Source organism: Ensifer sp. ENS07 (assembly GCF_014852185.1).
GTDB classification, from domain to species: Bacteria; Pseudomonadota; Alphaproteobacteria; order Rhizobiales; family Rhizobiaceae; genus Ensifer; species Ensifer adhaerens.
In genome coordinates this window covers 1-56,039 of the sequence record NZ_JACVBE010000004.1, presented here as the reverse complement: position 1 = coordinate 56,039, position 56,039 = coordinate 1, and the positions used below count along the sequence as shown (strand labels likewise).

Below are 56,039 nucleotides of genomic sequence, written 5' to 3'. Positions count from 1 at the left end.
ACACGGCGATCACGCAGCAGCCCGACTGGGCCGAACGCCGGGCAACGGGCCACGATGCGGCCATGGAGCCGGTGAGCGATTGGGATCTCGACGCGCTGCAGGGTGCAGGCGCCCTGCGCTCGACCGTGGACGATCTCCTGCTTTTCCTTGAGGCGGCCATGGGAAAGACGGCATCGCCGCTCGCTCCCGCCTTCAGCACGCTGCTGTCGACCCGACAACCGCTCGGCAACGGCGATGGCGACCAGCAGGCGCTCGGCTGGGTCGTCTCGGGCAAGGGCGACGAGCAGTTCATCTGGCACAATGGGGGAACCGGCGGCTATAGATCCTTCGTCGGCTACCGTCCGTCGACGGGTGTCGGCGTGGTCGCCCTGTCGAATGCGTCGACCGACGTCGGCGTCGACGACATCGGCCGCCATCTGCTCAATCGCAACGCGCCGCTTGCGCCGCCGATCGTCAAGCGCACGGCCATAGTGATCGACCCGGCGCGCTATGATGCCTATGTCGGCACCTACAGGCTGGCGCCCGACTTCGAACTCACGATCTTTCGGGATGGCGATAGTCTGTTTGCCCAGGCGACCGGGCAGGACCGGCTCGAAATCCTTCCGGAGGCCGAGCACCGCTTCTTTACGAAGCTCATCGATGCCCAGATCAGCTTCACGCTCAAAGGCGACCGTGCCGAAAGCCTGACCTTGCACCAGGGTGGGCAGAGCAGCCCTGCGCCTCGGGTCTCGAAATGACGGGCGCCTCCCGCCTGCTTATGAGGGCGGGAGACGATTTCCAGATCGATCAGAACAGCAGATCGATGGTGAAGTAGGCGAGCGCCGAAATCGCCGCTGCGGCGGGCATGGTGATGAACCAGGCAATGACGATATTGCCGGCAAGCCCCCAGCGCACGGCCGAAACGCGACGCGCAGCACCAACGCCGATGATCGCTCCGGTGATGGTGTGCGTCGTCGAGACCGGGATGCCGAGCCAGGTGGCGGCAAAGAGCGTGATCGCTCCGCCGGTCTCGGCGCAGAAGCCCTGCATCGGATTGAGCCTGGTAATCTTCGAGCCCATGGTGTGGACGATGCGCCAACCGCCGAACAGCGTGCCGAGCGCGATCGCCGCCTGGCAGGTGATCACCACCCAGAACGGCACATAGAACTCCGAGCCGAGATAGCCTTGCGAGTAGAGCAGCACCGCGATGATGCCCATGGTCTTCTGCGCGTCGTTGCCGCCATGGCCGAGCGAATAGAGCGAGGCCGAGACGAACTGCATGACGCGGAAGGTGCGGTCGACGGCAAAGGGCGTCTGGCGCACGAAGATCCACGAAACGATCAGCACCAGCATGAGCGCCAGGAAAAAGCCGATCGCCGGCGACATGAAGATGGCGCCCACGGTCTTCAAAAGGCCGGTCCAGACGATCGAACTGAAACCGGTGCTCGCAAGACCGGCGCCGACGAGGCCGCCGATCAGCGCGTGCGACGAACTCGACGGGATGCCGAAGAGCCAGGTGACGATGTTCCAGACGATCGCGCCGATCAGCGCCGAGAAGATCACCAGCGGCGTGACGATGCCGGGATCGATGATGCCCTTGCCCAGCGTCTCGGCCACGTGCAGGCCGAAGAACAGGAAGGCGATGAAGTTGAAGAAGGCCGCCCACATGACGGCATATTGCGGCCGGAGCACCCGTGTCGAGACGATCGTCGCGATCGAGTTGGCTGCGTCGTGCAGACCGTTCAGGAAGTCGAAGAACAGCGCGATGCCGATCAGCCCGACGAGCAACGGAAAGGCGAGCGTCGCATCCATCAGACGTTCTCGATCACGATGCCGCTGATTTCATTGGCGACGTCCTCGAAGCGGTCGACGACCTTTTCGAGCTCGCCATAGATCTCGCTGCCGATGATGTAGGCCATCGGGTTGCTGGCGCCGTGGCGGCGGAACAGGTCCTTGAGGCCCTGTTCGTGCAGTTCGTCGGAACGGCCCTCGATGCGGGTGACCTCTTCGGCGATCGCGATCAGGCGGTCGTGATTGGCGCCGATCCTATCGAGCAGCGGAATGGCCTCGGCGATCAGGTGCGCGGCCTTGACGACCGTGGTGCCCATTTCGCGCATGCCGGGATCGAAGCTCTTCTGCTCGTAAAGGCGGATCGTCTTGACGGTCTTGTGCATCATGTCGATGGCATCATCCATCGACTGGATCAGATCCTTGATGTCGCCGCGGTCGAAGGGCGTGATAAAGGACCGGCGCACGGCCAGCAGCACCTCGGCGGTGATGTGGTCCGCCTCATCCTCGAGCGCGACGATCCGGTCGCAGTGTTTTTCCAGATCGTCGCCGCCAGCGAGAACCTTGTCGAGCGCATCGGCAGCACCGACGACGGTGCGCGAATGTTTTGCGAAGAGGTCGAAGAAGCGATCCTCGCGGGGAAGAAGTTTGCGGAACCAGGCCAGCATCACACGTATATCCATCTGTGGATTGTCATGCGGCTGTCATATTTCACTAGGTCCTTTATGAAAAGCACCGAATCAAAGGGGTTTGTCGCCTTTCCCCTGTCGATATCGGCCTATCTTGCACGATATGGCGACGCGTCCCATTTCGCCTTGCCTTGGCAGGCGCTTTCGTCCTAGCTGCGCCCAACGTCGAATCCGGACTGCCGATGCCAAACAAGGTCTTTCTCAACCGCCTGAAGCTTACGGAGTTCCGCAACTATGCGGCCCTCTCGCTTGAGCTCGATCAGCGCCATGTGGTGCTGACGGGGGAGAACGGCGCCGGCAAGACCAACCTCATGGAAGCCGTCTCTTTCCTTTCGCCCGGCCGCGGCCTCAGGCGCGCAGCCTATGCGGACGTGACCCGGGTCGGTGCCGGCGACGGGTTCTCGGTCTTTGCGGAAGTCGAGGGCATGGAGGGAACCGTCGAGATCGGCACCGGGACTGCCGGCGTCACGGAAGGGCAATCCCGGCGGCTGCGGCTGAATGGAACACCGGCAGCGACCGTCGACGAACTGACCGATCACCTGCGCGTTCTCTGGTTGACGCCATCGATGGACGGGCTCTTTACCGGGCCTTCGGCCGACCGGAGACGGTTTCTCGACCGGCTGGTGCTTTCGCTCGATCCGGAGCATGGCCGGCGCGCCAGCGAATTCGACCGGGCGATGCGCAGCCGCAACCGGCTGCTCGGCGAATTTCGCCCGGACCCGGCCTGGCTGACGGCGATCGAGCGCGAAATGGCAGGTCTCGGCGTCTCGATGGCGCTGGCACGGCAGGAAATGCTCGGTCTGTTGACGGCGCTCGTCGAGCGCACTGTCGACGAAAACGTCTTTCCGTCGGCACGCCTGGCGTTGTCGGGCTTTCTCGACGACGAGGGCCATCGTCCGGCCTATGATCTGGAAGAAGAATATCTGACGATGCTGCGTGATGGGCGTCCGCGCGACGCCGCGGCGGGACGCACGCTCGACGGGCCGCACCGGAGCGACCTGCTCGTGCGTCACCGCGAGAAGGACATGGAGGCAGCACGCTGCTCGACCGGGGAGCAGAAGGCGCTGCTCGTCGGCCTGGTGCTGGCGCATGTGCGCCTCGTCGGCGACATGACCGGCCACGCGCCGATCCTGCTGCTCGACGAGATCGCCGCCCATCTCGACGTCAACCGGCGCGCCGCTCTGTTCGATCTCGTCGACGGCCTTGGCGGCCAGGCCTTCATGACCGGGACGGACCAAGCGATGTTCAAGGCGCTGGGCGAACGCGGCCGCTTTCTGACGGTTTCGCACGGCAGTGTTACGGGATAAGCAGAGGTCACCGAGGAGGATTTTGCCATGACCGGTGAGGACAAGCTCGACCAATCGGAGATCACCCGCTACGCCCGCCATATCGTGCTGCCGGAGATCGGGGGTGCCGGGCAACAAAGGCTGAAGGCGGCCCGTGTGCTGGTGATCGGGGCCGGCGGGCTCGGCGCTCCAGTGCTCGTCTATCTTGCCGCCGCCGGCATCGGCCGGATCGGCATCGTCGACGACGATGCGGTCGCGCTTTCCAACCTGCAGCGGCAGATCATCCACCGCACTGAAGACATCGACCGCGCCAAGGTCGAGCGGGCCGCCGAGGCGATCACCGCCCTCAACCCGCATGTCGGCGTCGACGAACACAGGCTCAGGCTCAACCCCGACAATGCCGAGGCGCTTTTCCGGCAATATGACCTGGTGATCGACGGCTCGGACAATTTCGATACGCGCTATCTCGCCGCCGATACGGCGGCAGCGGTCGGCATTCCGCTGGTGACCGGCGCCGTCGGCCGCTTCGACGGATCGCTGACGGTGCTGATGCCCTACAGCGCCGGCGCCGATGGACGGCCGAACCCCTCCTATCGCGATCTCTTTCCCGAGCCGCCGCCGGCCGGTGTCGTGCCCTCCTGCGCGGAGGCCGGCATCGTCGGCGCGCTGACTGGCGTCATCGGCACCTTGCAGGCGATGGAGGCAATCAAGGTGATCGCCGGCTTCGGCGAACCGCTGGTCGGACGGCTGCTGATGTATGACGCGCTGACGGCACAGTTCAACACCATCCGCTATCGCCGCAGAGCATAGGCCGACCATGGTGCAGATCTTTCGCATCGACGAAGCATTCGACCGCTACGAGGAACTGCTGGCGCTGATCCTTGGCGCCTTCTCCTACATGGACGGGCGGATCGACCCGCCGTCGTCGGCGCATGCGTTGAACATCGAGTTGCTCCGGCAGAAGATCGTTGACGAGATCGCCTTCGGCGTCCGCGACGGCGAAAGGCTCGTCGGCTGCATCTTCTGCAAACCGGAGGACGATTGCCTCTATATCGGCAAGCTTGCCGTCGCGCCTGAGACGCAAGGAAAGGGTATCGGTCGGCTGCTGCTCGCCGAAGCGGAGGCGACGGCGCGTGCGCTGAAGCTGCCGGCGCTGAGGCTCCTCACCCGCATCGAACTCATCGACAATCACCGCGCCTTTGCCGCCTGGGGCTTCGTCCAGAGCGGCTCGATGTGCCATCCCGGTTTTACCCGGCCGACGGCGATCGAGATGCGCAAGACACTTTAGCTTCCGGGCTTGAGCGAACCGGATGGACGGCCGCACGGCGCTTTCGCGTTCAGTCGCGGCCCGGAAGCACGCGGTCCGGTGGTCGGTGGCCATCGAAGAAGGTGCGGATGTTGATCACCACCTTCTCGCCCATGTCGATGCGGCCCTCAAGCGTCGCCGAGCTCATATGCGGCAGAAGCACGACCTTGCCCTCACCGGCAAGCTTGATCAGCTTCGGATTGACGGCCGGTTCGTTCTCGAAGACGTCGAGGCCGGCGCCAGCGATCTTGCCTTCGCGCAGCGACTTGATCAGCGCCGTCTCGTCGATGATGCCGCCGCGGGCGGTGTTGACGATGTAGCTGTCCGGTCGCATCAGCGCCAATCTCCGTGCCGAGAGCAGGTGGTAGGTCGCCGGCGTCGACGGGCAGTTGACCGAGACGATATCGACGCGGGCAAGCATCTGGTCGAGGCTGTCCCAATAGGTCGCCTCCAGCATCTCTTCGGTTTCCGCCTTCACCCGGTGGCGGTTGTGGTAGTGGATCGAAAGGCCGAAGGCCTTGGCGCGGCGGGCGACAGCGGTGCCGATCCGGCCCATGCCGACGATGCCGATGCGCTTGCCGGCAATGCGCCGGCCGAGCATCCAGGTCGGCGACCAGCCAGCCCATTCGCCTTTGCGATCGGTCAGGATCTGCGCACCTTCGGCAAGCCGGCGCGGCACGGCGAGGATCAGCGCCATCGCCATGTCCGCGGTGTCTTCGGTCAACACGTTCGGCGTGTTGGTCACGGTGATACCTTTGCGGGCCGCAGCATCGACATCGATGTTGTCGACGCCGTTGGAAAAGCTTGCGATCAGCTTCAGCTGCGGGCCGGCCTGCTCGATCAGCGCCGCATCGATGCGATCGGTCACCGTCGGCACCAGCACGTCGGCGCGTTTCACCGCGGCAACGAGTTCCGGCTGGCTGCGCGGCGTGTCGTCGATGTTCAGCTCCGCATCGAAGAGCTCGCGCATGCGCGTCTCGACAATGTCAGGCAGTTTGCGGGTGATGTAGACCGTGGGCTTCTTCTTGCTTGTCATTGCTGCGACGGGCCTTGTTGACGGGTCCTTAACCAAGTTGGGCGATACTTTCTCCCTGTAGCCGCAATTTCTACCAGACCCCACCGGGAAGACAAACAAAACTCGCGTCGTCGTCCCCGCGATTTCCGCCCGACCCATGGGCCTCAAGTGAACTGCGCCTGCAAAAGCTAGTGCCACGGAAAATGGGCTTCGTCATGCGTCACGTCATTTCCAGATTCTCGCTCTCGTTGATCGCCGCCTGCCTTGGCGCCGCGATCATGACGTCAGCGGCTTACGCTCAGGCCGCCAAGGGCGCCAGCGGGCTGCCGCTGCCGCGCTTCGTCAGCCTGAAGTCCAAGAGCGTCAATCTGCGGATCGGCCCGAGCGTCGATTACGCGGTCGCCTTCCGCTACATGAAGCCGGGCGTGCCGGTCGAGATCATTCAGGAATACGACAACTGGCGCCGCATCCGCGACGCCGACGGCACCGAAGGCTGGGTGAACCAGGCGCTGCTTTCCGGCGACCGCACAGCCGTTGCAGCCCCCTGGATGCGCGGCAAGGGCGAAGGCGTCTTCGTCAACATGCGCCGCGACGCGCAGGGCAATTCCCCGATCGTCGCCCGCATGGAGCCCGGTGTCATCGTGAAAGTCGGCGAGTGCAATGGCGACTGGTGCCATGCCGAAGCGCAAGGCGTCGAAGGCTGGATCGCCCAAGGCGAAATCTGGGGCGCCTATCCGGGCGAGGCCTTCAAGTAAGGCCGCGCCCGTCTTTAACCAAAAATCAATTCGGTCGGATCAGGCGAGACCAGCCTGTTTGGCGGCCGTTTCCAGCGAGACCATCGGCCGCGGCCCGATCTGGCCGATGACGATGCCGGCCGCGAGATTGCCGAGCTTGCTGCAGTCTTCGAGCGAGCGCCCGGTCGTGTAGCCGTGAAGGAAGCCGGCGGCATAGAGGTCGCCGGCGCCGGTCGTATCGACAACCTGGGCGATCGGCGTTGCGCTGACCCGAACGCGTTCGTCGCCGCGCACGACAACCGAACCCTCTTCGCTGAGCGTTACCGCCGCAAGCTTGCAATCCTTCGAGAGCTTCTCCAGCGCCAGATCGAAATCCTCGGTCTCGTAGAGCGCCAGCGCCTCCTGCTTGTTGGCAAAGACGATGTCGACCGTGCCGGAGCGCATGAGTTCCAGGAACTCGTCGCGATAGCGGTGAACGCAGAAGCTGTCCGACAGCGTGATCGCGGTCTCGCGGCCATTCGCGTGGGCGATCCGTGCGGTTTCGCGGATAGCATCCTTGGCGCGCGGCGGATCCCAGAGATAACCTTCGAAATAGGTGACCTTGGCCTCAGCGACGACGTCGGCTTCGACGTCCTCGGGGCCAAGCTCGACGCAGGCGCCGAGATAGGTATTCATCGACCGTTCGCCGTCCTCGGTGACGAAGATCATCGAGCGCGCCGTCGGCGGCACGGTTTCGAGCGGCTTCGTTTGGAAATAGACGCCCTGGGCACGGATGTCGTGGGCGAAGATCTCGCCGAGCTGGTCGCTTGCGGTCTTGCCGAAATAGGCAGCGCGGCCGCCGAGGCTGGCAACGCCCGCAGCCGTATTGCCGGCGCTGCCGCCGGAGGCTTCGACCGCCGGGCCCATGCGCGAGTACAGCAACTCGGCTCGCTCGGCATCGATGAGGTTCATGGCGCCCTTTATGATGCCGTTTTCATTGAGAAAAGCATCGTCGCAGCGCGCGATGATATCAACGATGGCGTTGCCGATCGTCAGCACGTCGTATTTTGTCATGAACCTCGTCCGGTCTCCGTGATGGCCGGTGTTCGTTAATACCGGTTTTCCGGCCATTTGGAAGACAAAAGACGCGTGCAGGCGGCTTCACGCCGTAGGAAGCGCGCTTTCCTCATAGGCGGCGGCGAATTCGGCGCTCGGCGGAATGGGCTTGATGATATCGATCAGCACGCCATTCGGGTCGGCAGTGATGAAATGGCGCTGGCCGAAATCCTCGTCGCGCAAGGTTTTGAGGATCGGCAGGTCGGCAGCAAGCGCCTGCGCATAGATCGCATCCGGATTCTCGACCTCGAAGTTCAAAAGCAGACCGCGCGTCGGCGCACGCGCCTCCTCGGGGATCGTCTCGTGGCGGTAATCGAGCACGGCCAACGTCACATGCTCGTCCTCGACCGATTGAAGATGCACATACCAGTCGCTGGTGAAGAGCGCCTGGAAACGGAAGTGATCGACATAGAATGCGGCGGTGGCGGCAACGTCGGCCGTCATGATGACCGGGTAATAGCTCGTCGATTTCATGGCTTTTCCTCGCTCCGGCAATATCATACAATCTGTATGTTTCTTCAATTAACATACAGGCTGCATGTATGCAACAGGAAATCTCCCGACGCTCCAATCGCGAGCGCTCCGACACGACGCGCGCCGCGATCCTCGATGCCGCCCGCGGCCTCTTCGTCACCAGGGGCTACGCCGACACGTCGACGCCGGACATCGTCGCGGCCGCCGGCCTGACCCGCGGCGCGCTCTATCACCACTTCGAAGACAAGAAGGCGTTGTTTCGCGCGGTGGCGGAACGGGAAGCAATTGCTGTGGCGACGTCGATCGAGCAGGCGACGTCAGGCGACCTTTCGGCCCGCCAGGCACTGAAGGTCGGCGCCCGCGCCTATTTCGACGCCATGCGCGAGCCGGGGCGTATCCGCCTGCTCTTGCTCGATGGGCCTGCCGTCCTCGGCAAGCTGGAGATGATGGCGATCGACGCGGCCAATGCGCAGAGAACGCTCGAGGAAGGGATTGCCGAGGCAATGGCTCCGGCCACCGTTTCTGCCGAAAGGCTGTCGGCCATGGCTTCGCTGCTTTCAGCTGCCTTCGATCGCGCGGCGCTCGACATTGCCGATGGCGCGTCGAGCGAGGTCTATGTGGAAACGATCGGCACGCTGATCGACCGGATGGTGTCGACGTAAGGCTCAGCGTTTACGGCAGGCGTCAGCTTGCGGCGGAGATCATCTGCGGCGGCAATTCGACGAGCGACGCCGGGATGTCGCAGGTCTTTTCCGGCGACTTGCAGATATCGGCGATGACGCAGCGCTCGCACTCAGGCTTGCGCGCCTTGCAGCAGTAGCGCCCGTGCAAGATCAGCCAGTGATGGGCGTGGTAAAGATACTCGTCGGGGATGATCTTTATCAGCTTGTCTTCCACCTCGTCCGGGGTCTTGCCCGGCGCCAGACAGATCCTGTTGGCGATGCGCAGGATGTGGGTGTCGACGGCGATCGTCGACTGGCCGAAGGCCATGGAGAGCACGACATTGGCGGTCTTGCGCCCGACGCCCGGCAGAGTCACCAGCTCTTCGCGTGTGCGCGGCACCTCGCCGTCGAAGTCGCGGATCAGCTTTTCGCTCAGCGCGATGACGTTCTTCGCCTTGTTGCGATAGAGGCCGATGGTCTTGATGTAGTCCCGGACTTTTTCTTCGCCGAGCGCCAGCATCTTTTCCGGCGTATCGGCGATGGCAAAGAGCGCACGCGTCGCCTTGTTGACGCCGGCATCGGTCGCCTGCGCCGAGAGCGCCACGGCGACGACCAGCGTGAAGGGATTGACGTGCTCGAGCTCGCCCTTCGGCTCCGGCCGCTGGATCGAGAAGCGACGGAAGATCTCCTTGAGCTCGTCCTGGCTATAGAGGCTCTTCACCCGCGGCGTGGCGCGGCGGCTCGCCTTCGGTTTTGCAACACCCACGGGCAATTTTGGCTTCACGTTTTTCATGATGCATCTATAGTCAAAGGTCATGATCCATGGCAACGCCACCACCCCATCTGAGGACGCTCCGGTCTTCACCGCCGAGCTCACGCCCTATCGCTCGCTCGGGCGCCGCGGCTTCAAAATGTTCTTCCTGATCGCCGGGCTCCTGAGCCTCGTTCACGGCCTCGTCTTCCTCATCATCGGCGCCTGGCCGGTGGTGTTCTTTTTCGGGCTCGACTACCTGCTGCTGTTCGGCGCCTTCTGGCTGAACAATCGCTCGGGGCTCAGCCGCGAAGAGGTCCGCGTTAGCAGGACGGACGTTTCGGTGCGCAAGTTCACGCCCTCGGGCCAGATCAGCGAACATCGTTTCAATCCGTTCTGGGCGCGCTTGAATGTCGCCCGGCATCAGGAGATCGGCATCGTCTCGATGACGATCAGCGGCGGTGGCCGCCGAACCGATATCGGCTCGTTCCTCAACCGCGACGACCGCGAGACTTTTGCGCTGGCGCTCTCGGGCGCGCTTGCGACCGTTCGCCGCCGCTGACGCCTGGCGCTTGTGGCGGCACCCCGCCGATCGCATGTTTTCAAGTTTCGGGTGGTTGACGGGGCCAGCAAATGGTTACCTGTGACAAGACAGGAGAAGAGCCATGAACATTGCGACATCCGTACCCACCGATATCACGCCGAAAGGCACCGACTATGATACGGTCAGCCGCGTGATCGAAATGCTCACCGAGGACTATCGCGACCAGCCGTCGCTCGAATCCGTGGCACAGCGCCTGAAGCAGTCGCCGACGCAGCTCCAGAAGGTCTTCACCCGCTGGGCCGGGCTTTCGCCGAAGGCCTTCCTGCAGGCCGTCACGCTCGACCACGCCAAGCGCCTGCTGCGCCAGGAAGACATGCCGCTGCTGGAAACCAGCATCGAAGTGGGCCTGTCAGGACCGAGCCGGCTGCACGACCTGTTCGTCACCCACGAGGCGATGTCGCCGGGCGAATGGAAGGCGCGCGGCGAAGGGCTGACAATCCGCTTCGGCTATCACCCCTCACCCTTCGGCACGGCGCTGGTGATGATCACCGAGCGCGGCCTCGCCGGCCTTGCCTTCAACGATGCCGGCGGCGAGCAGGCAAGCTTCGAGGACATGGCGCAACGCTGGCCGAACGCCCGCTACATCGAGGACAGCGCGGCGACGTCCCAATACGCCGCGCGCATCTTCGATCCTTCGCGCTGGCGGCAGGACGAGCCGCTGCGCATCTTCCTCATCGGCTCCGACTTCCAGATCCGGGTCTGGCAGGCGCTGCTCAAGATCCCGCTCGGCTGCGCCACCACCTATTCGAACATCGCCGGCAACATCGGCCAGCCGACGGCATCGCGCGCCGTGGGTGCTGCGGTCGGGCGCAACCCGATCTCGTTCGTGGTTCCGTGCCACCGCGCCCTTGGCAAGAGCGGCGATCTCACCGGCTATCACTGGGGCCTGACGCGCAAACGCGCCATCCTCGGCTGGGAAGCCGGCAAGGCGGCCGACGGCACGATCTGATTACAGGCTTCCCAGCATCATCACAGACGCAAAAAGGGGCGCCCAGCGCCCCTTTTTCATTCTCCGTCTGTCAGCGCTCAGTGGGCGCCGGACATGTCGCCGAGCACTTCCTTGGAAGCGACGGTCGAATTGGCGTTGAGCTTGTAGACCATCGGCACGCCGGTCGCGAGGTTGAGCTTCAGGATCTGTTCCTTGCTCAGGCGATCGAGCACCATGACCAGCGAGCGCAGCGAGTTGCCGTGTGCAGCGACCAGGACCTTCTGGCCCGACAGCACGCGCGGCAGGATCTCGGTCAGGTAATAGGGCCAGACGCGTGCGCCGGTGTCGCGCAGGCTCTCGCCGCCCGGAGGCGGAATGTCGTAGGAGCGGCGCCAGATATGCACCTGCTCTTCGCCCCACTTCTCGCGGGCGTCATCCTTGTTAAGGCCCGACAGGTCGCCGTAGTCGCGTTCGTTCAGCGCCTGGTCGCGGATCGTTTCGAGCGAGGACTGGCCGACGGCGTCGAGCACGAACTGGCAGGTGCGCTGGGCGCGAACGAGGTCCGAAGTGAACGCGATGTCGAACTTGATGCCGTAGTCGGCAAGCGCCTTGCCGCCGGCCTTGGCTTCCTCGACGCCGAGTTCCGTCAGGTCCGGATCACGCCAGCCGGTGAACAGGTTCTTCAGGTTCCAGTCGCTCTGGCCATGCCGGACGAGGACGAGAGTACCGCTCATGTCGAATTCCCCTTGAGACTTGAGAGTGGAAAGGTCAGTTGAGCCCGAGAACGTCGAGCATCGAATAGAAGCCGGGTTTCTGGCCGCGGGCCCAGAGTGCAGCGGTGACGGCGCCGCGCGCGAAGATCGAACGGTCCGTGGCGCTGTGCGAGAGCGTCACCTGCTCGCCTTCGCCGGCAAGAATGACCGAGTGTTCGCCGATGACCGAGCCGCCGCGCAGCGTCGCAAAACCGATCGTGCCAGCCGGACGCGGACCCGTATGACCGTCACGCACGCGTACGGAGTGGTCGGCAAGGGCGATATCGCGCCCCTTCGCCGCCGCAGCGCCGAGAAGCAGGGCCGTGCCCGAGGGCGCATCTACCTTGTGCTTGTGGTGCATTTCGAGGATTTCGATGTCCCAGTCGGCCGAACCCAGCGCCCGCGCCGCCTTCTCCGTCAACACACCGAGCAGGTTGACGCCGAGGCTCATATTGCCCGACTTGACGATACGGGCGTGGCGGGCGGCAGCGCGGATCTTCGCCTCGTCGTCGGACGAGCAGCCGGTGGTGCCGATCACATGGACGATGCGGGCCTGGGCGGCGAGCCCGGCAAACTCGACGGTGCCAGCCGGCGCCGTGAAATCAAGGACGCCTTCTGCTTCGACGAAGGCTTCGAGCGGCTGGTCGGTCACCGGCACGCCGATCGGGCCGAGGCCAGCCAGTTCGCCGGCATCGCGGCCAATGAAGGGGGAACCCGGGCGCTCGATGGCCGCATGCAGGCGAACGCCATCCATCGCATGAACCGTCCTGATCAGCGTCTGGCCCATACGGCCGGCCGCACCCACCACCACGAGCTTCATATCGTTTGCGCCCATCGGTGATTTCCTTCTTGTCCGCTAGTGAATTTCGGCGTCGGCCGGCGCTTCGGGCGCCTCGCCTTCAGGCGACTGCTCTTCCGAAGACTGACCCTGGAGATTGTGGAGGCGAGCGTAGAGACCGTCCGGCCGCCGTGCAAGATCGACATGGGTGCCTTCTTCGACGACGGAGCCATCCTTCATGACGATGATCTTGTCGGCGTTGACGACGGTCGAAAGTCGATGCGCGATCACGATCACCGTGCGGCCATCCATCGCGTGGTCGAGCGCCTTCTGCACGGCGGCTTCCGATTCGGTATCCAGCGCGGAGGTAGCCTCGTCGAGCAGAAGGATCGGGGCGTTGCGCACAAGCGCACGTGCGATCGACAGGCGCTGGCGCTGACCGCCCGACAGCGTCATGCCGTTCTCGCCGACCGGCGTATCGTAGCCCTGCGGCTGCGCAAGGATGAACTCATGGGCGTAGGCAAGCCGTGCGGCGTCCTCCACCTCGGCATCCGTCGCGTCGATGCGGCCGTAGCGGATGTTGTCGCGGATCGAGCCTTCGAAGAGATAGGGCTGCTGCGACACATAGGCGATGCCCTTGCGCAGCGACTGCTTGGTGACGTCGGCGATGTCCTGCCCGTCGATAAGGATCTGGCCGGATGCCGGATCGTAGAACCGTGGAATGAGGCTGATGACCGTCGACTTGCCGGCACCCGAGGGGCCGACGAGCGCGGTCGTCTTGCCGCCCTCGGCCACGAAGCTGACGCCCTTCAGCACCTCGTCGCCATTGGGATAGCGGAAGCGCACGTCACGCAGTTCGACAGCGGCATTCGTAAACGCCAATTCCTTGGCATCGGCCTTGTCGCGCTGGTGCGGCACGGTGTCGAGGATCTCGTAGACCATACGGGCGTTCACGGCGGCGCGTTCGAGCGAGACCTGAAGACGCGCCAGGCGGCGGGCCGGATCATAGGCCATGAGCAGGGCGACGACGAAGGCGAAGAAGGCACCGGGCGGCACGTCGGCGTAGATGGCGCGGAAAGCCGAATAGGCAAGCACGGCCGAAATCGCCAGACCCGCGAAGGTTTCGGTCATCGGCGCGGTACGCTCGCTCAGCCGCGCAATGCGGTTGGCGCGGTTTTCGGCCCGGTCGATGATCGTCTCGACTTTGCCACGCAGCTCGCCTTCCATGGTGAAGGCCTTGACGATAGTGATGCCCTGAATGGTCTCCTGCATCGCGCCGAGAACACGGCTGTTGACCTCGATCGCCTCGCGCGTGGCCGAGCGCAAGCGCTTGGACACATAGCGCAGGCCCAGGAGCAAAGGAGGCGCTGCGACAAAGACGATGATCGACAGCAGCCAGTCCTTGGCAAACATGACGCCGACCAGACCGATCAGCGTCAGCAGGTCGCGCGCGATCGAGGTAACGGTCAGATTGAGCACGTCGCGAATGCCGCTGACATTCTGGCTGATCTGGGCTGCAAGCTGCGCCGACCGGGTCTCGTTAAAATAGCCGACGCTGAGCGCCATCAGATGGGCATAAAGGCGGCGCTGGTAGCGCGCGACGATGTTGTTGCCGATCTTCGAAAGCGCGACGGCCTGGCCGTAGGTGGCAAAGCCGCGCAGCACGAAGGCGGCAAGGATCGCGCCGCATACGAGCAGAACGATGTCCGCCCGCTTGTTCGCGAAGGCCTCGTTGATCACGGTTTCCATGATCGAGGCAGTAAAGCCGGTCGTCGCGGCGACGACAGCCAGGCAGCTGATTGCGAAAACATAGCCGCCAATATGGTCACGGCCGTTTTCGGCTATGACCCGCTTGAGGATTCCGCTGATCGTATCGGAGTCGACCGCGTGCTGTTTTTTCTTGCTGGCGCTCAAAAAGCCCGTCTTCCCTGGAACCAACCTGGAGGGCCGGCATCCGGCCCGATCTTTCCCGGCGCTCTATAGTGGTTTGATATCGCTTTGGCGAGTCTTTGCGCGCGCAGCGGGGTCAGCTTCTCCAGCGGCGTCCTTCCGTTGCCACACCGAAATCCCTCGGCGTGCGGGCAAAAGCGGCCAAACCGGAGAGCGCCGCCATCGGGTGAATGACGGCAAAGGTGGGGATCGTCCGCATCAGCGCCGAGTGCGGCGCCTTGTCCTCGAACGCAGCACGGAAGGGCGACTTCAAGAGCGCCGGCAGGATCTTCTGCGAGATGCCGCCCGCCAGAAAAACGCCGCCACGCGCCATGAAGATCAGCGCCATGTCGCCGGCGACCCGCCCGAGATAGGTCGAGAACAGCGAGATGGTCTCGATCGCCGCCCTGTCGCTGTCGGCCAGTGCGTGCGTCGTTACTTCCGCGGGGTCCGTCAGAACCGGGTCAACGCCATCGGCGGCGCAGACCGCGCGGTAAAGGTTCATGATGCCGCGGCCGCAGAGGATCTGCTCGCCGGCCATGCGGCCTTCGATCGGCTCGAGAAAGGGCCAGATCTGGAAGTCGCGCTCAGTGCGCGGACCGATATCGACATGTCCGCCTTCGCCCGGCACCGGGAACCAAGTGTGCTGGGCAAAGACGAGACCGCCGACGCCAAGGCCCGTTCCCGGACCCAGCACGACGCGGGAGGTCAGCGGCCGAATGCTGCCGCCGCCGATCTGCACCAGATCCTCATCCGCCGGAGCGGCGACGGCAAGCGCCTGCGCCTCGAAGTCGTTGATGATGAGCACGTCTTCGAGGCCGAGGCTCGAAAGCATGTCCTTCGGCCGGATCACCCAGCCGGCGTTGGTCAACGGAATTTCGTCGCCCCGAATCGGACCAGCGACCGCCAGGATCGCCGAGCGCGGCTGCACGGAGGTCTTGTCGAGAATGCTCTTCTGCAGCGCCTCCTCGATCGTCTCGAAATCACCGGTCTTGATCGGCGGCAGCTGCTTCGGGTCGGCAAAAGCGTCGATGAGCAGGGCGAAGCGCGCATTGGTGCCGCCGATGTCGCCGATCAGGATCGGAAAAGGAAAGCTGTGTTCACTGGTACCGGACATCGCAAGATCCATCCTGATCGTCATCTTGGGTTGCTGAACTGTCTATCAGACAGAACGGGATGAGGAAAAGTGCGGGAGGATTTCAGTAGCATCTGCCCGCCGGGAGCCCGCATCATCTGGGGTTCAGGTCGATCAACTGCTCGGCCGTTGCACGATTGAGCGCCATCGGAATGTCGTAGACGATGGCGAGGCGCATCAGCGCCTTGACGTCGACATCGTGCGGCATGGCGGTCAGCGGATCGACGAAGAAGATCAGCAGTTGCACTTCGCCGGTGGCGATCATCGCGCCGATCTGCTGATCACCGCCGAGGGGGCCGCTTTTCAGCCGGGTGATATCGAGGCTTGGGCAGACGTCGAGGACGCGACCGCCGGTCGTGCCGGTGGCAACGATCCGCCAGTCAGCCAGAACCGTCTCGTGCGCCTTGGCAAAGTCCGCAAGATCGTCCTTCTTCTGATCATGCGCGATCAGCGCAACACATTTCCGATCCGCCATGCCGGGCCCCGCATCAATATTTAAATCGATTTGATTGCCCTATACATGAGCGCCACGGGAATGGGAAGGCTGATGCCTCCCCGCCCCGCTCGTGTGTCCTTAATCCTACTGCAGCGTCGGACGCGCCATTGGTACGGGGATATCGGCCGGAGGGACATCACCGGACGCACCGATCACCTGCTCGATGCTATCGTTCGCTGCGGCCGGCGCGGCAGCCCGGTAGGCCGTGCCAAAAGTGGCGGCGGCTTCCGAGGCCGGCGCCGGGCCGTTCAGGACCAGAGCGCAGGCCTTCGGCAAATCGGCAAGCGTCGTCACCTTCGGCTTGACCGGCTTCGCGTTCGGCTTCTTCGTCGGCTTCGCCCATGGCTCGTCGGTGAACCACCAGGCCAGCGACTTGTCGCAGCCGTCGCCCGCCGGCACTTCCGCCTGATCCTTGCAGGTCGAAGCGCCGGCGGGGCACTTGATGCGGATGTGGAAGTGATAGTCGTGGCCGTAGATCGGCCGGACCTTGCCAAGATTCGTGCGGTCGCCCGTCCAGGTATCGCAGAGCTTCTTCTTGATCGCCGGATTGACGAAGACGCGCTCCACCTGCGGGTAGCTCGCCGCCAACATGATCAGCTGCGCGTGCTTCGGCGTCCAGATCGAACGGTCGACCGTCAGGAATTTGTTCTTCTGCAACATCGAGGTGGCGGAGATGTCCTCGCGCTCGCGATAGGTAAGCGTGCGTTGCGGCATCGGCGTCAGCCAGATATCGGCATCGAGCCCGATCTGGTGCGAGGCGTGGCCCGACAGCATCGGCCCGCCGCGTGGCTGCGAGATATCGCCGAGCAACAGGCCCGGCCAGCCGACCTTGTCGGCGGCGTCGTGGGAAAACTGCTCGATCAGCGCGATCATCTGCGGATGGCCCCAGCGGCGGTTGCGCGACAGCCGCATTGCCTGCCAGGTCGGCCCGTCGGTCGGGATGGCGACACCGCCGGCTAGGCATCCCTTCGCATAGAAGCCGTAGGAATTTGCCGCCATCTCGGCAGGCAGGGCCTTGGCGCCGAAAAGCGCCTTGGCCGGCGTTTCGTCCGCCGCGGCGTTGTCGGCGATCAGGAGGCTTGTTCCGAGCAGCAGCGCAAGAAACGCCGAGCCGCAACGTCGAAATGGAGCAATCATTGAATTTCGTCCCGTTTGTCTCGCGGCGAGCGGCGCCGTTGTGCGGCATGCCTCTCCGGCGAACCCCGATCCTAAGGCCCCGTCTTTGCCTCAGCCTTACGCGTTACATGCTTGTGAATCACCGGGATGTGACTCAAAAATTTGGCCTGATTTGCGGCAGTGCCTGTCATTTGCCCTGATTTCGCCTATGCTCTCGCAAAAGAAGATTGAAATATAAGGGGTACCGGCTGGATGCCAAACTTCTGCAGGACCGTGAAACCTGGCCTCGCTGCCTCGCTACTGACAGCGGCGTTCCTTCTCCTCCCTCCTGCAGGCAATGCCCAAGAACAGCCCGTCTGGCGCTACGGAACATCGTCAATCGGTGAACTGAAATACAAGCCCGATTTTGCGCGCTTCGACTACGTCAATCCTGACGCTCCCAAGGGTGGAGAGCTGCGCCTGTCGGAGAGCGGTACATTCGATACCTTCAATCCGATTCTCTCCAAGGGCGAGGCGGCGAGCGGCGTAACCTCGCTCGTCTTCGATACGTTGTTGAAATCGGCCGAGGACGAGATCACAACCGCCTATGGGCTGCTGGCCGAGGGCGTTTCCTATCCCGACGATATTTCCTCCGCGACGTTTCGCCTGCGCGCCGAGGCCAAGTGGGCTGACGGCAAGCCGGTGACGCCGGAGGACGTGGTCTTTTCGTTCGAAAAAGTGAAGGAACACAATCCGCTTCTGTCCAACTACTACCGCCACGTGGTTTCGGCGGAAAAGACTGGCGACCGCGACGTCACCTTCCGCTTCGACGAGAAGAACAACCACGAAATGCCGAACATCCTCGGCCAGTTCCCCATCGTGCCGAAACACTGGTGGGAAGGCGAGGACGAGAAGGGCAACAAGCGCGACATCAGCCGCACGACGCTGGAGCCGGTGATGGGCTCAGGCCCCTACAAGATTGCGTCGTTCCAGGCCGGCGGCTCGATCCGCTTCGAACGCAGGGACGACTATTGGGGCAAGAGCCTCAACGTCAATGTCGGGCAATATAATTTCGGCGTGATCAGCTATGCCTTCTTCAGCGACAGGAACGTGCAGTTCGAAGCCTTCCGCGCCGGCAACGTCGATTTCTACCAGGACAACAGTGCCAGTCACTGGGCGACCGCCTATGACTTTCCGGCGATGAAGGATGGCCGTGTGGTCCGCGAGGAGATCGAGAACCCGCTGCGCGCAGCCGGCATCATGCAAGCCTTCGTGCCGAACATGCGCCGCGACAAATTCAAGGATCAGCGCGTGCGCGAGGCGCTGAACTACGCCTTCGACTTCGAGGATCTGAACCGCAACCTCGCCTACAACGCCTTCCAGCGTGTCGACAGCTACTTCTGGGGCACCGAGCTTGCCTCCAAGGCTTTGCCGGAAGGACGCGAGAAGGCCATTCTGGAGGAACTGAAGGACAAGGTTCCTCCAGAAGTCTTCACCGCGCCCTACGCGAACCCGGTCAACGGCGACCCACAGAAGGTGCGCGACAACCTGCGCAAGGCGCTGGCGCTGTTCAAGGAGGCGGGCTACGAACTCAAGGGCAACCGCCTGGTCAACGTAAAGAGCGGCGAGCCCTTCAGCTTCGAATTGCTCTTGGCCAACCCCTCGTTCGAGCGCACCGTCACGCCGTTCATCAACAGCGTGAAGAAGATCGGCATCGATGCGCGCATCCGGACCGTCGACGATTCGCAATACACCAACCGCGTCCGAAGCTTCGACTATGACATGATCTACGGCATCTGGGCGCAAACACTGGTTCCCGGCAACGAGCAGATCGACTACTGGGGTTCGGCTTCGGTCAATCAGCAGGGATCGAGAAACTATGCCGGCATATCCGATCCGGCGATCGACGAACTCATCCGCAGGATCATCTTCGCGCCCAACCGCGACGAACTGGTGGCAACAACACGGGCCCTCGATCGCGTTCTTCTCGCCCATCACTTCGTGGTTCCGCTGTTCTACTCGCGCTCGGTTCGCGTGGCTTACTGGAACCAGCTCGCCCGTCCGCAGGAACTGCCCTACTACGGAATAGGCTTTCCGGACGCGTGGTGGTCGAAAAACGCCTCCCCCAAATGAAGTCCTTGCACTCGAATGGCGTCTCGATTCCAAATGCAAAAAAACGAATCACTGAAACAAGCCCCGATCCGGGCCTGACAGCCGCAAGGAGACACAGGGATTGAGACACCATAGACGGCTTGCCGACGCTTCGCCGGTCCGGGCCACCGCCCACACGTCGATCGAAAGGCCCGCCTGATGGGTGCCTACATCCTGCGCCGCCTGCTTTTGATGATCCCGACGATCTTCGGGATCATGGCGATCTCCTTCATCGTGGTGCAATTCGCGCCCGGCGGCCCGGTCGAGCAGGTGATCTCGGACCTGACCAATGCCGGCGGCTCCGATCGCCTGTCGGGCAGCAGCGGCGACCTGATGCAGGCCGGCGGCGACGAAGGCGGGCGCTATCGCGGCGCTCAAGGGCTTGACCCGGAGTTCATCGCCAAGCTCGAAAAGCAGTTCGGCTTCGACAAGCCGCCGCTCGAACGCTTCGCTACCATGATGTGGAACTATCTCCGCTTCGATTTCGGCGAGAGCTTCTTCCGCAACACCTCGGTGATCGATCTGATCAAGGAGAAGATGCCGGTCTCGATCTCGCTCGGGCTGTGGATCCTTCTATTCTCCTACGCGATCTCCATCCCGCTCGGCATCAAGAAGGCCGTATCCGACGGTTCGGCCTTCGACGTCTGGACCTCGGGCATCATCGTCATCGGCTACGCCGTGCCGAGCTTCCTCTTCGGCATCCTGCTGATCGTCGTCTTTGCCGGCGGCTCGTTCTTCGACTGGTTCCCGCTGCGTGGTATCGTCTCCGACAATTTCTGGGATTTGCCCTGGTGGCAGAAGATCCTCGACTACATCTGGCACATGACGCTGCCGCTGATCACGCTGCTGCTCTCGGCCTTTGCGACGACGACGCTGCTCACCAAGAATTCCTTCATCGACGAAATCAAGAAGCAGTATGTAACGACGGCACGGGCCAAGGGCCTGACCGACGGCCAGGTGCTCTATGGCCACGTCTTCCGCAACGCCATGCTGATCATCATCGCCGGCTTCCCCGGCGCCTTCATCTCGGCCTTCTTCACCGGCTCGCTTTTGATCGAATACATCTTCTCGCTCGATGGCCTCGGCCGGCTCGGCTATGATTCGGTCGTCAAGCGCGACTATCCGATCGTCTTTGCCACGCTCTTCATCTTCTCGCTGATGGGCCTGCTCGTCAGCCTGCTGTCGGACCTCATCTACACCTGGGTCGATCCGCGCATCGATTTCGAGCGGAGGGACGTCTGATGGCAAGCCTCGCAACGTCCCCGACCGCTGTGGCGCCGCGTGGCTGGTTGTCACCGGTCAACCAGCGCCGCTGGCAGAATTTCAAGGCGAACCGACGCGGCTACTGGTCGCTTTGGCTGTTCCTGGCGCTGTTCGGGCTCAGCCTGGTCGGTGAACTGATCGCCAACGACAAGCCGATCATCGCCTCCTACAAGGGCGAGCTTTTGTTCCCTGTCGTCATCGACTATCCGGAGGAAAAGTTCGGCGGCTTCCTGGCCGAGACCGACTATCGCTCCGACTTCATCCGCGACGAGATCGAGGCCAATGGCTGGATGATCTGGCCGCCGGTGCGCTATTCCTACCAGACGGTCAATTCCAACATCCCGCATTCGGCGCCGACCAAGCCGTTCTGGCTGATGGACAAGGAAGAGCGCTGCTCCGCCTACCCTGACAAGACCAACGACCGGAACTGCATCGTCGGAAACCTCAATTGGCTCGGCACCGATGACCAGGCCCGCGACGTCTTTGCGCGCATGATCTATGGCTTCCGCATATCGGTGCTCTTCGGCCTGACGCTCACCATCGCCTCGGCGGTGATCGGTGTCACCGCCGGCGCCATCCAGGGTTATTTCGGCGGCTGGACCGACCTCCTGATGCAGCGTTTCATCGAGATCTGGTCGTCGATGCCGGTGCTCTACATTCTCCTGATCATCGCCGCGATCCTGCCGCCAGGCTTCTTCATCCTGCTTGGTATCATGCTCTTGTTCTCCTGGGTCGGTTTCGTCGGTGTCGTGCGCGCCGAGTTCCTGCGGGCTCGCAATTTCGAATACGTCAACGCGGCACGCGCGCTCGGCGTCGGCAATGGCACGATCATGTATCGCCACCTCCTGCCGAACGCGATGGTGGCGACGCTGACCTTCCTGCCCTTCATCCTCTCTGGCTCGATCACGACGCTGACTTCGCTCGACTTCCTCGGCTTCGGCATGCCGCCGGGATCGCCCTCGCTCGGCGAGATGATCGCCCAGGGCAAGTCCAACCTGCAGGCGCCCTGGCTGGGGCTGACGGCCTTCTGCGTCATGTCGCTGATGCTGTCGCTGCTGATCTTCGTGGGCGAAGCGACGCGCGATGCCTTCGATCCGAGAAAGACGTTCCGGTGAGCGCGACGATGACAGATCCAATCCTCTCCGTCCGTGACCTTTCCGTCGCCTTTCACCAGGGCGGCAACACCTCCGTTGCCGTCGACCATATCTCCTTCGACATCAGGCGCGGCGAGACCGTGGCGCTTGTCGGCGAATCCGGTTCGGGCAAATCGGTCTCGGCCAACTCGATCCTGAAGCTCTTGCCCTACCCGTCCGCCAGCCACCCGAGCGGCGAAATCGTCTTCAACGGCAAGGACCTGCTGAAAGCCAGCGATGCGGAGCTGCGCCACGCCCGCGGCAACGACATCACCATGATCTTCCAGGAGCCGATGACCTCGCTCAACCCGCTGCATTCGATCGAGCGGCAGATCGGCGAGATCCTCGAACTGCACCAGGGGCTGGAGGGTGCAGCGCGGCGCACGCGCATTCTCGAGCTGCTCAACCAGGTCGGCATCCGCGAGCCGGAGAAGCGGCTGAGCGCCTATCCGCACGAGCTCTCGGGTGGCCAGCGCCAGCGTGTGATGATCGCGATGGCGCTCGCCAACCGACCGGAACTCTTGATCGCCGACGAGCCGACGACCGCACTCGACGTCACCGTGCAGGCACAGATCCTCGAGCTGTTGAAGACGCTCAAGGATGAGCACGGCATGTCGATGCTGTTCATCACCCATGACCTCGGCATCGTGCGCAAGATCGCCGATCGGGTCTGCGTCATGACCAAGGGCAAGATCGTCGAAACGGGACCGACCGCCGAGATCTTTGCCAATCCGCAGCATGCCTACACCCGCCATCTGCTCGCCTCCGAGCCGAAGGGCAATCCGCCGCCGTCTGACGCGTCAAAGCCGATCGTGATGGAAGCCTCTGAGATGAAGGTGTGGTTCCCAATCAAGGCGGGATTCCTGCGCAAGGTGGTCGATCATGTGAAGGCCGTCGACGGCATCGATCTGAAGCTGCGTGCAGGCCAGACACTCGGCGTCGTCGGCGAATCCGGCTCCGGCAAGACGACGCTCGGGCTTGCGTTGACGCGGCTGATCTCGTCGAAGGGTCGCATCGCCTTCATCGGCAAGGACATCGACCGCTACAGCTTCAACGAGATGCGGCCGCTTCGAAACCGGATGCAGATCGTCTTCCAGGATCCCTACGGCTCACTCAGCCCGCGCATGTCGGTGGCCGATATCATCGCCGAAGGCCTGAAAATCCACGAGCGCTCCCTATCCGACAACGAGCGCGACGCCCGCGTCGCGGCGGCGCTCGAAGAAGTGGGCCTCGATCCCGCGACCCGCTGGCGCTATCCGCACGAGTTCTCCGGCGGCCAGCGGCAGCGCATCGCCATTGCCCGCGCCATGGTGCTTAAGCCGCAATTCGTGATGCTCGACGAGCCGACCTCGGCGCTCGACATGAGCGTGCAGGCGCAGGTGGTCGACCTCCTGCGGGACCTGCAGAGCAAACACGACCTCGCCTATCTGTTCATCAGCCACGACCTCAAGGTCGTGCGCGCCCTTGCCAACGAGATGATCGTGATGCGCATGGGCAAGGTGGTGGAGCAGGGCCCGGCCGAACGCATTTTCAATGCCCCGAGCCAGGACTACACGAAGGCGCTGATGGCTGCCGCCTTCAACCTCGAAGCCGTCAACTTGACCGCGATCCGCCAATAGGTGCCCGAATGTCCGCAAAAAGCCCCGTCATCGTCGATCTGAAGTTCATTCCGGAGGAGGTCGAGGCGGCGCTTCGCGGGGCCTTCCCGGATCGCGAGGTGATCAACCGCGCCGATGCCGTGCACCACAACCGCGACCTCTCGGGCATCGACTATGCGGTCGTCTGGAAGTCGGCACCGGACCTCTTCGAAAGGGCACCGGACCTCAAGGTGGTGTTCTCCGGCGGCGCCGGCGTCGATCATGTGCTTACGCTGCCCGGCCTTCCCGAAGTGCCGCTCGTGCGCTTCGTCGACCAGACACTGACGACGCGCATGAGCGAATGGGTGGTCATGCAGTGCCTCATGCACCTGCGCCAGCACCGCACCTACGAGGCGCAGGCGGCGAAACGCGAATGGCGCGACCTGACCCAGCCAGAAGCCGCCGACATCACCGTCGGCATCATGGGCATGGGCGTGCTTGGCCAGGACGCCGCCCGCAAGCTCTCGGCCATGGGCTTCAAGGTCATCGGCTGGTCGCGCAGCAAGCGCGACGTCGCCGGCATCGAGACCTTTGGCGGCAACGAACTCGACAGCTTCCTGGCACGCAGCGACTTCCTTGTCGGCCTGCTGCCGCTGACGCCGGACACCCGCGGCATTTTCAACCTGCGCCTGTTTGCAAGGCTCAGCCGTAACGGCCCGTTCGGCGCGCCTGTCTTCATCAATGCCGGCCGCGGCGGTAGCCAGCTCGAAGCGGACATCCTGAAGGCGCTCGACAGCGGCGTGCTCGCTGGTGCCTCGCTCGACGTTTTCGAGCAGGAGCCGCTTGCCCAGGACAGCCGTTTCTGGACCCTGCCCAACGTCTACGTCACACCGCACGTGGCGGCATCCTCCGACGTCAAGGCCCTCTTCCGCCATGTGGAGCAGCAGATCGCCCGCTTCGAAGGCGGACAGGCGCTCGAACACGTCGTCGACAAAGTAGCCGGCTACTGATCCAGCGAAAGCGAGGTGCGACGCTTGCCACGCCGAGCCTCCTGGCAGAGACGCAGCGTCGCATTCTGCGACGTGAACGGGTGTTTTGCCTTCATCGGCTACGATTGCGGAGGCTCGCGCCCCCCCTACGCTCCGTTTGCGGGCGCTCAGGGACGGCGGTAGCCCGTCGGCTGCTCATAGAGCCAGCCAATCCGCTCGATCGAGGCCTCCAAGCCCTCTCGCGCAACCGTCATCGTGTGACCGTTGGCGTGGATCAGGGTTTCGTCGTCCTCCATCAGCGCGACGTGCCCTTTCCAGAAGACGAGGTCGCCGCGTGTGAGCTCTTCGCGCCCAATCGGCGTTCCCAACCCCGTCGCCTGCATGTCGGAATCGCGCGGCGCCTGCCTGCCGACCATCATCATCGACAATTGCACAAGGCCGGAGCAATCGATGCCGAAGCCGGAACGCCCACCCCAGAGATAGGGTGTTTCGACGAAGCGGGCAGCGACCGAGACATAGTCTCCCGGCACAACACTGCCGACCTCGATGCAGTGATTGGCGATGACCGCCTGGCCGCCGTCGAGCAGAAAGTAGCGCGTGCCCCTCGTTTCGCGTTCATCGACAACCGTCAACCGGCTGCCCATCGACAGCGGATAGACCGTCGGGAAACGCAGATCATGGCCGGTATAGACGAAAGTGCGCGGCGCCGTCACGATATGGGTCGGGCTCTTGACCACCGGCGCAAGGCAATACTCCGGAAGATAGCCGACATAGCCGTCGAGATCGGCCTTCACCCAACACCAGCTTTCGTTGGTGTCGAGTACCCGAACGGATTCGCCGAGCAGCAGCTCGGTGTCGGTGCCGCAGGCGAGATCGGGCTTGGCCCGCAGGGGCGCAACCGGAACAGAGATGCGCGCAACGCTTCCCTCGACGTAGCGTTCGGCTTGCACGACACCGCGTAGCCGGCTCTCTGCGAGGTCGGGGCGATAGGCGTTCAGGCGGCGATCGGGCGGTGTCGACATGTCTACTCACTTCAGCTGCTTGCGGCCCTGATCAATGATCAGGTCACCGAATTTTTCAAGATAGAGAGCACCCTCGACTGTCCTTTTGATGACGACGTTGCGGCGATCACGCTCGTCGCGGGTGCGATCGACTAGTCCAAGCGCTCCCATGGTGTCGAGCGCGCGGGTGATGACCGGCTTGGTGACCCCAAGCGTCGCCGCCAATCCACGCACGGTGTGCGGCGGCGGCACGAGGTAGATGTGCAGCAGGATCGCCAGCTGCCGCAAGGTCAGGTCGCGGCTGTCGACGCGAACCTGGGCGAGCGACACCGAATGCCAAAGCCCGAGGGCCTGGGAGGGCGTTAGCTCGATCGGCAATGGCGGCTCCTACGCGTGATACTGATCCGCCACGATAGCGGCGGATCGTTACGCAAGCGTTTCTTTGCCGGTTACGCCTGGTTGCGGTTACCTCGTCATCTTCTGGACGTGCTGGTAAAGCGCACGGATTGCCTGCGCCTCCCCGCCAACCGTCGAATGCGGGCGCTCGGACGGAGCCCAGCCGAAGATATCGAAATGGACCCAGCTCTTGGCGTTGGTGACGAAGCGCCGGAGGAAGAGTGCCGCAGTGATCGATCCGGCCATGCCGCCCGCAGGCGCGTTGGTGAGGTCGGCGATGCGGGCCGAGACATCCTTGTCATACCCGTTATAGAGCGGCATGCGCCACATCGGATCGTCGACCTCGAGGCTTGCTTCCGTCAGATCGTGGGCCAGATCGGCATCGTCGGTGAAGAAAGGCGGCAGATCCGGGCCGAGCGCGACGCGCGCGGCACCGGTCAGCGTCGCCATGTCGACGAGCAGATCCGTCTTCTCTTCGTCGGCATAGGCGAGCGCGTCGGCAAGGATCAGCCGGCCTTCGGCATCGGTATTGTCGATCTGCACCGTCAGGCCCTTGCGGCTGCGATAGATGTCGCCGGGCCGGAAAGCATTGGCGGAAATAGAGTTTTCGACCACCGGCACGATGACGCGCAGATCCACCTTGAGCTTGGCGTCCATGATCATCAGCGCCAGGCCAAGGACGTTGGCGGCACCGCCCATGTCCTTCTTCATCAGCAGCATGGAGGCCGACGGCTTGATGTCGAGACCGCCGGTATCGAAGCACACGCCCTTGCCGACGAGCGTTACCTTCTTGTGGCCCTTCTTGCCCCAGCGCAGCTCCAGCAGGCGCGGAACCTCGGCGCTGGCGCGGCCGACGGTGTGAACCAGCGGGAAGTTCTGCGTCAGCAGCGCTTCGCCGGTTATGACCGAAACATCGGCCTTGTAGTGGGCGGCAAGCGCGCGGAACGCGCCTTCGAGCGCTTCCGGTCCCATGTCGTTGGTCGGCGTGTTGATGAGGTCACGGGCGAGGAACACGCCAGCGAGCTGGCGCTTGATGTCGGTCGCGTCCGCATCGGCGGGGATGAGCAGCGTCGGCGGTTCGCCCTTGGCGGACTTGTAGCGCTCGAACCGATAGGAGCCGAGGCCGTAGCCGAGCGCCAGCCGGTTGGCCGTCAGCGGTGCCGTTTCGATATGCCATTTGCCGGCCGGCAGCGCCCGCGCCAGCTTGCCTGCGAGGAACGGCGCTTCCGACGGGTTGCTGCCGAGGCCGAAGAGCGCGCCGCCAAGATGGCCGTCGGCGGACGGGATCAACAGCACCGCGCCGGACTCGGCCGTAAAGCCTGCCTTGCGCGCCCAGTCCAAAGCGATCGGGTCGATCGTCCCCGTCTCGATATGCGCCGGCGTGACGGCGAAGATCGGCAGGGTCTTGCCGGCGCTGGTGTTGAACGGCGACGGCCGCTCGATGAACTGATAGGGAGCCATGAAAGTCCTCGGCTGACAGAGATGGAATCGCGCCATTAACGCTCTGTTAGGGTTAACAGATTATTGCTGGAGTGAAAGTTGCGCCGGTGTTGTCTGAAGTTCAGGTGCGCGAATGCATGCTGGGGACACACATGGCCAAATATACGACCTCATCCTCGAGACGCGCCCGTTTCTTGCAGGGCGCGGCGATCGCGCTGGTGGCGCTTTCGCTTGCCGGCTGCGCCAACCAGCCGAAGAAGGAGCTGACGACGGGGTCGATCTCCAGAACGTCAAAACCGGTGCAGTCGATGACCGCGCCTGAGCTTTCGGCCGCTGCCGAAAGCATCGGCCAGGCCTATGAAAAGAACCCCAAGGATCGCGAAGCGGGCCTCAACTATGCCAATCTCCTGCGCATGACTGGCCGCAATGAGCAGGCGCTTGCGGTGATGCAGCAGGTCGCGATCAACCATCCGTCGGACCGCGAAGTGCTCGGCGCCTACGGCAAGGCACAGGCCGCCGCCGGTCAGCTCGAGCAGGCGCTTGCGACAATCGGCCGGGCGCAGACACCCGACCGTCCGGACTGGAAGCTGAAATCGGCCGAGGGCGCAATCCTCGACCAGCTGGGCCGCGCCCAGGAGGCGCGACTGCGCTACCGCGAGGCTCTCGACCTCAAGCCGAACGAGCCGTCAGTACTCTCCAATCTCGGCATGTCCTATCTTCTGACCAAGGACCTTCGTACCGCCGAAACCTACCTCAAGTCGGCGGCAAGCCAGCCCGGCGCCGACAGCAGCGTGCGCCAGAACCTCGCGCTCGCCGTCGGCCTTCAGGGCCGCTTCCAGGAAGCCGAGACGATCGCCCGCCAGGAGCTTTCCAGCGAGCAGGCGGAAGCGAACGTCGCCTATCTGCGCTCAATGCTGTCGCAGCAGGGCGCATGGAAAGAGCTCGCCAAGGCCGACGACAAGAAGGTCGCCAACTAAGGCGCGCCGCGTTCTTCAGAGACGCTCTTGGTCCCTCTAGCGCTTCCATCTACCGCTACCGTCATCCGCAAAGTCAGCCGCGCACATTTGCGCGGCATGCCTTTGTCCGCCACCGCGCAAGCGGTTTTCGAACCCATGTTTGTAGAGCGCCGACAGCGGCGCCGCTGCCTAGAATTTGTCGGCGACCTGGATGCCGGCCGGTCCAAGGATGACGGCGACCAGCACCGGCAGGAAGAACAGGATCATCGGCACGGTCAGCTTCGGCGGCAGGGCAGCCGCCTTCTTCTCGGCTGCCGTCATGCGCTGGTCGCGGCTTTCCTGTGCAAGCACGCGCAGAGCCTGGCCGATCGGCGTGCCGTAGCGGTCCGCCTGGATCAGCGCCTGGACCACGGACTTCACCTCTTCGAGGCCGGTGCGCTGCCCGAGATTTTCAAGCGCAACCCGGCGGTCGGGCAGGAACGACAGTTCCGCCGTCGTCAGCACCAGCTCTTCCGCCAGCGGCTGCGACTGCGAGGCCACTTCGTCGGCGACGCGACGCATCCCCAGTTCCATCGACACGCCCGATTCGACGCAGATCAGCAGGAGATCCAGCGCATCCGGCCAGGCCCGACGTATCGATGCCTGGCGCTTGGAGACGGCGTTGGCCACCACGATATTCGGCGCGTAAAAGCCGACATAGGCAAAGCCAATCGCGAAGAACAGCCGTACCATCAGCGGCTTGTCGGCAAAATTGCCGAGCACGAAGATATAGACGAGCGCGACGATCAGGAACAGGAAGGGCAGGCAGAAGCGCGCGAACAGGAAGGTGTTGAGCGCGTTCTGCGAACGGAAGCCGGCCATTTTCAACCGGTTGACCGTGTTGTCGTCGACGAGCGCCGAGCGCAGGTTGAGCCGCTCGACGACCTGCCGGATGGAGGCGTTGTTCTGCCCCCGCAGACTTGCCCTGCCGTTTTGAACCTCGGTGGCAAGCCGCGCGCGCTCGCGCGCCCGGATCTGTTCGCGCTCGGTGGCAACGGACTTCATCCGCTTCCCGAGATCGCCGCGATCGAACAGCGGCACGATCAGCGAATAGAAGGTTGCGAGCACGGCGAGCGAAACCAGAATGGCGACGACGACGTTGGGATCGGTCAGGGTCTTGATCAGGTCAGTGCTCATCGACGCCCCTCAGATGTCGAAGTTGATCATGTTGCGCATCACCCAAATGCCGATGCTCATCCAGAACAGGCCGGCACCGATGATCAGATGACCGCGGGGGTCGGTGAAAAGCACCATCATGTAGGCGGGTGATGTCAGGTAGACCAAAAGCGTGACGATGAACGGCAGGGCGCCGATGATGCAGGCCGAGGCCTTGGCTTCCATCGACATGGCGCTGACCTTCGCCCGCATCTTCCTGCGCTCGCGCAGGACCCTGGACAGGTTGCCGAGAGCTTCCGAGAGGTTGCCGCCCGCCTGCGCCTGGATGGCGATCACGATGGCGAAGAAATTCACCTCCGGCAGGGGAATGCTGTTGACCATACGGGCGCAGGCCTCGGTCACGCTCAGGCCCACCTGCTGGGATTCCACCACGCGGCGAAACTCGGTCTTGACCGGCTCCTGGCCGTCGGCGGCGATGAGGCGCAGTGCGTCGTTCAAGGGAAGGCCCGACTTGATGGAGCGGACCATGACTTCGAGCGCGTTCGGGAATTCCTCAAGGAACTTCTTGCAGCGCCGCTTGACCAGGTAGCCGATGAACCAGCGCGGCAGGCCGAGACCGGCGATCATGCCAAAGCCGACGGCAATGGGGAGCCCGGCGCCCAATATCAGCACGACCAGAAAGGCGAAAAAACCGAAGAGCGCGCTGAACAGATAAAAGCGCCCGATGGAGATCGACAGGTCCGCCTGGGTGAGACGCACCTTCATCGAGGGGGTGGCTTTGGCCGAGCGCTCCTGCTGTTTCTTTTCCAGTTCCTTCAGCGAATCCTGGACGGATTTTCGCCGTTTCGACAGTTCGCTCACGCGGTCGCGTGCGGCCTTCATCTTGGCGCGGTCGGTTTCCGCCACGCTGATCTTGCGCACGCGGCCTTCCGCCTTCTTTTCGCTTTCGATGCGCGAGAACAGCAGGCCGTAGGCAAGCGCCGCCGCCGATATGGCGACGAGGGCCGCTAGCGCCAGAACCGTGATGTCTATCCCGAACATCGCAGCTCCTAGCCCTTGTCCATCGCGTCGAGGGTCGCGGCTAGTCGCTTGTCCTCGTTGAAGTAGCGCGCGCGATCCCAGAAGTGCGGCCGGCCGATGCCGGTCGACATATGGCGGCCGATGATCCGCCCGCCGGCGTCTTCGCCATCGATCTCGTAGCGCATCAGGTCCTGGGTGATGATCACGTCGCCTTCCATGCCCACCACCTCGGTGATGTGGGTGATGCGGCGGGAACCATCGCGAAGGCGGGACGCCTGGATGATCACGTCCACCGATCCGGCGATGATCTCGCGCACGGTCTTTGCAGGCAGCGTATAACCGCCAAGCGCGATCATTGATTCCATGCGGCTCAGGCATTCGCGCGGCGTGTTGGCGTGGATGGTTCCCATCGAGCCGTCATGGCCGGTGTTCATCGCCTGCAGCAGGTCGAAGACTTCCGGGCCACGCACTTCGCCGACGATGATGCGTTCGGGGCGCATGCGCAGGCAGTTTTTGATGAGATCGCGCATGGTGATCTCGCCTTCGCCTTCGATGTTCGGTGGGCGGGTTTCGAGGCGCACGACATGCGGCTGCTGCAATTGGAGTTCGGCCGTGTCTTCGCAGGTGATCACGCGCTCATCCGTGTCGATATAGCGTGTCAGGCAATTGAGAAGCGTCGTCTTGCCCGAGCCCGTGCCGCCCGAAATGACGATGTTGCAGCGGACACGACCGATAATCTGCAGGAGAACGGCGCCCTCTGGCGTGATCGAGCCGAAGCGGACCAGCTGCTCGAGCGTCAGCTTGTCTTTCTTGAACTTGCGGATGGTCAGCGCCGTGCCGTCGATGGCGAGCGGTGGGGCAATGACGTTGACGCGGGACCCGTCCGGCAGGCGGGCGTCGCAGATCGGGCTCGATTCGTCGACGCGGCGGCCGACCTGGCCGACGATGCGCTGGCAGATCGAAAGAAGCTGCGCGTTGTCGCGGAACCGGATTTCCGATTCCTGCACTTTACCGGCGACTTCGATGAAGGTCTGGCCGGCACCGTTGACCATGATGTCGGCGATGTCGTCGCGGGCAAGCAACGGTTCGAGCGGACCGTAACCCAGAACGTCGTTGCAGATATCGTCGAGCAGTTCCTCCTGCTCGGAGATCGACATCGCGAAGTTCTTGATCGTGATGATGTCGTTGACGATATCGCGGATTTCCTCGCGCGCGCTCTCCGTATCGAGCTTGGCGAGCTGCGACAGGTCGATCGTGTCGATCAGCGCGGAGAAGACCTGCGATTTCGTGTCGTAGTAGTCTTCCGTCCGCGCCTGCCGCCGTCTTGCTGGCGGGGCGGGCGTCGGCACTCTGGCGCTGGCGGAGGGCGTATCGGCGAGTACCGGCACGGCGCGCTCGACCACCGGCGCTTGCACCGCAGCCACGATCGGCGGAGGGGCGGAAACCGGGGTGCCGCCGCCTTTGCCGAAGCCTTCGTTTCCGCGCTTGCCAAACATCTGCGTAATCCTACTTCCTATTTCCTGCCGAGCGCTGCAAGCATCTTGCCGAGGCCGCCGCGCCGGGCCTTCTTCATCGTCACGCGGCCGGTCAGAAGATGTGCGAGCTGCGAGAAGGTTTCAGCGGCCGGCGCTTTCTTGTCGATTTCGGCGATCATCCGCCCGCTGTTCGAAGCGTTACCGAACAGAGCCGCGTCGAAGGGAATGATGGCCGCGGCTTCGATTTCCAGCGAATCGCAGAACTCGTTGGCGGCAATCTCCGGCCGCTTCGGCATGCCGACCTGGTTCAGCACCAGGTGGGGCGCCTTGTCGTTGGGGCGCAGCCTCTTCAGGGCGTCGAGCAGGTTCTTGGTGTTGCGCAGGCTGGCAAGATCGGGGATCGCCGTGATCACCACCTCGTCGGCTTCGCCGAGCACGGACCGTGTCCAGTCCGTCCACAGGTGCGGAATGTCGAGAACGGAAACGGGGGCGCTGCGCTGCAGGATCTCGAGGATCGGGTGGAAAGCCCCGGTCTCGAAGTCATAGGCGCGGTCGAGCATCGAAGGTGCCGCCAGCAGCGACAGGTGCTCGGAGCACTTGGTCAGCAGACGGTCGAGAAACACCTCGTCCAGGCGCTCCGGCGCAAAGACCGCCTCGGCAATGCCCTGCGGCGGATCCTGGTCGAAATCGATGTTGGCGGTGCCATAGGGCAAGTCGAGATCGGCGAGAATCGTTTCGGTCGAGAACAGGCTGGAGATGCCCCAGGCACAATTGTGCGCGATCACGGACGATCCGCAGCCGCCCTTCGCACCGATGAAGGCGATGCTTCGCCCCAAGGGTTCGGCATCCGGGTCGACGAAGATCGCCGAAACGGCAGTGAGAATGTCCGGCATCGAAACCGGCGCGACCATGTATTCGGAAATGCCGTTGCGGATGAGTTCGCGGTAGAGCCCGATATCGTTGTGCTTGCCGACGAGGATCACCTTGGTGCTGGGATCGCAGACTTCCGCCAGCGGTGCCAGTTCGGTCAGCAGCGACCGCGGTTCCGTCGCCGTCTCGAGAATGATCAGGTTGGGCGTCGATACGGTCGCGAACATGTTGGCGGCGGCATCGATGCTGCCGCTGTTGATGCGCAGGCTCACCTTCGCCATGCGCCGATCCTGGCCGCACCGCTCCATCAGCCGCAACATCGCGTTGCTTTCGCAAAACGCGTGGATCGAAATCCGCGGCAACGGACGAACCTGCTCCAGATCGCTCATACGCGCATCGAAGGACGGGTCGTCCCCCTCGGTCCCAGTCTCGATCCTGTAATCGATGGTACTCATCTTTTCATCCAGCCGATATCAGTTGAAGGTGATGACCGTGCCGTCCTTCTTCTCGGTTCCACGCCAATCCGTGATCACCTGGCCGCGCTGCTCGGCGTCGATCGGCGACATCTGACGCGGACCGAGGAGGTCCGTCGGGTTGGCAAGCTGGGCCGCCAGGTTCGATTGCGAGGCGCAACCGAAGTTGTAGTAGTTCTTGTTTTCCATGGTGTTGAGGTTCATGTCTTCCGGCCAGGTGCCGCAAGGTCCCGTCTGCGCCGTGATCGCCACATAGCTCAGACGGATAGGGGCCGCGTCGCCATAGGGTCCGGCGTCGTAGCTCGTCTCCAGCAACCTCTTGGCCGGTACGCCGGCATTCACCAGCACGCCGCGGATTTCCCGGCGCATCGCCTGGGCGGCGTGGCTGTTGGCAGCGCCCCGCGGCATCATGATCTGCACGACGCCGCTTGCCGAGTTGCGATAGTCGGCCGCAAAACCGGCGATGACATCGCGCGTGCCCTGAGTAAGACGGCGATCGCCCGAGGCGATCGGGATATCGATGACGCGTTCCCCTTCGGCGAGCACAATCGGATGCCGGGTGCGGTAGTCGTCGGGGATGGAGCCGGTCGCCAGATTGTCCCTCGTGCCGCAACCGGCAAGCAGGGCACCGGCCAGCACCAGGACGGCTGCCCGGCTCGTGCGACGGATGAATGTTCCGGACGGACCTGAGGACATGGCGTTCGGCCTTTCGGAATTCACGTGGAAATCGGTTCGAAGCGTCATGACCCAGCCTATTTGTAGATGAAGCCAACGTTGCCGTGGTAACGGCCTGCCGGAGCGGTCGCTTCCGGCCGTCCGTAAATGCGGTTCACGCGGCCGAGGAAGTAACTGTCGAGATCGTTGGCCGGATTGAAGTTGTCGTCAGGCCGGGAGATCGCGCTTCTGGCAACCGGACGGACCAGATAGGGCGTGGCGATGATGACCAGTTCGGTCTCGTTGCGCACGAAGTCCTTGCTGCGGAACAGCGTGCCGAGGACCGGGATCTTCGAAGCGCCCGGCAGGCCAGACATCGCCTGGCGAATGTTGTCCTGAACCAGGCCGGCGATCACGATCGAACCACCGGACGGCAGTTCGACGCTGGTCGATGCCTCACGCTTGCGGATGCCGAGGAAGGTGTTGCCGGGGATCGCGTTCTTGCCGTTGCCGGTGACGACGGATCCCTCGTAGGTAGGCTCGGAGACATTCGTCTCGATCTTCAGGCTGATGCGCCCGGGGCCGAGGACGACCGGCTTGAAGTTCAGGCGGATACCGTATTCGACATCGTTGACTTCGCGTGTAACCTTTTCCTCGCCGGTCTTGTCATCAGTCGTGACTTCCTGGGTTCCGGGCAGGCGAAACTCGCCGCCGACGTAGAATTTGGCTTCTTGGCCCGAAATCGCCGTCAGGCTTGGCTCAGCCAGCGTCCGCATGACGCCGGCCTGCTCCATCGCGTTGATGTAGCTGGAGATCACCGTGCCGCCGACCGTCTTGTTGATGATCGCGTTCACGCCGACGCCGACCGCATCGCCGAGGTTGGCCGGGTTTCGGAAAGCAATCCCGCTTTCGCCGTCGCCAACACGGCCGTTGAAGCCGAGCTGTTTCAGCACCTGGCGGCTGACCTCGGCCACGGTGACCTTGAGATTGACCTGGTCGTCGCCATCGATGGTCAGGAGATTGACGATCTGCGACACCTGCCGGTCTTCGGCGAAAATATCGGCGTCACCATTGTTGCCCTGGGCCGTGATGTTGCGCGTGGTCGCCTCACCGCCCTGAAGGAAGGCCTTGGCAAGGTCGACGGCACGGGTGGAATCGAGCGGTGTGCGCACGGTGCCGGTCAGTACGATGTTGTCCGAGACGATCTCGACATTGATATCGGCGTCGGGAATGAAGCGGCGCAGGTTGGACTGAAGGCTGGAGACATCGCGCTCGACCTCGATGTCGAGGGAGACGATCTCCTCGCCATTGGGACCGAAGACGAAGATGTTGGTCTGGCCGACCGACTTGCCGAAGAGGTAGATGCGCCGCGACGTACGGGTCACGGCGTCGGCGAGAGACGGGTCGGCAACGAGGATATCATGCGCGTCTGCAGGCAAATCGACGACTACGGCCTTGTTCAAACCGAGGCTGACCTTCTTCTTCACGCCGGGGCCGCTTTCGACGATGCGGACGACCGAGGACGCGCCGGCAAAAGCTTCCGTCGGCGCCGGCAGATACATGCCGGTAACCGCCAGGCAGAATGATAGGCCGGCTGCGACAGACGCCCGAAATTTGTTTCCGCTCCGTTTCACCTTATGCCCCGTTCTCACCTGGTTCCTGCTCGTGTCTGTCATTGCTGCGTCTGGCCGACCGTTCCATCGCCCTTGACGATGGAGCCGGACTTGATGACCTGAATGTTCGGTTGGCCGTCACCGCTCAGCAGATAGTCCGCGGCGTCCGTGTCAGACTCCTGCGCATCGGCGACGCTTCGGAGCGCCAGCGAAATACGTTCCGCCATCTGCTGCGCAACCGTCATCACCTTCGACTGGTCGGGCGTAAGTTCCAGCGTGGCCGTGGTTCCAACCACCGCCTTGGTGCCGTCATCCTTTTCCTCGACCTGCTGGTCGATCGCGAGCACACGCACATTGCTGAGCACGGTTTCGGTCAGGTAGAGTTCGCCGTCACCCTTGCGCACCATGATCACGTCGACGCGGTCGTTCGGCAGGATGAAGCCACCGGCACCGGTTGCGACCGTGATTTCGGTCGCAACGGCGCGCTTGCCCGCCGGCAGCAGCGACGACATGATGCGGCTGGACGAATCTGCCACCTTTTCGTGGCGCACGGGTTCGCCGTTGAAGATCGGCAGACGCACGACCGCGCCGCTCAGATCATCGATCGCGGTCGGCTGATTTTCTTCGGTAATGATGCCATCGACCACACCGTCCTTCGGCCAAGCCATCCATTGGATGCTGTCGCCGCCCAGTCGCGATCCGACGGGCAGGCTCTTGCTGGCGACAAGCACGTTGACGGTGGGGGCACGCTCGACGACCGGTTCAGCCATCTGCGGCGCAGGCGCGCCCGTCAGCCTCATCGCCAAAAGACCGGCCATCGCAGCCGAGAGAACGGCCACTGCCAGTATGATGATGCGAACCGGTTTCATGATTGTTTCCGAGCCCCGAAAAAATGCCAGGCTCAGATTGATCAGGAATTGGTGTAATTATGGTTAACGGATTACTTATGAGCGCAGTTAACGAAAGCTGACCAGTCGGCCCAAAGGTCTCTCAAGTCAGCCGCGCGAAGGCCGCCTCCATAAGCGGCGACGAGGGATAGGCGGCAAAGCCCCCAAGCGCGATCGCGATCCCGTAAGGAATTTTCTTGGCCGTGAGCAAAAGCTGCGGGAAAGGAATGCCGCTCGCAAGGATCGTATCCTCCTGCTGGCGCAACAAAAGCACCGCGAGCGTCAGCACGCCGCCGAAGATCGAGACATAGAGCAGGAAGGCCGTCAACGACGACGTCAGGCCGAACCAGATGGCGCAGGCCGTCAGGAGCTTCGCGTCCCCGCCGCCCATCACGTTCGTCGCAAACAGGGCAAAACATGCGGCAAAGACTGCGGCGGCCGCGAGCACATGCAGGCCGATCTCGGCGAACCCCAAGCCGGACATTGGCGCCACCAGGAAAAAGGCACCAAGCAGGATCACCGAAACACGGTTCGGGATCGTCATCGTCAGCAGGTCGGAAAACGCCGCAAATCCCAGGCAAAAGGGAAAGACTACGAAAATGGCGGCTTCAGTCATATTCACGGCCTCCCGAAATCAGATGCACGCGATCTGAGATCCGATCGCAGGATCCATAGATACCGATGGAGCCGCCCTTTTCGGGGGCGGCTCCATCGTCGATCCGCTACGAAAGCTGGATCGTCACAGTTTTCCGGCCGTGCTCGTCGAAACCGTCGTTTCGACCCCGCTGAACGTGGCGTTAATCGCATTGCCGAGCGAACTTGCACCGACAATGAGCGCCACCGAGACGAGGGCGGCAATCATGCCGTATTCGATCGCGGTCGCTCCGGACTCATCCCGCAGCAAGCGGCAGAAAATCGACTTCATCGAAATCCCCTCCGTTCGAGGCGGTCAGCCCGATTACTTGGCTGCGGCGGTCGCAGCATTCGACATCTTGGTGCCGAGGCTGCTGAAGACGGAATTCAGCTGGTTGCCGAGGGTCGTTGCACCTGCGATCAGGGCAACGGAGATGAGCGCGGCAATGAGGCCATACTCGATGGCGGTCGCGCCGGACTCGTCCTTCATCAGACGGGCAAAAATCTTCTTCATGATGATTCTCCTACTTCACGTTTGTTGTTCAGCACTTCCGCCAACTGTTGCCGTTGATCGGATGAACCCCAAACTAGTCCTGGCGCATTGCCATCAACTTAAAGAAGGCGGTTACCTGAAGGTTAACGAAGCATCCCTGATTTTTGGGTAAACGAACAGAAAACGGCAAAGCCTCCGCAAAGCCTCGATAGCGTCGACTTAACGGTTCGTTCACCAAGACCAGTGAGTATGGCATGAACACCACCTAGGGACCCGCCATGACCACGCCATTCGCGACCGGCCGAGCCGCCATTTTCGCATTCGCGATCGCCGCCCTCGCCCCATCGGTTGCCGCTGCGGCCGAAAGCGACTTGATGCGTGTGTATATGGATCATGCGCGCGTATTGAAGCTCGACCGCCCGGTCAGCAAGGTCATCATTGGCAATGCCGAGGTGGCGGACGCGACGGTTGCGGATGCCCGTACGATCGTCATTACCGGCCGCAACTTCGGAACCACCAACTTGGTCATCCTCGATCAGGACGGAAACGCCATCGTCGACGAGCGGATCCTGGTGTCGATCGACGAAGGCAACACAGTGCGCGTCTATAAACAAACGTCCCGCACCGTGCTCTCCTGCACACCAAATTGCGAGCGTCACGCGGAACGCAAAACCACAGGTAGCACCAATTGATTTTTATGGGTTCGAAGCGCGTGATTCGTTAAAATACGCACCATCCCTGAGAACGAAATATCAATGGTTGCTCCATAATCTGCCGCCCGTCTGGCGTAACATGATGGGACGGCGCAATGAACATCGAGCAGGGCACAAGGCGGCCGAGTGCCGCCGAAAACGGGCGAAAAGGCATCTTCAGCCGCTTCCTTCGCAACCGCAAAGGCACGACGAGCATCGAGTTCGCCATCCTCGCGCTTCCCTTCTTCATGGTGATCTTCGCCTCACTCGAAACCTTCGCTGCCTTCTACGGCGACCAGCTCCTGGCGAATGCGACGGAGACGATGGCGCGCAAGGTCCGCACCGGTCAGATCACCTTCGAGCAGGGAAAACTGACCGATATGAACCAGGCTGAGTTCCGCCAGGCATTCTGCGACGAGATCTCCATCCTGATGAAGTGCTCGGCCACCGAAGCCGGCCAACCCTCGCAGTTCTATCTGGACGTCAGGGCGGTCAACGATCTCAGCAAGTTTCCCGTGCTGATCCCGCGGAAGGCCGATTCCACCGACATCGACACGGCCGACTTCAAGTTTGCTCCTGGCGGCCCCGGCTCCTTCAACGTGGTTCGCGCCTATTATCGCTGGAGCGTCTTCACGGACCTCGTCAGGCCGTTCATCACCAACCTGCGGCCCGCCGGCTCAAGCATGCCGAAGGACTATCTCATGGTGGCGACCGCCACCTTCCGCAACGAGAGCGAGTGAGGCGCCCCCGATGCCGTATTCCGCGTTAGAAATCCTGCGCCTCAAGCCAATCACCAAGGCCCTTGGTGCGCTGCGGCGCGACAGAAGCGGCGTCGGTGCGGTCGAATTCGCGATCGTCGCCCCGCTGCTGGTGATGGCCTATCTCGGCGCCTTCGAACTCTCGGTCGGTTTTACAGTTGCCGGCAAGACCGCGCGCGCCGCAAGCGCTACGGCCGACGTCGTCGCGCAGCAGACGGAAGTCAACAAGGCCTTCCTCGCCAACGTGCCGAACATCGCAAAGAGCATCCTGGCGCCCTACGGAAATGCCAACTACACGCTGAAGATCAGCGGCATCGCGGTCACGAACACCAATGAGGGCACGATCCTGTGGTCGCGCGATCAGGCAGGCGGCACACCCTATGCCGTCAATACCAAGGTCTCCCTGCCCGCCCAGTTCACAGCGACCAACTCCTTCGTCATTCGCACGGAACTGACCGTGCCGCACGAACTCCTGCTCTATGCGCCCAACCTTCAGGCGACGGCAAAGACCATCGATCTCTCCAAGACGGCCTACTTCCACGCACGCCTCTCCCAGCCGATAAAATGCTCGGATTGCTGATCAGACAGACATGCGACGCAATTGCATTGAGCAACGAGCGGCGCTATCCCTTCGAGATTGCGCGGGTGCCCTAGAGGGCGTGCCTGCGCTTTTCCGGAGGTTTCGGGCCGCGATCGCCGCGCGCCCGCTGTCAGGTGCATCATGGCGCGTGCCTTTCTATTCGTTCTCGATTCCTTTGGCATAGGCGGAGCGCCGGACGCCGAAGCCTTCGGCGATCTCGGTGCCAACACGCTTGGCCATATCGCCGAGTTCTGCGCTATCGGCGCTGCCGACCGGCCAGGTTTGCGCGAGGGCCCGCTCAGCCTGCCGAACATGTCCGCGCTTGGCCTGATCCACGCTGCAAAGCTTGCGACCGGCACCATTCCCCAGGGCATGCCGATGCCCAATCGTGTCTATGGCGCCTATGGCGCGGCGAGCGAAGTATCGCGCGGCAAGGACACGCCTTCCGGTCATTGGGAAATCGCCGGGACCCCCGTCATGTTCGACTGGGGCTACTTCTCCGCCGAAGGCGACGCCTTTCCGCCGGAGCTCGTCGAAGCGATCTGCCGCGAGGCCAACATTCCCGGCATTCTCGGCAACTGCCACGCCTCCGGCACCGACATCATCGTCCGCCACGGGGAGGAGCACATGCGCAGTGGCAAGCCGATCTGCTACACTTCGTCGGACTCGGTCTTCCAGATCGCAGCGCACGAGCAGAGTTTTGGCCTCGACCGCCTGCTCGAGCTTTGCCAGATCGTTCGCCGCCTGCTCGACGACTACAATATCGGCCGCGTCATCGCCCGCCCCTTCGTCGGCACGAGCCCGCAGACCTTTGTGCGCACCGGCAACCGGCGCGACTTTTCGGTGCTGCCGCCGGAGCCGACCATCCTCGACCGGCTGGTGGAGGCCGAGCGCTCGGTTCACGCTATCGGGAAGATCGGCGACATCTTCGCCCATCAGGGCGTGACCAAGCTGACCAAGGCCGATGGCAACATGGCGCTCTTCGATGCCAGCATTGAAGCCATCGACGAGGCCGAGGACGGAAGCCTGGTCTTCACCAACTTCGTCGATTTCGACATGCTCTACGGCCATCGTCGCGACGTTGCCGGCTATGCGGCTGCCCTCGAGGCCTTCGACGCGCGCCTGCCCGATCTCGACCGGCGCCTGCAGCCGGGCGACATCGTCATCCTGACGGCCGACCATGGCTGCGACCCGACCTGGCGCGGTACCGACCATACGCGCGAGCGCGTGCCGGTGCTGATGTTCGGGCCGTCCCTGCGCAGCCGCTCGCTTGGCATTGCCAATACCTTCACGCATATCGGCGAAACCGTCGCCAAGCATCTCGGCATCGCGCCGGGGCACCATGGGAGAAGCCTCATTTGACCGCACATCTGAAGAAGGCGGAACTGCATTGCCACATCGAGGGTGCGACGCCGCCCGAACTGGCTTTGGCCCAGGCCGAGAAATATGGCGTCGACACCAGCGCAATCATCCGCGACAAGGCCTATGTCTGGGAAGACTTCACCAGCTTCGTGAAATGCTACGACGCCATCGCCTCACTGTTTAAGACCGAGGAAGACTACGCGCTGCTCGCTGAAGCCTATCTGACCGAGCTTGCCGAAGCCGGCACGATCTATAGCGAAATCATCGTTTCGCCCGACCACGGCAACACGATCGGCCTGGGTGCCCACGCCTATCTCGAAGGTCTTGCCGCCGGAATGGAAGCCGCCCGGCAGAAGACTGGGATCGAATCGCGCATGCTGATCACGGGCATCCGCCATCTCGGCCCGGAATCGGTGATCAAGACGGCCGAATTCGCCGCCAGGCGCGAACACAAGCTCGTCACCGGCTTCAACCTTGCCGGCGAAGAGCGCATGCACAAGGTCGCCGACTTCGCGCGCGCCTTTGATATCGTGCGCGATGCCGGCCTCGGGCTGACGATCCATGCGGGCGAACTCTCGGGCGCCTTCAGCGTTCGCGACGCGCTCGACCACGTGCGCCCATCGCGCATCAGCCACGGTGTGCGGGCGATCGAAGACGCGGATCTGGTGCGGCGCCTCGCCGATGAGGGTGTAGTGCTCGAGGTCTGCCCCGGTTCCAACATCTCGCTTCAGGTCTTCCCCGATTTCGCGTCGCATCCGCTGCGGGCCCTGCACGAGGCCGGCGTGCGCGTCACGCTCAATTCCGACGACCCACCGTTCTTCCACACTTCGCTCGCCCAGGAATACGACATCGCCTCCGCGGTGATGGGCTTCAGCGACGATGAGATCAACGGCATGACCAGGACCGCGATCGAAGCGGCCTTTGTCGACGAGGCGACGCGCCAGCGGTTGCTGACGCGGATCTAGGGGTACAGGTCGCGATTTGCCGGCTGGGGATGACGGTCTCCGGTCGGCCAATACCCTTGCGGCGACGGCGCATTCCATGGAAAAAGGACGGATACAAAAAATCCGGAAAGGTGAGCCATGAACGGCGTTACAGTGATCGATCATCCGCTTGTGCAGCACAAGCTGACCATCATGCGCAAGAAGGAGACCTCGACTGCGGGTTTCCGCCGGCTTCTCCGTGAGATCTCGACGCTGCTCTGCTACGAGGTGACGCGCGATCTCGAACTGACGATGGAGCGCATCGAAACGCCGCTGCAGGAAATCGACTCGCCGGTCCTCGAAGGCAAGAAGCTTGTCTTCGCCTCGATCCTGCGCGCCGGCAACGGGCTGCTGGAAGGCATGCTCGAACTCGTGCCTTCAGCCCGCGTCTCCCATATCGGCGTCTATCGCGACCATGAGACGCTGGAGGCGGTGGAATACTACTTCAAAGCACCGGAGAGCCTGTCAGAGCGCCTGATCATCGTCGTCGATCCGATGCTTGCCACCGGCAATTCCTCGATCGCGGCGATCGACAAGCTGAAGGAGCGCGGCGCCAAGAACATGCGCTTCCTCTGCCTGCTCGCCGCACCTGAAGGCATCCGCAATTTCCAGAGCGCGCACCCGGACGTACCGATCTTCACCGCCTCGATCGACAGCCACCTGAACGAACTCGGCTACATCATGCCCGGTCTGGGTGACGCCGGCGACCGCATGTACGGCACCAAGTGATTTTCAGATCCTTAACCAGGATCTGAAATCGATGAGAAAACCGCCGGATCCCGGCGGTTTTTTTATGTCGTCTTAGGCATCATCGGCTCTACTTGCACGAGCATAAGTTAGATTGAGAGGTGATGTCCATGCTCGTCCGTTTGCTGACATTGGCCGGCGCTGCGGCAGTCGCGGCCATCTTGGTCCCGAACCTTGCGACCAGGTTTCTGTCCCACGCAGACAACGGGAAGACCACACAGGAAGCTGCAGCCCCGCCGACGACCACCGCGAAATACGCGATGGGGCGCAGCGTCGTGCTCGACGCCGACGACAGAGGCCATTTCATTGGCACCTTCCGCATCAATGGACGAACCGAACGCGGACTGGTCGATACCGGCGCCAGTGCGATCATTATCAACTTTTCAACCGCAAGGCGGCTCGGGATTTCGGCGAGCACGCTCGACTTCGCCGCGGCACGTGTCAACACGGCCAATGGCATCGTCGGGGCAGCGCCGGCGGTCCTCAGCCGAATCGAGATCGGCGGCATATCGGTGCGCGACGTTCAGGCGCTGGTGCTTCCGGACAAGGCGCTCTCGGGGACTCTGATCGGCATGACCTTCCTGAACCGGCTGTCCTCTTTCCGTGTCGAGGACGGCGACCTGCATCTGGTCAGGTGATTTTCGCGAGGATCGGGGACCTCGTCTCCGGCTCGACCTCATCGATCGTGTAGAGTGCCAAAAGGCGTCGCCGGGCCGCTTCCGCCGCCTCCTGGTCTGCCGCGTGAACGAGGGCGATCAGATCGCCCTTCTCGACCCGCGTGCCAAGCGGCTTCAGCGCGTCGAAACCCACGCGGTGATCGATCCTGTCGTCTGGATGCGAACGCCCGCCGCCGAGCGCGATGACGGCCAAGCCCAGTTCCCGCGTCTCGCAGGCGGCGAGATAGCCGGACTGCGAGGCTTCGACCGGCAGAATGACCGGCGCACGTCCGAGATAGGCGACCGAGCGCTCGATGAAATCCGCCGGGCCACCCAGCGCATGTACCATCTTCCCGAACCGTTCCAGCGCCGCTCCGCTGCCAAGCACTTTGCGCGCCTGGGCTTCACCCTGTTCGGCATCGCCGGCAACGCCGCCGGCCACCAACATTGCGGCGGCAAAGGCGAGCACGACGGTTTCAAGCCGCGTTCCCTTCTTCTCGCCTCGAAGGAAAGCCAGGCAATTGTCGATCTCCAGTGCATTGCCGGCCGCGTCTGCCAGGGGCTCGTTCATGTCGGTCAGGAGTGCGGAGGTGCGAACGCCGGCGCCATTGGCAACGTCGACCAACGAGCGCGCCAGGATCTCGGCCTCACGCGCATCGCCCATGAAGGAGCCGTTGCCGAGCTTGACGTCCAGCACCAGCGACTGAAGGCCGGCCGCGAGCTTCTTCGACAGAATCGAGGCCGTGATCAGCGGTACCGAATCGACGGTCGCAGTGACATCGCGGATCGCATAGAGGCGCTTGTCGGCAGGCGCGAGATTAGCGGTCTGGCCGATGATGGCGCAACCGATCTCGTCGACCGTCCTGCGGAAGACACTCGCCGACGGCTGGATATCATAGCCGGGTATGGATTCGAGCTTGTCGAGCGTGCCGCCGGTGTGCCCGAGCCCGCGCCCTGATATCATCGGCACGGCGAGCCCGCAGGCGGCAACGATCGGCGCCAGCATCAGCGAGACGTTGTCGCCGACACCGCCGGTCGAATGTTTGTCGGCTATGGGTCGTCTGATGGTGCTCCAGTCGAGTGTTTCGCCACTATCGCGCATCGCCAATGTCAGAGCCACGGTCTCCTCGCGGCTCATGCCGGAGAACCAGATCGCCATGGCGAAGGCGGCGACCTGCCCTTCGGAGATCGAACCATCCGACAGGCCGCGAACGAAATCCGCGATCTCGGCCGGGGCGAGGTGCTCGCCGTTGCGTTTGCGCCTGATGGTTTCCTGCGGAAGCATCGTCACCCGCACACCGCGTCGGCCGCGATCATGTCGGCGAGGATCGCGGCAAGCCGCTTGCCGCCGATCGGCGCCATGTCCTTCGTCTCGTGATGGCTGATCTCGCCACCGGTCATGCCGGCGCCGAAATTGGTGATCACAGAGGCGGCAACGACGCGGAGGCCGAAGAAGCGCGCGAGGATGACTTCCGGAACCGTGGACATGCCGACCGCATCGGCGCCAAGGATGCGCGCCATGCGGATCTCCGCCGGCGTTTCGAAGCTCGGTCCGGAGAACCACATGTAGACGCCGGCGAGAAGCGGAATGCCGAGGCGCTCGGCGCTCTCCTGCATTCTTTCCGCAAGCTCGGCATCATAGGCATTGGTCATGCCGACGAAGCGATCGTCGCTGTCGACGCCGATCAGCGGGTTGAAGCCCGAATAGTTGATGTGGTCGGATATCCGCATCACCGATCCCGGCGGCAGATCGTCCCGCAGCGATCCGGCGGAATTGGTCAGCACCAGGCATTCGATGCCGAGCGCCCTAAGGGTTTCGAGCGGGACGCGCATCGCATTGGCGTCGCCCTGCTCGTAGTAGTGGACACGACCTGACAGCATGACAACAGGCACGCCCGAGAGCGTTCCGGCCACAAGTTCGCCGGCATGGCCGGAGACGCTGCTGACCGGGAACCCGGGGATCTCGGCGTAGGAGAGGCGCAACGTCTCGTCCAAAGCCTCGACCAGAGAACCGAGGCCAGAGCCGAGCACGATGCCATAGCGTGGAGAGAGGCCCCCGAGCCTGGCCTTCAACAGTTCAGCGGCCGCGGTCATCCGAGAATCTCGGTCTCGAAGCTGTGCGGCAGCAGGTCCGACAGTGCCAGGGTCTTTTTCACGCCGGTCTCGTCGCACAGGAAGATGCGCGTGCTGGCGCCGGAGAACTCCGCCAGCCGCTGGCGGCAGCCGCCGCAGGGCGGGCAGAGCGCCAGCTTCTCGGCAATGACGGCGACTTCCATGATCTTGCGCTGGCCGGCCATGACCATATGGCTGATCGCGGTGGTTTCGGCGCACCAGCCCTCGGGGAAGGACAGGTTCTCGATGTTGGCGCCGGTATAGATCTTGCCGTCCTCGGCGCGGATCGCCGCGCCGACCGGAAACTTCGAGTAGGGCGCATGCGCCTTGGCCATTGCGTCACGCGCGGCTTCGAACAGTTCCTTTTCCATGGTTCTAGCGCTCCTTGACATAGGGGACGCCGCCGGCCTTCGGCGGAATGGCCTTGCCGATGAAACCGGCAAGCAGGATTACGGTGAGGATATAGGGCAGCGCCTGCATCAACTGCACCGGCACCTGGCCGATCAGCGGCAGCGGATTGCCCTGCAGGCGGATGGCGAGCGCATCGAGGAAGCCGAAAAGCAGGCAGGCGAGCATGATATTGAATGGCCGCCACTTGGCGAAGATCAACGCTGCCAGCGCGATATAACCCTTACCGGCGGTCATGCCCTTGACGAAGCCGGCGGTCATGGCCAGCGACAGATAGGCACCGGCAAAGCCGCAGAGAATGCCGCAGCAGATGACGGCGCGATAGCGCATCCAGATCACCGAAATACCGGCTGTGTCGACCGCGCCCGGGTTCTCGCCGACCGCGCGCAGACGCAGCCCGAAGCGGGTGCGGTAGAGGATCCACCAGCTGATCGGCACCATGGCAAAGGCGACATAGGTCAGGATGAAATGCCCGGAAAGCAGGTCCGAATAGATCGGACCGAGGATCGGGATTTCGCGGATGCTGTCGGCATAGGGGAAGGTGATCGTCTGGAAGCGTGCGCCTTCGCCGAGTGCCGGCGTGCGGCCGCCCTGGCGGAACCAGGCCTCGCCAAGGATGACGGTCGAGCCGGCGACGATGAAGTTGATCGCGACACCCGAGACGATCTGGTTGCCGCGCTGGGTGATCGACGCATAGCCGTGCACCAGCGACAGCGCGATCGAGATCAGGATGGCAGCAAGCAGCCCCATCCAGACCGACTGGGTGACGGCCGCAACAGCGCCGGCGGCGAAGGCAGCACCAAGCATCTTGCCTTCAAGGCCGATGTCGAAGATGCCGGCGCGCTCGGTGAAGAGCCCTGCCAGCGCCGCGAAGATCAGCGGAACGGATACGCGGATGGTGGACTCGAGGAGCACCACGATGACGTGGAAGAAATCCATGGCCTCAAGCTCCCTTGGTCTGTGCCACGACGGCCGCACGGCGGCTCTGCGTCGCAAACAGCCGGGCGATCGCCGGCCTGAACATGTTTTCGAGTGCACCGGCAAAGAGAATGACGAGACCCTGGATGATCACGATCATGTCGCGCGAGATCGACGGCATTTCGAAGGAGATTTCGGCTCCGCCCTGGTAAAGCATGCCGAAGAGAATGGCGGCCGGGATGATGCCGGCCGGATGCGAGCGGCCCATCAGCGCCACGGCGATGCCGACGAAGCCTGCGCCCTGCACGAAGTCGAGCTGCATGCGCCCCTGCTCGCCCATGATCGGATTGAGCGCCATCATGCCGGCAAGCGCACCGGATATCATCATGGTGATGACGGTGATGCGGCTTTCGCTCATGCCGGCGTAGCGCGCGGCCGAAGGGCTGTGGCCCATGGTGCGCATTTCATAGCCGAGCTTGGTGCGCCAGATCAGAAGCCAGACGCAGAAGGCCGCGACCAGCGCCAGCAGGAACGAGACGTTGAACGGCGCCGTGCCGATATCCAGCCCGAAGATCGCGAGCAGCCAATCGAGCTTGGGCAGTTGCCCGCCTTCGGCGAAGGTGCGCGTCTGCGGCGACATCGAGCCGAGCGGCTTCAGCACCCGAGTCAACAGGTAGACCATCAGGCTCGAGGCGATGAAGTTGAACATGATCGTCGTGATGACGATGTGGCTGCCGCGCTTGGCCTGCAGCCAGCCGGGCAGGAAGGCCCAGGCGGCGCCGAAGAAGGCGGACCCGAGGATCGCCAGCGGGAACACCACGAACCACGGCATCGTCTGGTCGAGCCAGAGGCAGGCAAGCGCCACGCCGATACCGCCGACATAGGCCTGGCCTTCGCCGCCGATGTTAAAGAGGCCGGCATGGAAGGCGACTGCGACGGCAAGACCGGTGAAGATGAAGGTGGTGGCGTAGTACAGCGTGAAGCCGAGATATTCGCCGCGGCCGAAGGCGCCGTTGATCAGGTGATAGGCCGCTTCCAACGGATTTTCACCGACGAGCAACACGACGAGACCGGCGACGAGGAAGGCAACAGCGAGGTTGACCAGCGGGACGAGGCCGTATTCGACCCAGCCCGGAAGCTTAGCATAGGGGGTGCTCATTCTGCGGCCTCCTTGCGGCCTTCAACGCCGGCCATCAGCAGGCCGAGTTCGCCCTCGGTCGCATCCGGATCGCGCTCGCCGACGACACGGCCGGCAAACATGACGAGGATACGGTCCGACAGGGCGCGGATTTCATCGAGCTCGACGGAGACCAACAGGACAGCCATGCCCTGGTCGCGCATCTCGATGATCCGTCTATGGATGAACTCGATGGCGCCGACATCGACGCCGCGCGTCGGCTGGCCGATGATCAGCACATCGGGCCCGCGCTCCATTTCACGCGCCAGCACGATCTTCTGCTGGTTGCCGCCGGAGAAATTGGCGGTCTTCAGCCGCGGATTCGGCGGGCGGATATCGTATTCAGCGATGCGCTGCTCTGCGTCCTTGCGGATCGCATCGACGTTCAGGAAGACGCCGTTGAGGTAACGCTTGTCGTGATGATAGCCGAGGATCGCGTTTTCGCATTCCTCGAACTTCAGCACGAGACCGACATGGTGGCGGTCTTCCGGCACGTGGGCGAGACCACGATTGCGCAGTTCGGAGGGGTCGGCGCGGCCGGTAACGTCGATCGGCTTGCCGTTGAGAAGCACGGAGCCCGACACGGCGCGACGAATGCCCGAAATCGCTTCGAGCAGCTCGGATTGGCCGTTGCCGGCAACACCAGCGATGCCGACGATCTCGCCCGCCCTCAGGTTGAAGGAGACGTTGTCGACCATGGTGACGCCGCGGCCGTCCTTGACCGTCAGCCCCTCGACCGCGAGCTTCACCTCGCCGGGCTTGGCCTCGCCCTTTTCGACACGCAGCAAGACGCGACGCCCGACCATGAGTTCGGCAAGCTCTTCGACCGAGGTTTCAGCCGTCGTGCGCGTTGCTACCATCTCGCCGCGGCGCATGACCGACACCTCGTCGGTGATCGCCATGATCTCGCGCAGCTTGTGGGTGATGAGGATGACGGTCTTGCCCTGGTTCTTCAGCTGTTCGAGCACCCGGAAGAGATGGTCGGCCTCAGCCGGCGTCAAGACGCCGGTCGGCTCGTCGAGGATCAGGATATCGGCCCGGCGATAAAGTGCTTTCAGGATCTCGACGCGCTGCTGCAGGCCAACGGGCAGTTCCTCGATGACGGCATCCGGATCGACTTCCAGCGCGTATTCGCGCTCCAGCCGCTTCAGCTCGACGCGCGCCTTGGCAATACCTTTGTTGAGGATCTGGCTGTCCTCGGCGCCGAGCATGATGTTTTCGAGCACCGTGAAGTTCTCGACCAGCATGAAATGCTGGTGGACCATGCCGATGCCGGCGGCGATCGCCGCATTCGGATCGCGGATCGCTACGGGTTTTCCGTCGACGAGGATTTCACCGCTATCGGCCTGATAGAAGCCGTAGAGGATCGACATCAGGGTCGATTTTCCCGCACCGTTTTCGCCGATGATGCCGTGGATCGTCCCTTTGCGGACTTTTAGATTGATGTTCTTGTTGGCGTGGACCGGACCGAAACTCTTGTCGATCCCACGCAGTTCGATGGCAATATTGTCCATATTGGCCTTGCGATCCCCAAACTGGCCCGCTTCGGCATTCTTCCCAGAAACCGTGCCGGCGATTTTTTTACCATTTGGTCTAAGTTTATCATCGATTTTTCGGGGCGAAAGCCCTCAACCGTGATCTCCTTATACTCTCATCAGATCGCTGGTGAGAGTCCAGCGTGAATATACACAGGCACTTGGACGCGAAAAACCGGCGACAACGGGTGCCGCCGGTCCTTCATCTTGGGATTATTTGGTGGTTCTCAGACGGCTCGCACGGGCCGAAGCAGCCTGAGGGCATTCATCGTGACGAGAACGGTCGCACCGGTGTCGGCGAGGATCGCCGGCCAAAGGCCGGTAACGCCGATGATCGTCGTCACCAGGAAGACCGCCTTCAGGCCAAGCGCAATCGTGATGTTCTGAACGATGTTGCGCATCGTCGATCGGGAGAGCCGGATCATCGCCGCGACGTCGCCGACACGGCCGTGCAACACCGCCGCGTCCGCCGTTTCCAGCGCCACATCGGTGCCGCCGCCCATGGCGATACCGATGTCGGCCGCGGCCAGCGCCGGCGCGTCGTTGATGCCGTCACCGATCTTGGCGACGTTGAAGCCTTCCGCCTTCAGTTCGCGCACGATACGTTGCTTGTCCTCGGGCAGGAGTTCCGCACGGACCTCCATGCCGAACTGGCGGCCGATCGCTTCGGCCGTGCGGCGGTTGTCGCCCGTCAGCATGACGACGCGGAGGCCGGCGTCCGTGAGCGCCTTCACACCCGCGGCCGCATCCGGCCGAGGCTCGTCACGCATGGCAATGGCACCGGCCATCACGCCACCGGCGACCAGCACAGAAACGGTTTTGCCCTCATCGTTGAGAGCGGCGACGCGCGCCTTTTCGTCGGCCGTCATCGGCGTCCGCTCGGCTGCGGCCTTCGGCGAACCGAAGAACAGCGCGATGCCTTCGACGGTGCCTTCCAGCCCCTTGCCGCCCACCGCATTCACAGTGGCGATATTGGGGATCGCAACGCCATCAGCCGTGCTGCGCTCCAGGATGGCCCGGGCAAGCGGGTGGCTCGATCCCTGCTCCAGTGCTGCGGCAAGACGCAGGACCTCCGCCTCCGACCGGCCGAAGCCGACGATATCCGTCACCTTCGGCTTGCCTTCGGTCAGCGTTCCGGTCTTGTCGAAGGCGGCGGCCGTGACCTTGCCGACATTCTCAAGCACAGCGCCGCCCTTCATCAGCAAACCGCGACGGGCGCCGGCCGAAAGGCTGGCGGCGATCGCTGCCGGTGTCGAGATGACCAGCGCGCAGGGGCAGCCGATCAGAAGGATGGCAAGACCCTTGTAGATCCACTCGTCCCAGGAGCCGCCGGAGAGAAGCGGCGGCAGCACCGCCACAAGCGCCGCGACGACGACGACACCCGGCGTATAGTAGCGCGAGAAGCGGTCGATAAAGCGCTCGGTCGGCGCCTTGCTTTCCTGGGCTTCCTCCACCATGCGGACGATGCGCGCAATGGTGTTGTCGGCAGCGGCGGCCGTGACCCGCACGCGCAGCGCGCCGGAGCCATTGACGGTGCCCGCAACCACAGTGTCATCGACTTCCTTGCGCACCGGCGTGCTCTCGCCGGTAACCGGCGCTTCGTCGACGGCACTTTCGCCGGAGAGAATGACTCCGTCAGCCGGAATGCGGTCGCCGGGGCGAACGAGAATGACGGCGCCCACGCTCAGCGTTTCGGCCGGAACCTCATCCAGCCGCCCATCGCGCTCGACGAAGGCGGATTTCGGAACGAGCGCCGTCAGCGACTGGATGCTGGCGCGCGCCTTGCCGGCGGCCACGCCCTCCAGCAGTTCACCGACCAGGAAGAGCAGGACGACCATTGCCGCCTCTTCCGTCGCGCCGATGAAGACCGCGCCGATCGCGGCGATCGTCATCAGCATCTCGATCGAAAACGGCGTGCCCATGGTCGCAGCGACAAAGGCGCGCCGCGCAATCGGCAACAGGCCGACGAGCATGGCGAGGGTAAAGATCCAGGGCTCGGTCGCCGGGATCGTCTTGCCGACCGCATAGGCGGCAATCAGCGCCAGGCCGCTGGCAATCGTCAGCTTGCCCTTGCCCGACTTCCACCAGGGGCCGCTCGTCGGGCCGTGGTCATGACCGTGAAGGCCCATCGCTGCCGCGACTGTCTCGCCCTTCTGGCTGGCGTTACCCTCGTGATGATGGGCGTGCTCATCGTGTCGATTACCATGATCATGGTCATGGTCATGACTGTGATCGCCGTGATCGTGGTCGTGGTTATGGTCATGATCGTGTCCGGAGCAGACATGCGCCGCTTTCCGCTCCGACGCCTGGCCTGCCTGGATCGGATGCAAACGATAGCCGAGCTTTCCGACCCTGCTCACAATCGACGTCGCAAGATCGTTTTCGTCGGCAAACTTGACCGACATGGTGCCCGCCGACACAGAGACCGATACGTCCTCGACGCCCGACAGCCGGCGCACCGCCGTATCGATCTTGGACGCGCAGGACGCGCAATCCATGCCCTCGACGCGATAACGGGCTTCCCGAATAGTGCTCGCCATAACCTGCTCCTTGCAAATTCTGAAGCAAGGCTACGACCTCTAGCAACTAGAGCTACAAGGCCAAATTGCTGCGTGATTGCAGATTTTTTGGCGAATTATCGCGACAGGAAGCGGATGACCCAGTCGGCAATGCCCCGATAGGGCGGTTTCACCAGGTCGCTCGGCGCCGGATCGAGTTTCCTCAGCACCGGCATCGCCTTGGAGAAGGTCAGGAACCCGTCGCGCCCGTGATAGTGGCCTATGCCGCTGGCGCCGACGCCGCCGAAAGGCAGGTCGTTGCAGCCGAACTGGTAGAGCGTGTCGTTGACGCAGACCCCGCCGGCGACGATGCGTGACAGGACGGCCTCGATTTCAACGTTATCGCGACTGAAGCAATAAAGTGCCAACGGGCGGTCGCGATCGCGCACATAGGCGATGGCTTCGTCGATGGAAGCGTAACTGACGATGGGAAGGATGGGCCCAAAAATCTCCTCGCCCATGACGGCGCTGTCGTGGTCCGGATCAAGCACGAGCGTCGGCAGCAGGACGCGTTCCCGCGCTATCGCGTCTGCTGCCCCTTCGAGAAGGGAAACCACCGGATGACCGCGCGCCTCGGCATCCGCAATGAGCCGCTTCAGGCGCTCGTACTGGGCGTCGTTGATGATCGACGTGTAATCGTCGAGACCACGCTTCGACCGATAGCGCGCCACAGCCTCCCGTTTGAGCTGCTCCACGAAAGCATCCCGCCTGCTCTCATGGATCAGCACATAGTCGGGCGCGATACAGGTCTGCCCGGCGTTGAAGAACTTTCCGGTCGCGATGCGCGCAGCAGCCTTGGCGAGGTCTGCGGCTTCGCCGACGATCGCCGGCGATTTGCCGCCGAGCTCCAGCGTGACAGGTGTCAGGTTCTGCGCGGCCGCCGCCATCACCTTGCGGCCGACGGCGGTCGAGCCGGTGAAGAACAAGTGATCGAAGGGAAGGGCGGAGAAGGCTGCCGAAAGCTCGGCGGCCCCCAGGGCAACAGCCACCCGTGTCTCGGGAAAGACTTCGGCAAGCAGCGAGCGAAGGAATTCCGCGGTGCGCGGCGTGTGTTCGGACGGCTTCAGGTACACGTGGTTACCGGCCGCGATCGCCGCCACCAAGGGGGCAAGCGCCAGGTTGACCGGGTAGTTCCACGGCGAAATGATACCGACGACACCGAGCGGCACGAAGCGCACTTCGGCCTTCGCCGGCCATAGCTTCCAACCGGCCTTGCGTCGTTCCGGCCGAACCCAGTGTTTGAGCTTCGCCAGCGTGTGGTCGATCTCCGAGAGTACGACACCCCCTTCGCCAAGCAACGTCTCATGCCGGGCGCGATGACCAAAATCCTCTTCGATCGCCTCGCACATCTCCTCCATGCGGTCGCGCAGGCGGTCCCTGAGCCGGTTCAGGTCCGCACGGCGTTGTTCGACGGACGGCCGGTTGTCGCGCCAGGTCGTGCGTAGCCCGTCGAAAGTGGCATGGAGACCTGCGGGGTTGTCAGTGGCTATGGTCATCGGTCGAGCGGGCAAAGAACCATTGGGCTGCGTAGTAGGTGCCAAGCACCCAGAGCGCGTTGAAGGGGATCGCGAAGCGGAAGCGGCCATAGGCGAGTATGCTGTCACTGATCAGGAACAACAGGCCGCCATAGGCGGCGAGCCGTGCCGCCGTTGCCCGGGGCGTTCCCGAAAGCTGTCGGGCGCGGGAAATGGCCTGAGCCGCCATTGCTCCAAGCGCCAGGGCGTAGATGATGACGGGAATGCGCATTTCGTCAGGAAGTGAGATCCAGAGCCCACCGACAACGGCGAGCGCAACGAGGGCAAAGGCCGCGAAGATGCCTTTGCTTTCGGCAAACTTGGCATCACGGGTGAGTGCGTAAATATAGGTGCAATGGGTCAGCAGAAAGCAAACGAGGCCTGCCAGGAAATAATCACCCGGCAGCATAAGAAAGACATCGCCGGCCGCCGCGAAGACGAGACCGATAGCAACGGCCCAGGCATAGGCGCTGGGTGTTTCAGAGATCGTTCGCAACACCACGACGAGAAGCAGCAGCGTCGCCGTCGGCTTCGTCAGATAATGCAGCCAGCGCCAGGGAGAATCGTCGGGGGCGGCAAGCAGGCTGCCGAGGATCGCCAAAGCGGCGCAGACGAAAAAGAGCACGTGGACGGGCCGGCTTCGGTGAACGTCCAAGGTTCCCTGATAACTCATGTCGCGCCACTCCCGCCCTAAGGCCGCGTTTCGACTCTGTTCCGGTCACGGCGATAGTTTCTATTTTTGCGCGATTGTCCAGCGGGGGCGCGCGGGCATATCGAGCAACACTACACTCCTGACGGACTATTGCGGACATCGCTCCGCTGGTGAACCGTCCGAAGCGCGGCAGGATTGCCCTTTCGCCGGCGGCTGGCTCATAGTGCGTTCCATGATCGCCCATTCCGCCAACGGGCCACAGCCAAGATCGGCCCCCGAACTCTTGCTGCTGCACGCATTGCCGCTCGACAGTTCCATGTGGGCGGAGCAGATGCATCTGCTGCCAGGCGCAACCCATGCCCCGACCCTCTATTCTTCGGGAGAGACGATTGACGCATGGGCGCGGGCCGCACTCAAACCGCTGAAGGGCGACAATATCATCGTGGTCGGCTGTTCCGTCGGCGGATCATGCGCGCTCGAGGTCGCGACCATCGCACCGCAACGGGTCTCGGCGCTGGTGCTGATCGGCACGAAGGCCAGGCATCATCCCGAACCGACTTTCCATGCCTCTGCGCTCAGGCTGATTGACGAAGAAGGCCTGGAGGCTGCCTGGTACTCCTATTGGGCGCCGCTGTTTTCCCGCACCGCCAGCACGGCAACGGTCGACCGGGCGAAGGAAATGGCGTTACGATCCTCGGCGGCGGAGATAGCAAGGGGCGTTACCGTGTTTCATACGCGGCCGAGCCGGGATCACTGCCTCTCGACGTTTCCGGGGCCGATCACGATCGTGTCCGGAGCGGACGACGTCGCTCCGGGGCCTAGCGCGAGCGCCTTGCAGGCCGCAGCCGCGATCGATGGCCGTTTGCACGTCCTCCCGGCTTGCGGCCATTATGTCCCACTGGAGCGTGCGTTTGCGCTGAATGCCATCCTGGCGGACGTGATCAGATCTCAGGAAGTCGCCTAAATTGGACGCTTGCGGCTTAGCAGGGGAATGCTTTCGGCGGTTCAAACGTCAAAAAGCCCGCTGGATTTCTCCATGCGGGCTTTTTTTGATTTGGTTGCGGGGGCAGGATTTGAACCTGCGGCCTTCAGGTTATGAGCCTGACGAGCTACCGGGCTGCTCCACCCCGCGCCAAGCGTAAATCCCGATGGGATTTATCGCGGTAACGTAAATCCCGAAGGGATTTATGGTCTGTGCCGAGCAAATTGCGAAGCGATTTGTCTCGTGTAAGGGACGCACTGATGACTTCGGTCTAGCAAAACAAAAGGGCCGCTTGAGGGCGGCCCGTGTTTCGGCTGGGCCGAGGCATGAAGAGAAGGTGATCTTTGTTTTCCGGATTTTCTTGCGCTTTGCAGACCTGGCAGCGACCTACTCTCCCGCGTCTTAAGACGAAGTACCATCGGCGCTGGGGCGTTTCACGGCCGTGTTCGGAATGGGAACGGGTGCAGCCACCCCGCCAGAACCACCAGGTCGGCAAAGCGCAAGATTTGCGTCTAGCGGACGCAAACCGGATTGAGAAGCTGGTGAGTTGGTCGAGCCAACTCGTTTTGTTTTGAACACGTCGCTCATCTGAAGATGAGCATGAGCAATGGGAACGATCAAGCCAATCGAACGATTAGTACTGGTAAGCTTCATGCGTTGCCGCACTTCCACACCCAGCCTATCAACGTGGTCGTCTTCCACGGTTCTCAAGGGAATACTCGTTTTCAGG

Annotated in this window: 56 protein-coding genes, 1 tRNA gene and 2 rRNA genes (1 of these 59 running past the window's edge); 22 read left to right on the top strand and 37 right to left on the bottom strand. The window is 63.1% G+C overall.

What is annotated here, in order from left to right; all coding sequences use genetic code 11:
* A protein-coding gene (locus tag IB277_RS15140; protein ID WP_210187444.1) for a serine hydrolase crosses the window boundary here: on the top strand, nt 1-737 show its 3' portion. The gene continues 652 nt to the left of window position 1, outside the view; 737 of the gene's 1,389 nt are visible here — the last part of the coding sequence; its start codon lies off the left edge, out of view; the stop codon is at nt 735-737.
* A 49-nt stretch (nt 738-786) separates the two neighbouring features.
* Here IB277_RS15140 and IB277_RS15135 read toward each other — a convergent pair whose 3' ends face one another.
* Together IB277_RS15135 and IB277_RS15130 are read right to left on the bottom strand one after the other, a co-directional pair.
* Nucleotides 787-1,791, bottom strand: coding sequence for an inorganic phosphate transporter (locus IB277_RS15135; protein WP_034804933.1), 1,005 nt, complete (start codon nt 1,789-1,791; stop codon nt 787-789).
* Complete coding sequence (locus tag IB277_RS15130) at nt 1,791-2,435, bottom strand: DUF47 domain-containing protein (RefSeq protein WP_043622835.1); 645 nt, start codon at nt 2,433-2,435, stop codon at nt 1,791-1,793. Before IB277_RS15130 ends, IB277_RS15135 begins: the two co-directional genes overlap by 1 nt.
* Before the next feature lie 203 nt (nt 2,436-2,638).
* On the opposite strand from IB277_RS15130, the gene recF reads away from it, so the two are divergent.
* From recF to IB277_RS15115, 3 genes are read left to right on the top strand one after another with little or no spacing between them, the layout of a single operon-like run.
* Nucleotides 2,639-3,763: a DNA replication/repair protein RecF gene (recF, locus tag IB277_RS15125; RefSeq protein ID WP_192371311.1), complete on the top strand. Its 1,125-nt coding sequence runs from the start codon at nt 2,639-2,641 to the stop codon at nt 3,761-3,763.
* A gap of 27 nt (nt 3,764-3,790) precedes the next feature.
* On the top strand, nt 3,791-4,552 hold the full coding sequence (locus tag IB277_RS15120) for a molybdopterin-synthase adenylyltransferase MoeB (RefSeq protein WP_090296137.1): 762 nt from the start codon (nt 3,791-3,793) through the stop codon (nt 4,550-4,552).
* A gap of 10 nt (nt 4,553-4,562) precedes the next feature.
* On the top strand, nt 4,563-5,030 hold the full coding sequence (locus IB277_RS15115) for a GNAT family N-acetyltransferase (RefSeq protein WP_110818598.1): 468 nt from the start codon (nt 4,563-4,565) through the stop codon (nt 5,028-5,030).
* A gap of 49 nt (nt 5,031-5,079) precedes the next feature.
* Here IB277_RS15115 and IB277_RS15110 read toward each other — a convergent pair whose 3' ends face one another.
* On the bottom strand, nt 5,080-6,084 hold the full coding sequence (locus IB277_RS15110) for a D-glycerate dehydrogenase (RefSeq protein WP_034804939.1): 1,005 nt from the start codon (nt 6,082-6,084) through the stop codon (nt 5,080-5,082).
* Nucleotides 6,085-6,266: 182 nt separating this feature from the next.
* Here IB277_RS15110 and IB277_RS15105 point away from each other — a divergent pair, with 182 nt between their 5' ends.
* The gene (locus IB277_RS15105) at nt 6,267-6,818 is read left to right on the top strand and encodes an SH3 domain-containing protein (protein WP_034804952.1); all 552 of its coding nucleotides are present in this window, start codon (nt 6,267-6,269) and stop codon (nt 6,816-6,818) included.
* Nucleotides 6,819-6,857: 39 nt separating this feature from the next.
* On the opposite strand, the gene IB277_RS15100 is transcribed toward IB277_RS15105, so the two are convergent.
* Nucleotides 6,858-7,850, bottom strand: coding sequence for an adenosine kinase (locus IB277_RS15100; protein ID WP_060519440.1), 993 nt, complete (start codon nt 7,848-7,850; stop codon nt 6,858-6,860).
* An 87-nt stretch (nt 7,851-7,937) separates the two neighbouring features.
* Nucleotides 7,938-8,366 carry a VOC family protein gene (locus tag IB277_RS15095; protein WP_090296135.1) on the bottom strand — a complete coding sequence of 143 codons (429 nt, stop codon included), beginning with the start codon at nt 8,364-8,366 and terminating at the stop codon, nt 7,938-7,940.
* Between the two features lie 68 nt (nt 8,367-8,434).
* Between IB277_RS15095 and IB277_RS15090 the strand changes: the two genes are divergently transcribed.
* Complete coding sequence (locus tag IB277_RS15090) at nt 8,435-9,028, top strand: TetR/AcrR family transcriptional regulator (RefSeq protein WP_090296132.1); 594 nt, start codon at nt 8,435-8,437, stop codon at nt 9,026-9,028.
* A 22-nt stretch (nt 9,029-9,050) separates the two neighbouring features.
* Here IB277_RS15090 and nth read toward each other — a convergent pair whose 3' ends face one another.
* Nucleotides 9,051-9,821 (bottom strand): endonuclease III, encoded by a 771-nt coding sequence (nth, locus tag IB277_RS15085; RefSeq protein ID WP_090296396.1) that lies wholly within the window; start codon nt 9,819-9,821, stop codon nt 9,051-9,053.
* A gap of 22 nt (nt 9,822-9,843) precedes the next feature.
* Between nth and IB277_RS15080 the strand changes: the two genes are divergently transcribed.
* Nucleotides 9,844-10,341 (top strand): DUF2244 domain-containing protein, encoded by a 498-nt coding sequence (locus tag IB277_RS15080; RefSeq protein ID WP_034804964.1) that lies wholly within the window; start codon nt 9,844-9,846, stop codon nt 10,339-10,341.
* 103 nt (nt 10,342-10,444) lie between these two features.
* A complete protein-coding gene (locus tag IB277_RS15075; RefSeq protein WP_034804968.1) occupies nt 10,445-11,332 on the top strand; it encodes a bifunctional helix-turn-helix domain-containing protein/methylated-DNA--[protein]-cysteine S-methyltransferase in 888 nt (295 codons plus the stop codon).
* A 77-nt stretch (nt 11,333-11,409) separates the two neighbouring features.
* On the opposite strand, the gene IB277_RS15070 is transcribed toward IB277_RS15075, so the two are convergent.
* The 6 genes from IB277_RS15070 to mepA form a co-directional block, all read right to left on the bottom strand.
* Nucleotides 11,410-12,045, bottom strand: coding sequence for a 2,3-bisphosphoglycerate-dependent phosphoglycerate mutase (locus IB277_RS15070; protein ID WP_034804979.1), 636 nt, complete (start codon nt 12,043-12,045; stop codon nt 11,410-11,412).
* Nucleotides 12,046-12,079: 34 nt separating this feature from the next.
* Nucleotides 12,080-12,898, bottom strand: a complete 819-nt coding sequence (gene dapB, locus IB277_RS15065) for a 4-hydroxy-tetrahydrodipicolinate reductase (protein ID WP_090296130.1) — start codon at nt 12,896-12,898, stop codon at nt 12,080-12,082.
* 21 nt (nt 12,899-12,919) lie between these two features.
* The gene (locus tag IB277_RS15060) at nt 12,920-14,755 is read right to left on the bottom strand and encodes an ABC transporter ATP-binding protein (RefSeq protein ID WP_090296128.1); all 1,836 of its coding nucleotides are present in this window, start codon (nt 14,753-14,755) and stop codon (nt 12,920-12,922) included.
* Between the two features lie 112 nt (nt 14,756-14,867).
* Complete coding sequence (locus tag IB277_RS15055) at nt 14,868-15,887, bottom strand: glucokinase (protein WP_090296393.1); 1,020 nt, start codon at nt 15,885-15,887, stop codon at nt 14,868-14,870.
* 112 nt (nt 15,888-15,999) lie between these two features.
* A complete protein-coding gene (locus tag IB277_RS15050; RefSeq protein WP_034805003.1) occupies nt 16,000-16,380 on the bottom strand; it encodes a methylglyoxal synthase in 381 nt (126 codons plus the stop codon).
* Nucleotides 16,381-16,485: 105 nt separating this feature from the next.
* Nucleotides 16,486-17,538, bottom strand: coding sequence for a penicillin-insensitive murein endopeptidase (gene mepA / locus IB277_RS15045; protein WP_090296126.1), 1,053 nt, complete (start codon nt 17,536-17,538; stop codon nt 16,486-16,488).
* A 231-nt stretch (nt 17,539-17,769) separates the two neighbouring features.
* Here mepA and IB277_RS15040 point away from each other — a divergent pair, with 231 nt between their 5' ends.
* The 5 genes from IB277_RS15040 to IB277_RS15020 all read left to right on the top strand — a co-directional run bounded on the left by IB277_RS15040 (nt 17,770) and on the right by IB277_RS15020 (nt 24,630).
* Nucleotides 17,770-19,629 (top strand): extracellular solute-binding protein, encoded by a 1,860-nt coding sequence (locus tag IB277_RS15040; protein ID WP_110818581.1) that lies wholly within the window; start codon nt 17,770-17,772, stop codon nt 19,627-19,629.
* A gap of 177 nt (nt 19,630-19,806) precedes the next feature.
* A complete protein-coding gene (locus tag IB277_RS15035; RefSeq protein WP_034805012.1) occupies nt 19,807-20,889 on the top strand; it encodes a microcin C ABC transporter permease YejB in 1,083 nt (360 codons plus the stop codon).
* Nucleotides 20,889-22,025 carry an ABC transporter permease gene (locus tag IB277_RS15030; protein ID WP_034805015.1) on the top strand — a complete coding sequence of 379 codons (1,137 nt, stop codon included), beginning with the start codon at nt 20,889-20,891 and terminating at the stop codon, nt 22,023-22,025. The genes IB277_RS15035 and IB277_RS15030 overlap by 1 nt, the downstream gene beginning before the upstream one ends.
* An 8-nt stretch (nt 22,026-22,033) precedes the next feature.
* Nucleotides 22,034-23,662, top strand: coding sequence for an ABC transporter ATP-binding protein (locus IB277_RS15025; RefSeq protein WP_034805312.1), 1,629 nt, complete (start codon nt 22,034-22,036; stop codon nt 23,660-23,662).
* Between the two features lie 8 nt (nt 23,663-23,670).
* Entirely contained in the window at nt 23,671-24,630 is a 960-nt protein-coding gene (locus IB277_RS15020) for a glyoxylate/hydroxypyruvate reductase A (protein WP_090296121.1), read from the top strand.
* 146 nt (nt 24,631-24,776) lie between these two features.
* On the opposite strand, the gene IB277_RS15015 is transcribed toward IB277_RS15020, so the two are convergent.
* From IB277_RS15015 to IB277_RS15005, 3 genes are all read right to left on the bottom strand, one after another.
* On the bottom strand, nt 24,777-25,631 hold the full coding sequence (locus tag IB277_RS15015) for an NlpC/P60 family protein (protein ID WP_034805036.1): 855 nt from the start codon (nt 25,629-25,631) through the stop codon (nt 24,777-24,779).
* 6 nt (nt 25,632-25,637) lie between these two features.
* Nucleotides 25,638-25,988 carry a helix-turn-helix domain-containing protein gene (locus IB277_RS15010; protein ID WP_034805040.1) on the bottom strand — a complete coding sequence of 117 codons (351 nt, stop codon included), beginning with the start codon at nt 25,986-25,988 and terminating at the stop codon, nt 25,638-25,640.
* An 87-nt stretch (nt 25,989-26,075) separates the two neighbouring features.
* Entirely contained in the window at nt 26,076-27,467 is a 1,392-nt protein-coding gene (locus IB277_RS15005) for a M17 family metallopeptidase (RefSeq protein ID WP_110818582.1), read from the bottom strand.
* 131 nt (nt 27,468-27,598) lie between these two features.
* On the opposite strand from IB277_RS15005, the gene IB277_RS15000 reads away from it, so the two are divergent.
* The gene (locus IB277_RS15000; RefSeq protein WP_060609554.1) at nt 27,599-28,423 is read left to right on the top strand and encodes a tetratricopeptide repeat protein; all 825 of its coding nucleotides are present in this window, start codon (nt 27,599-27,601) and stop codon (nt 28,421-28,423) included.
* A 168-nt stretch (nt 28,424-28,591) separates the two neighbouring features.
* Here the strand turns inward: IB277_RS15000 and IB277_RS14995 are convergent, their stop codons facing one another.
* The 10 genes from IB277_RS14995 to IB277_RS14950 form a co-directional block, all read right to left on the bottom strand.
* Complete coding sequence (locus IB277_RS14995; RefSeq protein WP_060609557.1) at nt 28,592-29,578, bottom strand: type II secretion system F family protein; 987 nt, start codon at nt 29,576-29,578, stop codon at nt 28,592-28,594.
* Between the two features lie 9 nt (nt 29,579-29,587).
* A complete protein-coding gene (locus tag IB277_RS14990; protein ID WP_060609560.1) occupies nt 29,588-30,598 on the bottom strand; it encodes a type II secretion system F family protein in 1,011 nt (336 codons plus the stop codon).
* Between the two features lie 8 nt (nt 30,599-30,606).
* Nucleotides 30,607-32,073, bottom strand: a complete 1,467-nt coding sequence (locus IB277_RS14985; RefSeq protein ID WP_060580522.1) for a CpaF family protein — start codon at nt 32,071-32,073, stop codon at nt 30,607-30,609.
* A 17-nt stretch (nt 32,074-32,090) separates the two neighbouring features.
* Complete coding sequence (locus IB277_RS14980) at nt 32,091-33,377, bottom strand: CpaE family protein (protein ID WP_060580521.1); 1,287 nt, start codon at nt 33,375-33,377, stop codon at nt 32,091-32,093.
* 18 nt (nt 33,378-33,395) lie between these two features.
* Nucleotides 33,396-34,139 carry a CpaD family pilus assembly protein gene (locus IB277_RS14975; protein ID WP_083523783.1) on the bottom strand — a complete coding sequence of 248 codons (744 nt, stop codon included), beginning with the start codon at nt 34,137-34,139 and terminating at the stop codon, nt 33,396-33,398.
* An 8-nt stretch (nt 34,140-34,147) separates the two neighbouring features.
* The gene (locus IB277_RS14970; protein ID WP_060609563.1) at nt 34,148-35,725 is read right to left on the bottom strand and encodes a type II and III secretion system protein family protein; all 1,578 of its coding nucleotides are present in this window, start codon (nt 35,723-35,725) and stop codon (nt 34,148-34,150) included.
* Nucleotides 35,722-36,531 carry a Flp pilus assembly protein CpaB gene (gene cpaB, locus IB277_RS14965; protein WP_034805067.1) on the bottom strand — a complete coding sequence of 270 codons (810 nt, stop codon included), beginning with the start codon at nt 36,529-36,531 and terminating at the stop codon, nt 35,722-35,724. The genes IB277_RS14970 and cpaB overlap by 4 nt, the downstream gene beginning before the upstream one ends.
* A 121-nt stretch (nt 36,532-36,652) precedes the next feature.
* Nucleotides 36,653-37,165: a prepilin peptidase gene (locus IB277_RS14960; RefSeq protein WP_090296116.1), complete on the bottom strand. Its 513-nt coding sequence runs from the start codon at nt 37,163-37,165 to the stop codon at nt 36,653-36,655.
* Between the two features lie 123 nt (nt 37,166-37,288).
* Entirely contained in the window at nt 37,289-37,474 is a 186-nt protein-coding gene (locus IB277_RS14955; RefSeq protein ID WP_060580518.1) for a Flp family type IVb pilin, read from the bottom strand.
* A 33-nt stretch (nt 37,475-37,507) separates the two neighbouring features.
* Nucleotides 37,508-37,696, bottom strand: a complete 189-nt coding sequence (locus IB277_RS14950) for a Flp family type IVb pilin (protein WP_090296113.1) — start codon at nt 37,694-37,696, stop codon at nt 37,508-37,510.
* A 257-nt stretch (nt 37,697-37,953) separates the two neighbouring features.
* Between IB277_RS14950 and IB277_RS14945 the strand changes: the two genes are divergently transcribed.
* From IB277_RS14945 to IB277_RS14915, 7 genes are all read left to right on the top strand, one after another.
* Nucleotides 37,954-38,367 (top strand): pilus assembly protein N-terminal domain-containing protein, encoded by a 414-nt coding sequence (locus IB277_RS14945; protein WP_090296111.1) that lies wholly within the window; start codon nt 37,954-37,956, stop codon nt 38,365-38,367.
* 116 nt (nt 38,368-38,483) lie between these two features.
* On the top strand, nt 38,484-39,107 hold the full coding sequence (locus tag IB277_RS14940) for a TadE/TadG family type IV pilus assembly protein (RefSeq protein ID WP_090296109.1): 624 nt from the start codon (nt 38,484-38,486) through the stop codon (nt 39,105-39,107).
* Between the two features lie 10 nt (nt 39,108-39,117).
* Entirely contained in the window at nt 39,118-39,705 is a 588-nt protein-coding gene (locus IB277_RS14935; protein ID WP_090296106.1) for a TadE/TadG family type IV pilus assembly protein, read from the top strand.
* Between the two features lie 141 nt (nt 39,706-39,846).
* A complete protein-coding gene (locus tag IB277_RS14930) occupies nt 39,847-41,067 on the top strand; it encodes a phosphopentomutase (RefSeq protein WP_090296104.1) in 1,221 nt (406 codons plus the stop codon).
* Complete coding sequence (locus IB277_RS14925; protein ID WP_090296100.1) at nt 41,064-42,032, top strand: adenosine deaminase; 969 nt, start codon at nt 41,064-41,066, stop codon at nt 42,030-42,032. Before IB277_RS14930 ends, IB277_RS14925 begins: the two co-directional genes overlap by 4 nt.
* 117 nt (nt 42,033-42,149) lie before the next feature.
* Entirely contained in the window at nt 42,150-42,779 is a 630-nt protein-coding gene (gene upp, locus IB277_RS14920; RefSeq protein ID WP_034805105.1) for a uracil phosphoribosyltransferase, read from the top strand.
* Nucleotides 42,780-42,907: 128 nt separating this feature from the next.
* Nucleotides 42,908-43,435: a TIGR02281 family clan AA aspartic protease gene (locus IB277_RS14915; RefSeq protein ID WP_089043333.1), complete on the top strand. Its 528-nt coding sequence runs from the start codon at nt 42,908-42,910 to the stop codon at nt 43,433-43,435.
* Here the strand turns inward: IB277_RS14915 and deoA are convergent.
* The 9 genes from deoA to IB277_RS14870 form a co-directional block, all read right to left on the bottom strand.
* Nucleotides 43,428-44,744 (bottom strand): thymidine phosphorylase, encoded by a 1,317-nt coding sequence (gene deoA, locus IB277_RS14910; RefSeq protein ID WP_192371310.1) that lies wholly within the window; start codon nt 44,742-44,744, stop codon nt 43,428-43,430. The genes IB277_RS14915 and deoA overlap by 8 nt on opposite strands.
* Complete coding sequence (locus IB277_RS14905) at nt 44,741-45,547, bottom strand: purine-nucleoside phosphorylase (protein WP_060580511.1); 807 nt, start codon at nt 45,545-45,547, stop codon at nt 44,741-44,743. The genes deoA and IB277_RS14905 overlap by 4 nt, the downstream gene beginning before the upstream one ends.
* Nucleotides 45,544-45,936: a cytidine deaminase gene (locus IB277_RS14900; protein ID WP_034805117.1), complete on the bottom strand. Its 393-nt coding sequence runs from the start codon at nt 45,934-45,936 to the stop codon at nt 45,544-45,546. Before IB277_RS14900 ends, IB277_RS14905 begins: the two co-directional genes overlap by 4 nt.
* 4 nt (nt 45,937-45,940) lie before the next feature.
* Complete coding sequence (locus tag IB277_RS14895) at nt 45,941-46,912, bottom strand: ABC transporter permease (RefSeq protein ID WP_043622808.1); 972 nt, start codon at nt 46,910-46,912, stop codon at nt 45,941-45,943.
* 4 nt (nt 46,913-46,916) lie between these two features.
* A complete protein-coding gene (locus IB277_RS14890) occupies nt 46,917-48,050 on the bottom strand; it encodes an ABC transporter permease (protein ID WP_060519393.1) in 1,134 nt (377 codons plus the stop codon).
* On the bottom strand, nt 48,047-49,582 hold the full coding sequence (locus tag IB277_RS14885; protein WP_034805126.1) for an ABC transporter ATP-binding protein: 1,536 nt from the start codon (nt 49,580-49,582) through the stop codon (nt 48,047-48,049). Before IB277_RS14885 ends, IB277_RS14890 begins: the two co-directional genes overlap by 4 nt.
* Nucleotides 49,583-49,830: 248 nt before the next feature.
* On the bottom strand, nt 49,831-52,143 hold the full coding sequence (locus IB277_RS14880; protein ID WP_110818584.1) for a heavy metal translocating P-type ATPase: 2,313 nt from the start codon (nt 52,141-52,143) through the stop codon (nt 49,831-49,833).
* Nucleotides 52,144-52,238: 95 nt separating this feature from the next.
* Entirely contained in the window at nt 52,239-53,651 is a 1,413-nt protein-coding gene (locus tag IB277_RS14875) for a coniferyl aldehyde dehydrogenase (protein WP_371813618.1), read from the bottom strand.
* Entirely contained in the window at nt 53,641-54,348 is a 708-nt protein-coding gene (locus tag IB277_RS14870) for a lysoplasmalogenase (RefSeq protein ID WP_090296093.1), read from the bottom strand. Before IB277_RS14870 ends, IB277_RS14875 begins: the two co-directional genes overlap by 11 nt.
* A gap of 211 nt (nt 54,349-54,559) precedes the next feature.
* On the opposite strand from IB277_RS14870, the gene IB277_RS14865 reads away from it, so the two are divergent.
* The gene (locus tag IB277_RS14865) at nt 54,560-55,291 is read left to right on the top strand and encodes an alpha/beta fold hydrolase (protein WP_162731793.1); all 732 of its coding nucleotides are present in this window, start codon (nt 54,560-54,562) and stop codon (nt 55,289-55,291) included.
* Nucleotides 55,292-55,382: 91 nt separating this feature from the next.
* On the opposite strand, the gene IB277_RS14860 is transcribed toward IB277_RS14865, so the two are convergent.
* The 3 genes from IB277_RS14860 to IB277_RS14850 all read right to left on the bottom strand — a co-directional run.
* Nucleotides 55,383-55,459: transfer RNA gene (locus tag IB277_RS14860), tRNA-Met, on the bottom strand.
* A gap of 224 nt (nt 55,460-55,683) precedes the next feature.
* Nucleotides 55,684-55,798, bottom strand: a 5S ribosomal RNA gene (gene rrf, locus IB277_RS14855).
* A gap of 124 nt (nt 55,799-55,922) precedes the next feature.
* Nucleotides 55,923-56,039, bottom strand: a 23S ribosomal RNA gene (locus tag IB277_RS14850); the annotation flags it as partial.

Bases quoted from the DNA above. Each gene is read 5' to 3' on its own strand.
- IB277_RS15135 (WP_034804933.1), bottom strand. From the start codon at position 1,791: ATGGATGCGACGCTCGCCTTTCCGTTGCTCGTCGGGCTGATCGGCATC.
- IB277_RS15130 (WP_043622835.1), bottom strand. From the start codon at position 2,435: ATGCTGGCCTGGTTCCGCAAACTTCTTCCCCGCGAGGATCGCTTCTTC.
- recF (WP_192371311.1), top strand. From the start codon at position 2,639: ATGCCAAACAAGGTCTTTCTCAACCGCCTGAAGCTTACGGAGTTCCGC.
- IB277_RS15120 (WP_090296137.1), top strand. From the start codon at position 3,791: ATGACCGGTGAGGACAAGCTCGACCAATCGGAGATCACCCGCTACGCC.
- IB277_RS15110 (WP_034804939.1), bottom strand. From the start codon at position 6,084: ATGACAAGCAAGAAGAAGCCCACGGTCTACATCACCCGCAAACTGCCT.
- IB277_RS15105 (WP_034804952.1), top strand. From the start codon at position 6,267: ATGGGCTTCGTCATGCGTCACGTCATTTCCAGATTCTCGCTCTCGTTG.
- IB277_RS15100 (WP_060519440.1), bottom strand. From the start codon at position 7,850: ATGACAAAATACGACGTGCTGACGATCGGCAACGCCATCGTTGATATC.
- IB277_RS15095 (WP_090296135.1), bottom strand. From the start codon at position 8,366: ATGAAATCGACGAGCTATTACCCGGTCATCATGACGGCCGACGTTGCC.
- IB277_RS15090 (WP_090296132.1), top strand. From the start codon at position 8,435: ATGCAACAGGAAATCTCCCGACGCTCCAATCGCGAGCGCTCCGACACG.
- nth (WP_090296396.1), bottom strand. From the start codon at position 9,821: ATGAAAAACGTGAAGCCAAAATTGCCCGTGGGTGTTGCAAAACCGAAG.
- IB277_RS15080 (WP_034804964.1), top strand. From the start codon at position 9,844: ATGATCCATGGCAACGCCACCACCCCATCTGAGGACGCTCCGGTCTTC.
- IB277_RS15075 (WP_034804968.1), top strand. From the start codon at position 10,445: ATGAACATTGCGACATCCGTACCCACCGATATCACGCCGAAAGGCACC.
- IB277_RS15070 (WP_034804979.1), bottom strand. From the start codon at position 12,045: ATGAGCGGTACTCTCGTCCTCGTCCGGCATGGCCAGAGCGACTGGAAC.
- dapB (WP_090296130.1), bottom strand. From the start codon at position 12,898: ATGGGCGCAAACGATATGAAGCTCGTGGTGGTGGGTGCGGCCGGCCGT.
- IB277_RS15055 (WP_090296393.1), bottom strand. From the start codon at position 15,887: ATGTCCGGTACCAGTGAACACAGCTTTCCTTTTCCGATCCTGATCGGC.
- IB277_RS15050 (WP_034805003.1), bottom strand. From the start codon at position 16,380: ATGGCGGATCGGAAATGTGTTGCGCTGATCGCGCATGATCAGAAGAAG.
- mepA (WP_090296126.1), bottom strand. From the start codon at position 17,538: ATGATTGCTCCATTTCGACGTTGCGGCTCGGCGTTTCTTGCGCTGCTG.
- IB277_RS15040 (WP_110818581.1), top strand. From the start codon at position 17,770: ATGCCAAACTTCTGCAGGACCGTGAAACCTGGCCTCGCTGCCTCGCTA.
- IB277_RS15035 (WP_034805012.1), top strand. From the start codon at position 19,807: ATGGGTGCCTACATCCTGCGCCGCCTGCTTTTGATGATCCCGACGATC.
- IB277_RS15030 (WP_034805015.1), top strand. From the start codon at position 20,889: ATGGCAAGCCTCGCAACGTCCCCGACCGCTGTGGCGCCGCGTGGCTGG.
- IB277_RS15025 (WP_034805312.1), top strand. From the start codon at position 22,034: ATGACAGATCCAATCCTCTCCGTCCGTGACCTTTCCGTCGCCTTTCAC.
- IB277_RS15020 (WP_090296121.1), top strand. From the start codon at position 23,671: ATGTCCGCAAAAAGCCCCGTCATCGTCGATCTGAAGTTCATTCCGGAG.
- IB277_RS15015 (WP_034805036.1), bottom strand. From the start codon at position 25,631: ATGTCGACACCGCCCGATCGCCGCCTGAACGCCTATCGCCCCGACCTC.
- IB277_RS15005 (WP_110818582.1), bottom strand. From the start codon at position 27,467: ATGGCTCCCTATCAGTTCATCGAGCGGCCGTCGCCGTTCAACACCAGC.
- IB277_RS15000 (WP_060609554.1), top strand. From the start codon at position 27,599: ATGGCCAAATATACGACCTCATCCTCGAGACGCGCCCGTTTCTTGCAG.
- IB277_RS14995 (WP_060609557.1), bottom strand. From the start codon at position 29,578: ATGAGCACTGACCTGATCAAGACCCTGACCGATCCCAACGTCGTCGTC.
- IB277_RS14990 (WP_060609560.1), bottom strand. From the start codon at position 30,598: ATGTTCGGGATAGACATCACGGTTCTGGCGCTAGCGGCCCTCGTCGCC.
- IB277_RS14985 (WP_060580522.1), bottom strand. From the start codon at position 32,073: ATGTTTGGCAAGCGCGGAAACGAAGGCTTCGGCAAAGGCGGCGGCACC.
- IB277_RS14980 (WP_060580521.1), bottom strand. From the start codon at position 33,377: ATGAGTACCATCGATTACAGGATCGAGACTGGGACCGAGGGGGACGAC.
- IB277_RS14975 (WP_083523783.1), bottom strand. From the start codon at position 34,139: ATGACGCTTCGAACCGATTTCCACGTGAATTCCGAAAGGCCGAACGCC.
- IB277_RS14970 (WP_060609563.1), bottom strand. From the start codon at position 35,725: ATGACAGACACGAGCAGGAACCAGGTGAGAACGGGGCATAAGGTGAAA.
- cpaB (WP_034805067.1), bottom strand. From the start codon at position 36,531: ATGAAACCGGTTCGCATCATCATACTGGCAGTGGCCGTTCTCTCGGCT.
- IB277_RS14960 (WP_090296116.1), bottom strand. From the start codon at position 37,165: ATGACTGAAGCCGCCATTTTCGTAGTCTTTCCCTTTTGCCTGGGATTT.
- IB277_RS14955 (WP_060580518.1), bottom strand. From the start codon at position 37,474: ATGAAGTCGATTTTCTGCCGCTTGCTGCGGGATGAGTCCGGAGCGACC.
- IB277_RS14950 (WP_090296113.1), bottom strand. From the start codon at position 37,696: ATGAAGAAGATTTTTGCCCGTCTGATGAAGGACGAGTCCGGCGCGACC.
- IB277_RS14945 (WP_090296111.1), top strand. From the start codon at position 37,954: ATGACCACGCCATTCGCGACCGGCCGAGCCGCCATTTTCGCATTCGCG.
- IB277_RS14940 (WP_090296109.1), top strand. From the start codon at position 38,484: ATGAACATCGAGCAGGGCACAAGGCGGCCGAGTGCCGCCGAAAACGGG.
- IB277_RS14935 (WP_090296106.1), top strand. From the start codon at position 39,118: ATGCCGTATTCCGCGTTAGAAATCCTGCGCCTCAAGCCAATCACCAAG.
- IB277_RS14930 (WP_090296104.1), top strand. From the start codon at position 39,847: ATGGCGCGTGCCTTTCTATTCGTTCTCGATTCCTTTGGCATAGGCGGA.
- upp (WP_034805105.1), top strand. From the start codon at position 42,150: ATGAACGGCGTTACAGTGATCGATCATCCGCTTGTGCAGCACAAGCTG.
- IB277_RS14915 (WP_089043333.1), top strand. From the start codon at position 42,908: ATGCTCGTCCGTTTGCTGACATTGGCCGGCGCTGCGGCAGTCGCGGCC.
- IB277_RS14905 (WP_060580511.1), bottom strand. From the start codon at position 45,547: ATGACCGCGGCCGCTGAACTGTTGAAGGCCAGGCTCGGGGGCCTCTCT.
- IB277_RS14900 (WP_034805117.1), bottom strand. From the start codon at position 45,936: ATGGAAAAGGAACTGTTCGAAGCCGCGCGTGACGCAATGGCCAAGGCG.
- IB277_RS14895 (WP_043622808.1), bottom strand. From the start codon at position 46,912: ATGGATTTCTTCCACGTCATCGTGGTGCTCCTCGAGTCCACCATCCGC.
- IB277_RS14890 (WP_060519393.1), bottom strand. From the start codon at position 48,050: ATGAGCACCCCCTATGCTAAGCTTCCGGGCTGGGTCGAATACGGCCTC.
- IB277_RS14885 (WP_034805126.1), bottom strand. From the start codon at position 49,582: ATGGACAATATTGCCATCGAACTGCGTGGGATCGACAAGAGTTTCGGT.
- IB277_RS14880 (WP_110818584.1), bottom strand. From the start codon at position 52,143: ATGGCGAGCACTATTCGGGAAGCCCGTTATCGCGTCGAGGGCATGGAT.
- IB277_RS14870 (WP_090296093.1), bottom strand. From the start codon at position 54,348: ATGAGTTATCAGGGAACCTTGGACGTTCACCGAAGCCGGCCCGTCCAC.
- IB277_RS14865 (WP_162731793.1), top strand. From the start codon at position 54,560: ATGATCGCCCATTCCGCCAACGGGCCACAGCCAAGATCGGCCCCCGAA.